General features: G+C 60.1%; 55 protein-coding genes, 3 tRNA genes, 1 other RNA gene and 3 pseudogenes (1 of these 62 cut by a window edge). 53 read left to right on the top strand and 9 right to left on the bottom strand.

The annotated features are described in order from the left end of the window. Window positions 1-442 precede the first annotated feature (442 nt). From F1563_RS13340 to F1563_RS00100, 18 genes and pseudogenes are all read left to right on the top strand, one after another. On the top strand, window positions 443-1,687 hold the full coding sequence (locus F1563_RS13340; RefSeq protein ID WP_036958186.1) for a tetratricopeptide repeat protein: 1,245 nt from the start codon (window positions 443-445) through the stop codon (window positions 1,685-1,687). Then, window positions 1,684-2,682 carry an HAD-IIA family hydrolase gene (locus tag F1563_RS00015; protein WP_002526570.1) on the top strand — a complete coding sequence of 333 codons (999 nt, stop codon included), beginning with the start codon at window positions 1,684-1,686 and terminating at the stop codon, window positions 2,680-2,682. Before F1563_RS13340 ends, F1563_RS00015 begins: the two co-directional genes overlap by 4 nt. A gap of 55 nt (window positions 2,683-2,737) precedes the next feature. Beyond that, on the top strand, window positions 2,738-3,322 hold the full coding sequence (locus F1563_RS00020) for a biotin transporter BioY (RefSeq protein WP_172623536.1): 585 nt from the start codon (window positions 2,738-2,740) through the stop codon (window positions 3,320-3,322). Then, window positions 3,319-4,071 carry an energy-coupling factor ABC transporter ATP-binding protein gene (locus F1563_RS00025; RefSeq protein WP_002526572.1) on the top strand — a complete coding sequence of 251 codons (753 nt, stop codon included), beginning with the start codon at window positions 3,319-3,321 and terminating at the stop codon, window positions 4,069-4,071. Before F1563_RS00020 ends, F1563_RS00025 begins: the two co-directional genes overlap by 4 nt. Next, the gene (locus tag F1563_RS00030; RefSeq protein WP_002546928.1) at window positions 4,068-4,700 is read left to right on the top strand and encodes an energy-coupling factor transporter transmembrane component T family protein; all 633 of its coding nucleotides are present in this window, start codon (window positions 4,068-4,070) and stop codon (window positions 4,698-4,700) included. The genes F1563_RS00025 and F1563_RS00030 overlap by 4 nt, the downstream gene beginning before the upstream one ends. 172 nt (window positions 4,701-4,872) lie before the next feature. Continuing rightward, window positions 4,873-5,133: a hypothetical protein gene (locus tag F1563_RS00035; RefSeq protein WP_002526574.1), complete on the top strand. Its 261-nt coding sequence runs from the start codon at window positions 4,873-4,875 to the stop codon at window positions 5,131-5,133. A gap of 122 nt (window positions 5,134-5,255) precedes the next feature. After that, on the top strand, window positions 5,256-5,993 hold the full coding sequence (locus tag F1563_RS00040; protein WP_007433504.1) for a TlyA family RNA methyltransferase: 738 nt from the start codon (window positions 5,256-5,258) through the stop codon (window positions 5,991-5,993). Between the two features lie 17 nt (window positions 5,994-6,010). Next, the gene (locus tag F1563_RS00045) at window positions 6,011-6,967 is read left to right on the top strand and encodes an NAD kinase (protein ID WP_036974257.1); all 957 of its coding nucleotides are present in this window, start codon (window positions 6,011-6,013) and stop codon (window positions 6,965-6,967) included. After that, the gene (recN, locus tag F1563_RS00050) at window positions 6,964-8,646 is read left to right on the top strand and encodes a DNA repair protein RecN (protein WP_002526577.1); all 1,683 of its coding nucleotides are present in this window, start codon (window positions 6,964-6,966) and stop codon (window positions 8,644-8,646) included. The genes F1563_RS00045 and recN overlap by 4 nt, the downstream gene beginning before the upstream one ends. Window positions 8,647-9,063: 417 nt before the next feature. Continuing rightward, a pseudogene (locus F1563_RS14825) lies at window positions 9,064-9,244 on the top strand (hypothetical protein); the annotation flags it as partial. Window positions 9,245-9,449: 205 nt separating this feature from the next. Further along, on the top strand, window positions 9,450-9,698 hold the full coding sequence (locus F1563_RS00060; protein WP_002526579.1) for a hypothetical protein: 249 nt from the start codon (window positions 9,450-9,452) through the stop codon (window positions 9,696-9,698). 75 nt (window positions 9,699-9,773) lie between these two features. Beyond that, the gene (gene pyrG / locus F1563_RS00065; RefSeq protein ID WP_002526580.1) at window positions 9,774-11,477 is read left to right on the top strand and encodes a CTP synthase; all 1,704 of its coding nucleotides are present in this window, start codon (window positions 9,774-9,776) and stop codon (window positions 11,475-11,477) included. Next, complete coding sequence (locus F1563_RS00070; RefSeq protein ID WP_002526581.1) at window positions 11,474-12,133, top strand: NUDIX domain-containing protein; 660 nt, start codon at window positions 11,474-11,476, stop codon at window positions 12,131-12,133. The genes pyrG and F1563_RS00070 overlap by 4 nt, the downstream gene beginning before the upstream one ends. After that, window positions 12,130-13,050, top strand: coding sequence for a site-specific tyrosine recombinase XerD (locus F1563_RS00075; protein ID WP_002526582.1), 921 nt, complete (start codon window positions 12,130-12,132; stop codon window positions 13,048-13,050). Before F1563_RS00070 ends, F1563_RS00075 begins: the two co-directional genes overlap by 4 nt. A gap of 94 nt (window positions 13,051-13,144) precedes the next feature. Next, window positions 13,145-14,062, top strand: a complete 918-nt coding sequence (locus tag F1563_RS00080; protein ID WP_002526583.1) for a ParA family protein — start codon at window positions 13,145-13,147, stop codon at window positions 14,060-14,062. Further along, window positions 14,047-14,406, top strand: coding sequence for a hypothetical protein (locus F1563_RS13345; RefSeq protein ID WP_036958190.1), 360 nt, complete (start codon window positions 14,047-14,049; stop codon window positions 14,404-14,406). Before F1563_RS00080 ends, F1563_RS13345 begins: the two co-directional genes overlap by 16 nt. 21 nt (window positions 14,407-14,427) lie before the next feature. Further along, a complete protein-coding gene (locus F1563_RS00090; protein ID WP_002526585.1) occupies window positions 14,428-15,165 on the top strand; it encodes a pseudouridine synthase in 738 nt (245 codons plus the stop codon). A gap of 10 nt (window positions 15,166-15,175) precedes the next feature. After that, complete coding sequence (locus tag F1563_RS00100) at window positions 15,176-16,255, top strand: FKBP-type peptidyl-prolyl cis-trans isomerase (protein ID WP_308478663.1); 1,080 nt, start codon at window positions 15,176-15,178, stop codon at window positions 16,253-16,255. Between the two features lie 42 nt (window positions 16,256-16,297). Here the strand turns inward: F1563_RS00100 and gluQRS are convergent, their stop codons facing one another. Then, a complete protein-coding gene (gene gluQRS / locus F1563_RS00105) occupies window positions 16,298-17,341 on the bottom strand; it encodes a tRNA glutamyl-Q(34) synthetase GluQRS (protein WP_002526587.1) in 1,044 nt (347 codons plus the stop codon). 45 nt (window positions 17,342-17,386) lie between these two features. On the opposite strand from gluQRS, the gene F1563_RS00110 reads away from it, so the two are divergent. The 12 genes from F1563_RS00110 to ilvC all read left to right on the top strand — a co-directional run bounded on the left by F1563_RS00110 (window position 17,387) and on the right by ilvC (window position 29,298). Further along, on the top strand, window positions 17,387-18,349 hold the full coding sequence (locus tag F1563_RS00110; protein WP_002526588.1) for a helix-turn-helix transcriptional regulator: 963 nt from the start codon (window positions 17,387-17,389) through the stop codon (window positions 18,347-18,349). After that, window positions 18,346-19,314: a WYL domain-containing protein gene (locus tag F1563_RS00115; RefSeq protein ID WP_002526589.1), complete on the top strand. Its 969-nt coding sequence runs from the start codon at window positions 18,346-18,348 to the stop codon at window positions 19,312-19,314. The genes F1563_RS00110 and F1563_RS00115 overlap by 4 nt, the downstream gene beginning before the upstream one ends. Further along, entirely contained in the window at window positions 19,314-19,517 is a 204-nt protein-coding gene (locus F1563_RS00120; RefSeq protein WP_002526590.1) for a hypothetical protein, read from the top strand. The genes F1563_RS00115 and F1563_RS00120 overlap by 1 nt, the downstream gene beginning before the upstream one ends. Before the next feature lie 95 nt (window positions 19,518-19,612). After that, window positions 19,613-19,846 carry a twin-arginine translocase TatA/TatE family subunit gene (locus F1563_RS00125; protein ID WP_002526591.1) on the top strand — a complete coding sequence of 78 codons (234 nt, stop codon included), beginning with the start codon at window positions 19,613-19,615 and terminating at the stop codon, window positions 19,844-19,846. Between the two features lie 3 nt (window positions 19,847-19,849). After that, window positions 19,850-20,722 (top strand): twin-arginine translocase subunit TatC, encoded by an 873-nt coding sequence (gene tatC / locus F1563_RS00130; RefSeq protein ID WP_002526592.1) that lies wholly within the window; start codon window positions 19,850-19,852, stop codon window positions 20,720-20,722. A 38-nt stretch (window positions 20,723-20,760) separates the two neighbouring features. Continuing rightward, on the top strand, window positions 20,761-21,654 hold the full coding sequence (locus F1563_RS00135; protein WP_149302516.1) for a diacylglycerol/lipid kinase family protein: 894 nt from the start codon (window positions 20,761-20,763) through the stop codon (window positions 21,652-21,654). 29 nt (window positions 21,655-21,683) lie between these two features. After that, on the top strand, window positions 21,684-24,434 hold the full coding sequence (locus tag F1563_RS00140) for a DEAD/DEAH box helicase (RefSeq protein ID WP_002526594.1): 2,751 nt from the start codon (window positions 21,684-21,686) through the stop codon (window positions 24,432-24,434). Between the two features lie 47 nt (window positions 24,435-24,481). Continuing rightward, window positions 24,482-25,243, top strand: coding sequence for an imidazole glycerol phosphate synthase subunit HisF (gene hisF, locus F1563_RS00145; protein WP_002526595.1), 762 nt, complete (start codon window positions 24,482-24,484; stop codon window positions 25,241-25,243). A gap of 44 nt (window positions 25,244-25,287) precedes the next feature. Beyond that, window positions 25,288-25,698, top strand: a complete 411-nt coding sequence (locus F1563_RS00150) for an HIT family protein (RefSeq protein ID WP_002526596.1) — start codon at window positions 25,288-25,290, stop codon at window positions 25,696-25,698. Window positions 25,699-25,899: 201 nt separating this feature from the next. Continuing rightward, window positions 25,900-27,717 (top strand): acetolactate synthase large subunit, encoded by a 1,818-nt coding sequence (locus tag F1563_RS00155; protein ID WP_002546924.1) that lies wholly within the window; start codon window positions 25,900-25,902, stop codon window positions 27,715-27,717. Beyond that, complete coding sequence (gene ilvN / locus F1563_RS00160; RefSeq protein WP_002526598.1) at window positions 27,714-28,220, top strand: acetolactate synthase small subunit; 507 nt, start codon at window positions 27,714-27,716, stop codon at window positions 28,218-28,220. Before F1563_RS00155 ends, ilvN begins: the two co-directional genes overlap by 4 nt. A 52-nt stretch (window positions 28,221-28,272) precedes the next feature. Then, entirely contained in the window at window positions 28,273-29,298 is a 1,026-nt protein-coding gene (gene ilvC, locus F1563_RS00165) for a ketol-acid reductoisomerase (RefSeq protein WP_002526599.1), read from the top strand. Window positions 29,299-29,362: 64 nt separating this feature from the next. Here the strand turns inward: ilvC and F1563_RS00170 are convergent, their stop codons facing one another. Beyond that, a complete protein-coding gene (locus tag F1563_RS00170) occupies window positions 29,363-29,941 on the bottom strand; it encodes an O-methyltransferase (RefSeq protein ID WP_002526600.1) in 579 nt (192 codons plus the stop codon). Between the two features lie 61 nt (window positions 29,942-30,002). Further along, on the bottom strand, window positions 30,003-31,061 hold the full coding sequence (locus F1563_RS00175) for a 3-isopropylmalate dehydrogenase (RefSeq protein WP_172623538.1): 1,059 nt from the start codon (window positions 31,059-31,061) through the stop codon (window positions 30,003-30,005). 88 nt (window positions 31,062-31,149) lie between these two features. On the opposite strand from F1563_RS00175, the gene F1563_RS00180 reads away from it, so the two are divergent. Beyond that, complete coding sequence (locus tag F1563_RS00180; RefSeq protein WP_002526602.1) at window positions 31,150-32,241, top strand: branched-chain amino acid aminotransferase; 1,092 nt, start codon at window positions 31,150-31,152, stop codon at window positions 32,239-32,241. 58 nt (window positions 32,242-32,299) lie between these two features. Here the strand turns inward: F1563_RS00180 and F1563_RS00185 are convergent, their stop codons facing one another. Beyond that, window positions 32,300-33,589 carry a thymidine phosphorylase gene (locus F1563_RS00185; protein ID WP_002526603.1) on the bottom strand — a complete coding sequence of 430 codons (1,290 nt, stop codon included), beginning with the start codon at window positions 33,587-33,589 and terminating at the stop codon, window positions 32,300-32,302. A 79-nt stretch (window positions 33,590-33,668) separates the two neighbouring features. Between F1563_RS00185 and F1563_RS00190 the strand changes: the two genes are divergently transcribed. From F1563_RS00190 to F1563_RS00205, 4 genes are all read left to right on the top strand, one after another. Further along, window positions 33,669-34,469, top strand: a complete 801-nt coding sequence (locus F1563_RS00190; RefSeq protein WP_002526604.1) for a fumarylacetoacetate hydrolase family protein — start codon at window positions 33,669-33,671, stop codon at window positions 34,467-34,469. Then, window positions 34,469-35,413 (top strand): CPBP family intramembrane glutamic endopeptidase, encoded by a 945-nt coding sequence (locus F1563_RS00195; protein WP_002526605.1) that lies wholly within the window; start codon window positions 34,469-34,471, stop codon window positions 35,411-35,413. The genes F1563_RS00190 and F1563_RS00195 overlap by 1 nt, the downstream gene beginning before the upstream one ends. 93 nt (window positions 35,414-35,506) lie before the next feature. After that, window positions 35,507-35,578: transfer RNA gene (locus F1563_RS00200), tRNA-Gln, on the top strand. Between the two features lie 133 nt (window positions 35,579-35,711). Then, a tRNA-Glu gene (locus F1563_RS00205) sits at window positions 35,712-35,787 on the top strand. A gap of 136 nt (window positions 35,788-35,923) precedes the next feature. Here the strand turns inward: F1563_RS00205 and F1563_RS00210 are convergent. Then, window positions 35,924-36,643 carry an IclR family transcriptional regulator gene (locus F1563_RS00210; RefSeq protein ID WP_002526607.1) on the bottom strand — a complete coding sequence of 240 codons (720 nt, stop codon included), beginning with the start codon at window positions 36,641-36,643 and terminating at the stop codon, window positions 35,924-35,926. 94 nt (window positions 36,644-36,737) lie between these two features. Between F1563_RS00210 and leuC the strand changes: the two are divergent. The 4 genes and pseudogenes from leuC to F1563_RS00230 all read left to right on the top strand — a co-directional run bounded on the left by leuC (window position 36,738) and on the right by F1563_RS00230 (window position 40,768). Continuing rightward, a pseudogene (gene leuC, locus F1563_RS00215) lies at window positions 36,738-38,157 on the top strand (3-isopropylmalate dehydratase large subunit). A 1-nt stretch (window position 38,158) separates the two neighbouring features. Then, window positions 38,159-38,748: pseudogene (gene leuD, locus F1563_RS00220) on the top strand (3-isopropylmalate dehydratase small subunit). Between the two features lie 151 nt (window positions 38,749-38,899). Next, window positions 38,900-39,622 (top strand): lysophospholipid acyltransferase family protein, encoded by a 723-nt coding sequence (locus F1563_RS00225; protein ID WP_172623568.1) that lies wholly within the window; start codon window positions 38,900-38,902, stop codon window positions 39,620-39,622. A 48-nt stretch (window positions 39,623-39,670) separates the two neighbouring features. Next, window positions 39,671-40,768 carry a D-alanine--D-alanine ligase family protein gene (locus F1563_RS00230; RefSeq protein ID WP_002526611.1) on the top strand — a complete coding sequence of 366 codons (1,098 nt, stop codon included), beginning with the start codon at window positions 39,671-39,673 and terminating at the stop codon, window positions 40,766-40,768. Between the two features lie 26 nt (window positions 40,769-40,794). On the opposite strand, the gene F1563_RS00235 is transcribed toward F1563_RS00230, so the two are convergent. Further along, window positions 40,795-41,250: a DUF3515 domain-containing protein gene (locus tag F1563_RS00235; RefSeq protein ID WP_172623539.1), complete on the bottom strand. Its 456-nt coding sequence runs from the start codon at window positions 41,248-41,250 to the stop codon at window positions 40,795-40,797. Window positions 41,251-41,298: 48 nt separating this feature from the next. Here F1563_RS00235 and F1563_RS00240 point away from each other — a divergent pair, with 48 nt between their 5' ends. Further along, complete coding sequence (locus F1563_RS00240; protein WP_002526613.1) at window positions 41,299-42,261, top strand: thiamine-phosphate kinase; 963 nt, start codon at window positions 41,299-41,301, stop codon at window positions 42,259-42,261. Window positions 42,262-42,293: 32 nt separating this feature from the next. On the opposite strand, the gene F1563_RS00245 is transcribed toward F1563_RS00240, so the two are convergent. Further along, entirely contained in the window at window positions 42,294-42,566 is a 273-nt protein-coding gene (locus F1563_RS00245) for a hypothetical protein (RefSeq protein WP_002526614.1), read from the bottom strand. A 19-nt stretch (window positions 42,567-42,585) separates the two neighbouring features. Here F1563_RS00245 and F1563_RS00250 point away from each other — a divergent pair, with 19 nt between their 5' ends. Continuing rightward, window positions 42,586-44,955, top strand: a complete 2,370-nt coding sequence (locus tag F1563_RS00250; protein ID WP_149302518.1) for an FtsK/SpoIIIE family DNA translocase — start codon at window positions 42,586-42,588, stop codon at window positions 44,953-44,955. A 59-nt stretch (window positions 44,956-45,014) separates the two neighbouring features. Here the strand turns inward: F1563_RS00250 and F1563_RS00255 are convergent, their stop codons facing one another. Then, window positions 45,015-45,725 carry a DUF805 domain-containing protein gene (locus F1563_RS00255; protein WP_081414824.1) on the bottom strand — a complete coding sequence of 237 codons (711 nt, stop codon included), beginning with the start codon at window positions 45,723-45,725 and terminating at the stop codon, window positions 45,015-45,017. 139 nt (window positions 45,726-45,864) lie between these two features. After that, a tRNA-Val gene (locus F1563_RS00260) sits at window positions 45,865-45,938 on the bottom strand. 87 nt (window positions 45,939-46,025) lie between these two features. Between F1563_RS00260 and prfB the strand changes: the two genes are divergently transcribed. The 12 genes from prfB to ssrA form a co-directional block, all read left to right on the top strand. Further along, window positions 46,026-47,132, top strand: a complete 1,107-nt coding sequence (gene prfB, locus F1563_RS00265; protein ID WP_172623540.1) for a peptide chain release factor 2 — start codon at window positions 46,026-46,028, stop codon at window positions 47,130-47,132. Window positions 47,133-47,142: 10 nt separating this feature from the next. Continuing rightward, window positions 47,143-47,829 carry a cell division ATP-binding protein FtsE gene (gene ftsE / locus F1563_RS00270; protein ID WP_007433490.1) on the top strand — a complete coding sequence of 229 codons (687 nt, stop codon included), beginning with the start codon at window positions 47,143-47,145 and terminating at the stop codon, window positions 47,827-47,829. 26 nt (window positions 47,830-47,855) lie between these two features. After that, window positions 47,856-48,758 (top strand): permease-like cell division protein FtsX, encoded by a 903-nt coding sequence (gene ftsX, locus F1563_RS00275; RefSeq protein ID WP_007433489.1) that lies wholly within the window; start codon window positions 47,856-47,858, stop codon window positions 48,756-48,758. A 45-nt stretch (window positions 48,759-48,803) separates the two neighbouring features. Continuing rightward, window positions 48,804-49,286: an SsrA-binding protein SmpB gene (gene smpB / locus F1563_RS00280; RefSeq protein WP_002526620.1), complete on the top strand. Its 483-nt coding sequence runs from the start codon at window positions 48,804-48,806 to the stop codon at window positions 49,284-49,286. Window positions 49,287-49,383: 97 nt separating this feature from the next. Continuing rightward, complete coding sequence (gene argC / locus F1563_RS00285) at window positions 49,384-50,439, top strand: N-acetyl-gamma-glutamyl-phosphate reductase (protein WP_036958195.1); 1,056 nt, start codon at window positions 49,384-49,386, stop codon at window positions 50,437-50,439. Between the two features lie 11 nt (window positions 50,440-50,450). After that, entirely contained in the window at window positions 50,451-51,617 is a 1,167-nt protein-coding gene (argJ, locus tag F1563_RS00290; RefSeq protein ID WP_002526622.1) for a bifunctional glutamate N-acetyltransferase/amino-acid acetyltransferase ArgJ, read from the top strand. Continuing rightward, entirely contained in the window at window positions 51,614-52,546 is a 933-nt protein-coding gene (gene argB, locus F1563_RS00295) for an acetylglutamate kinase (protein ID WP_002526623.1), read from the top strand. The genes argJ and argB overlap by 4 nt, the downstream gene beginning before the upstream one ends. After that, window positions 52,539-53,753 carry an acetylornithine transaminase gene (locus tag F1563_RS00300; protein ID WP_002526624.1) on the top strand — a complete coding sequence of 405 codons (1,215 nt, stop codon included), beginning with the start codon at window positions 52,539-52,541 and terminating at the stop codon, window positions 53,751-53,753. Before argB ends, F1563_RS00300 begins: the two co-directional genes overlap by 8 nt. Before the next feature lie 76 nt (window positions 53,754-53,829). Beyond that, a complete protein-coding gene (argH, locus tag F1563_RS00305; RefSeq protein ID WP_007433485.1) occupies window positions 53,830-55,290 on the top strand; it encodes an argininosuccinate lyase in 1,461 nt (486 codons plus the stop codon). Then, complete coding sequence (locus F1563_RS00310; protein ID WP_002526626.1) at window positions 55,287-55,799, top strand: DUF1707 SHOCT-like domain-containing protein; 513 nt, start codon at window positions 55,287-55,289, stop codon at window positions 55,797-55,799. The genes argH and F1563_RS00310 overlap by 4 nt, the downstream gene beginning before the upstream one ends. A gap of 98 nt (window positions 55,800-55,897) precedes the next feature. Then, entirely contained in the window at window positions 55,898-56,491 is a 594-nt protein-coding gene (locus F1563_RS00315) for a DUF1707 SHOCT-like domain-containing protein (RefSeq protein WP_172623541.1), read from the top strand. 28 nt (window positions 56,492-56,519) lie between these two features. Further along, window positions 56,520-56,845, top strand: a transfer-messenger RNA (tmRNA) gene (gene ssrA / locus F1563_RS00320) (it continues 45 nt past the right edge of the window).

A 56,845-nucleotide genomic window follows, 5' to 3' on the forward strand; every position in this document is an offset into this window, starting at 1 on the left:
AAGCCTTCCAACGCCGATGGTACTGCATGAGGGATCGTGTGGGAGAGTAGGACACTGCCGGAACATAAGTGATACGGGGTGGGTGTGGATACGAGTAGGTATCCACACCCACCCCACTCCTTTATATGGCCGTGTGTGTGGGGATGAGACGTCCACGCACCACAGCATGGGGTGTGTGTTACCCGTATACAGGGCGACGACACGATCATGACCGTGCCCCCTGGCCTTACGACACAAACTGACACCCCTCTCCACCACACAAACATCACATAATCCCCCCCTCACCAGAAGGGACTCGCTCAACCATAATCTGTGACACCCCCTAACACCACACACCCACCCACAAACACGGGATAGATGTGTCCTGGAGTTCTGATAGTCCAGCCCCCTCAACATTTACAACACTAGGGGCGGCTGGTTCGGTTCGCCATGAGGACCGTATATGCGGGAGAATGTCAGCATGGCAGATTCTTCGTCCCCTAACAACGGTAGATCTGGCGGAGGCCGTCGAGGCCAGGGCCGCAACGGATGGTCCAATAAGCCTGGCGGACGCAGCAGTTGGAAGTCTGGCGGCCGTAGCGGCGACCGGCGTGATCGTCCCTCCTGGTCTGACGACGGTGGCCGTCGTGGTAACCGTCCGCGTCGTGGAGGAGATGAGGGTCGTCGTTGGGACGATGACCGCAAGTCAGGGCGTGGTGGTGTGCGCCGCTGGGACGACGATCGTAAAGCGCGTCGTAAGGGTGACGCAGATCGTCCGCGGCGCGATGACCGCGGCTCTCGTCGAGACGAACAGCGTCGTCGAGACTTCCGTGGGAATCGTCATTGGGATAATGATCGTCAAGACGGCCGCCAGGAAGGCGGTAAGGCTGGCCGCGGGCACGCCGAGTACCATCGCGATGAACGCTCGGCGGAGAACACTGCCGTCGAATCTACGGAGGCTCAGGCTTCTGGTGAGCCAATGGCGCCGCTGGACTTCGACGAGAAAGCTCTTCCGGCATCAGTGCGTGCAGAGCTGCGTGGTGTCCCCGCTGATACTGCCCACCTCATTGAGGGCCATCTGGTCGCCGCTGCTGAACTTCTCGACGAGGACCCGGTTCAGGCCAATGCCCACGCTCAGGCCGCTCGGCGCCGCGCCCCGCGACTGCCGGTCCTGCGCGAAGTGGCCGCCGAGGCCGCATACCAAGCTGGCGAGTACGCTTCTGCCCTCAACGACTACCGTGCGCTTCGACGCATGACTGGCAACGATAACTTCTTGCCAGTGATAGCCGACTGTGAGCGAGCTCTGGGACGTCCGCAGGCTGCTCTTCGCCTCATCCGTGAGGGCCAGGCGGCGGATCTCAACCCCTCCCAGCAGGTCGAGCTCGTGCTTGTTCAGGCCGGCGCGCGTTGTGATCTTGGTCAGAGGGACGAGGCTGTTCGCGTTCTTCGCGACGCCGTCAAAAACCTAACAGCTCCCACTGAGGCAACCGCGCGCTTGCATTACGCCTACGCCGAGACGCTGTTAGAGGATGGTGACACAGCTGGTGCTCGCACGTGGTTTGCCTCGGCGCAGAAGCACGATCCTGCCAACTTCCTCGATAGCCAGGACCGCATTGACATCATTGATGGTCGCGAACCAAGCGGAAATCCGGCTGATGACATGATCTTCATCGACGATGACGATGAGGGCCAGGTGACAGACCAGTGAGTGCTGCCCTCATTGATGGACATGACGCAGCCCTCTTCGACTTGGACGGAGTAATCTATCTAGGGCCGGACCCAGTTCCAGCAGCTCCCAATACCATTGCCGAATTACGGCATCGAGGTGTTAAGGTCGGTTTCGTCACCAATAATGCCGGTCGTTCGGCTGATGTTGTTGCTCAACACCTAACCGATATCGGTATTCCGACGGACCCCAACGACGTTGCCACCTCCGCGCAGGCGATCACCGACCTTGCTGCCGATACATTGCCTGGCGGCGCCAGGGTGCTCATCGTCGGGACGGAGTCGTTATGCGACGAGGCGCAGATACGCGGGTTGCAGCCAGTCGAGTCTGCTAAGGACGATCCGGTCGCCGTCATTCAGGGGTATGACTCGCAGATCGCCTGGTCCCTACTCGAGGAGGCAGGATTCGCCTTACAGGCCGGTGCGAAGTGGTACGCCGCTAACCCCGACATCACTCGTCCAACGGATCGCGGTATCGTTCCGGGGATTGGTGCTCAGCTCCAGGTCGTCGCGTCTACCTGCGATGCCGAGCCTGTTATCGCCGGAAAGCCTTACCGCCCGCTGTTGGAGGCCACTATTTCCCGATTAGGGTCTACCTCACCGATTTTTGTCGGGGATCGCTTGGATACCGATATTCGCGGCGCCAACAGGATGGGGATCGACTCGCTCTTCGTCTTCACCGGTGCGCACGGCGTCGCTGATCTGTTAGCTGCTGCTCCTGAAGATCGACCGAACAATATTGCTGCCGATCTGTCCGGGTTGCTTGAACCGCAGCGCGAGGTCGAGGCGTCCGATGACCACGCGCATTGCGGTGGCGTCACGGTGTCGCTGCAGGCTGACCGAGAGGTCCACGCGGAGAGTATCCCCGATGATATTTGCGGACAGCTCGATGCTGTGACTGCCATGATGGCTCTTGTCTATGGGGCGAATGCGATCCTTCCCAACGAAGCTGCTGAGCTTTTCGACAAGCTTCACTGAACGGTGTTCAATTGATCTCGACGGCTGCCCGTCAAGGCGGTCACTCTATCTCGTCGTGGGAAGGAACCCGATGTCGTCACGCAATGGCTTCCAGGCGACCGACCTGGCTCTCATCGCGGTCTTCGCAGCCCTCATCGCTGTGCTAGCAGTCATCCCGCCAATGTTCATGGTGGGGGCAGTCCCCTTTGCTCTTCAGATGATTGCCGTTATGCTGACGCCGATGGTGCTGGGAAGTGTCCGTGGCGGATGCGCCGTGGGCTTGTACATTCTTGTTGGCGCGCTGGGCCTCCCCGTCTTCAGCAGTGGGGCTAGCGGAATTGGCGTCCTGGTAGGCCCCACCGGCGGGTTTCTATGGGGATGGCTGATTGGCGCTTTCGTTGCAGGCGTGGTAGCGACTTCAGTGCTGCGTCGACGCCCGCGAAAGTCGATGCTTCCAGTATGGCTTTTTCTCGTCGCATTGGTGGATCTGGGGTGTACCTATCTTGGTGGCATCCTCGGGCTGATGGGATTTGCGAAACTAAGCTTAAATGCAGCCCTGGCAGCCAATCTTGTCTTTTTCGGCCTCGACGTGGTAAAGGGAATCTTGGCCTGTCTCATCGCCACTGCGGTGTTGACTGCGTTTCCCCGTCTTATGCCGTGATTGAATTTAAAGATGTCGGCGTTGTCGTTGACGAGTATGACGTTGAGGGTCGCCACCGTCAAGTGACGATTCTCAATACGATGAGTCTCGTCCTGCCCGAGCAGAGGATTGCTGTTATCGGCCCTAATGGGGCGGGTAAGTCGACTCTACTCAAACTCGTCAACGGGTTAGTCGCGGCAACGAGTGGCACCGTGGTGGTCGATGGTATCGACCCCTCTCAGGATGGTCGTGCTGCTAGACGCCATGTCGGCTACATCTTCACCAACCCGATGAGCCAGCTCGTCATGTCGACCCCAGTGGCTGATGTTGAACTGTCTCTTCGGCAACGGATTCGTAACCGGGCCGAACGTCATGACGCGGCTATGCAGATCCTCGCCGCTCAAGGATTGGAAGCTGTCGCAGGACGCAGTGTGCATGCTCTATCGGGAGGGGAACGCCAATTGGTGTCCCTGGCGAGTGTGCTGGCCGTCGAGCCATCGATCATCCTTGCCGACGAACCGACGACCTTGCTGGATCTGCGAAACCGGGAGATGGTGCGTTACGCCTTCGAACGCTTGGACCAGCAGATCCTGTGCTGCACCCACGATCTGGAATTGGCAGCGACCTTTGACCGGGTGCTGGCTGTCGAAGATGGTCGAGTTGTCGACGACGGTGAACCGAGGGAGGTTATTGCCGGGTACCGGGCTCGGATGATGCTCGGTCAAGGCAACGTCGCACCTCGACGCGGTGGACAGGACGAGAGTCGATGAGGACCGACGCTTCGGCTTTCTTAGGCGGTTACCGAGCCGGGAATAGCCCTGCTCACCGTATGCCAGTCTGGTCGAAGTACCTACTCGTCCTGCTCGTCGGCGTGACTCCCTTTTTCGTCAAGCAGTGGTGGTTCTCCCTGAGCTGCCTCGCGCTGGCCGTCATCATCGACCTGGTCGTTGCCAAGATGGCGGTGCGTACGGCGCTATCCATTGGTGCGCCGTTATGGATAACAAATGCCCTCATACTCGCATACCACTGTTTTTTCACGACTTGGCAACGGGGAGTGATCTACGTTGCCGGGTTGCTGGCCTGTCTCTACGTTGCACGGCTGGTGACATGCACCACGGATCCGGGGGCCCTCATGGACGCCATCGTGACTCTGGCTCGACCACTACAGCCGTTGGGTGCCAAACCTGAGAAATTTGCACTCACTATTGCCTTGATGTGGTCCACGATCCCATACCTCGTTGGATCCATCGGTCAGGTCAAGGAGGCCGCCAAGGCGCGGGGGTTGGAACGGTCAAGCTGGAGGTTCCTCATCCCGATGTTTGTGGGAGCAGTCGGTCATGCCCTGGAGATAGGGGAAGCCCTCAAAGCCCGAGGGTTGGGGGATGAAGACCCCATCTGATGTTCATCTCGTGAGGCTCGAGGCCACAGCGCGGGAGGGCCCTGTCGATGGCTTGCGTTGTTGCGTGGCCCCTGTTGCTTATTGGCCTAATTTTTAACTGGCGGTTACCAGTCACCCCCGTCTTGTAGCCCCGCTCGGGAGATGCACAGTGACGACGCTAGCAGGACCACGTATGGACGCTAGATGCAGCCAGGACCTTGCGGTACCGTTGCTCGATGCTAAGAGGGGTACAGAGCTATCCAAAGACCTCGCCAAACGTGTTGTGGCGTACATCTTCATGGCCTGTCCAGCTACAACTGTCGGCTACTTCTTGACGTGCTCCGATTTCCGTTCAGGCGATGTGATGCTGGCTGACATCCCGCACTCGACGCCCGAACAAGTCCAGGACAGGCTGGCTACCGTGGTCAATGCCGCACTATCGGGGATGGCGTAAAACCGTAGCCCTGCACTGGGGCTGGTGTTGTAATCCAGCTTCCGCTGAGCATCAGCATGTGCTGGCCGGTATCTCCACGGCTCTGGGTGCACGATGAGCGCCAGAGGTGGCAATCTGTCCACGTGAGACTCGACCAGGCCCTTGTTGAAGCCGGACTGGCACGTTCCCGCACCCTTGCCACCCGCTTAGTGCGGGAAGGCAGGGTGACGGTCAATGGAATAGTCGTTACTAAACCGGCAATGAAGGTAAGCGCCTCCGACAATCTGGTTGCTGACGAAGAAGTGTGGGTCTCTCGCGCCGCTTACAAACTCCTCGGTGCCCTGGACACCCTCGGCGTCAGTGTACCTTCAAAGGTCCTTGACGCAGGGGCGTCCACCGGAGGGTTCACCCAAGTCGTGCTGGCGCGGGGAGCTGAATTGGTGCATGCCGTTGATGTCGGTCACGATCAGATATCCCCGGTATTGCGCGATGATCCCCGCGTCATTGTCCATGAAGGTTTGAACTTGCGCGATCTTCTGCCTGCTGACCTGGCAGTTGACGGCGTCGTCGAACCAGTAGACCTCGTCGTCGGAGACGTTTCTTTTATCTCCTTGACGATGATCCTGGAACCCATATCCTCTGTTGTTAGCCCAGACGGCCTCATGCTGCTGCTGGTAAAACCTCAATTCGAGGTCGGTCGCAAGGCTTTGAGAGCCCACGGCGTTGTCACGGACCCTACCCTGCGTACCCAAGCCGTCGCGGAGGTCATGTCAACGGCGATAAGTCTTGGCTGGCGTATGTGTGACGAGTGCGATAGCCCGTTGCCTGGACAGGATGGGAACATCGAACATTTCATCCTGCTGGAACGTATGGGTCGGTGACAGACGCCCGGGGGTTCATGGGCCGCTACTGTGGTCTTGTGAACGACTCCAGCCCTTCCAGATACGTTGTCGTCGTCACCCACGCCACGCGGGACGACGCCTTTGACGCGGCCGCCGAATTCATCTCGGAAGTAGCGGGGCGAGACATTGGTTGCGCGGTTCCGGATGATCAGGTGGAGCCGATGTCGACCAAGTTGCCAGGGATCGATCTTGAAGGTTTGGGAGAGTTCACTCGCGAGGCAGAGGTAGTCGTCGTGTTTGGCGGCGATGGCACGATCCTGCGAGCCGCCGAGTGGTCCTTGCCTCGCCACGTTCCCATGATTGGCGTCAACCTTGGCCACGTCGGTTTCCTGGCTGAGCTGGAGCGCTCTGACATGGCGGATTTGGTGAACAAGGTGTGTTCGCGCGACTACACCGTCGAGGATCGCCTCGTGCTTAACATCACCGTCACTGAGCATTCCGGACAGCATCGTTGGGGTTCTTTTGCCGTCAACGAGTTGTCCCTGGAGAAGGCAGCCCGACGGCGCATGCTCGACGTTCTAGCGTCTGTTGACGAGCTGCCGGTACAGCGTTGGAGTTGTGACGGGATCTTGGTTTCCACCCCGACCGGATCGACCGCTTACGCGTTCTCGGCTGGAGGTCCGGTGATGTGGCCCGACCTCGACGCCATGCTCATGGTGCCGTTGAGCGCTCACGCTCTCTTTGCTCGCCCGCTGGTCATGAGTCCAGCTGCTCGAGTGGACCTCGATGTCCAGCCAGATGGTTCGGAATCGGCGGTGCTGTGGTGCGATGGACGCCGTTCATGCACCGTACGGCCGGGGGAGAGGATCACTGTCGTTCGTCACCCCGATCGTCTGCGCATTGCGCGTCTGGCGGCACAGCCCTTCGCCTCGCGTCTGGTCAAGAAGTTTGAGCTGCCGGTCAGTGGGTGGCGTCAGGGTCGTGGCCGCCATCATCCAGAGGAGACTTCATGATACGTAGTGTGCGTATTCGCGGGCTCGGCGTCATCGATGAGACGCTCCTCGAACCCTCATCCGCGCTGACGGCGGTGACCGGTGAGACGGGTGCTGGAAAGACGATGGTGGTCACCGGTATCGGTCTGCTGCTCGGTGACAAGGCTGACACTGGATTGGTTCGGCATGGCTGCGATCGTGCCGTTGTTGAAGCTATCCTCGACGCGCCTTGTGCGGATCGTGTCAATGAGCTTGGCGGAACAGTCGAGGATGACGAGGTGATCTGCGCCCGACACATCACGACTCGCCGCTCTCGAGCGCTGCTGGGAGGAGCCCAAGTCACCGCTAGCCAACTGGCCCGTATTGTTGGGGATCAGGTAACCATTTACGGCCAGTCCGAGCAGGTGAGGTTGGTTGATGCATCGCGTCAGCTCGACGTCGTTGACCGTGCTGCCGGAGATGACCTGTCAGATCACCTGAGTCAGCATGCACAGCTGTGGTCGGAATTTCGCGCTGTATCCCAGCGCCTCCACCGCCTCAACGAGGATCGCGCTGGCGCTGAGATGGAGCGCGAGGTGCTCACGCGTCGGGTCGGTGAGGTCGACGCTGTTGATCCCAAGCCTCATGAGGACGACGACCTCATCGCCGAGATAGCGGGGCTACAGGCTGCTCAGTCGATTAGGGAATCCCTGAGAAAGGCTGATGCTCTACTCAATGGGTTAGAGACGTCGACCGGTCCACAGCCGGGAGCGCTTGCTCTGCTGGAACAGGCCGTACACGAGCTGGATGCCACCGGCGACGCCGACCCTCAGGCTGCCGAACTAGCTGAGCGTGCCCGCCAGATGTCGTACGACCTCACCGATCTAGCTGCCTCGGTCGCTGGTCACGCCGCTCGTGCCGAAGCCGATCCCCAACGCCTCGAGGAGCTCGGGGGTCGGCTGGCGGCCATCCAGCGGCTACTGAGAGCTCGTACCACCACCCTCGACGATCTACTCGAGACCACCGCCGCAGACCGACGACGACTTACCGAGCTCGACCCTGCCGCTACTGATCTCGGATCCTTAGGACAGCGAGTTGAACAGTTGCGATCCGAGTTGAGACGGTCCGCTGATCACATCAGCGCGGTGCGCCGCCGTACGGCCGTCCGGCTAGCTGCAGAGGTGCGTCCTGAGCTGACTGCTCTGGCGATGCCACACGCCCGGCTGGAGCTTCGCGTTGAGCCTGCACCTATGGGGCCACGCGGTGCCGACTCGGTGACCATCATGCTGGCGGCTAACCCCGGTTCCGATCCGGCCCCATTGGCTAAGGCCGCCTCGGGCGGGGAACTCTCACGGGTGAGATTGGCCTTGGAGGTCGTCGCGGCTCAAACCCTGGCTCCGCAAACCTTCGTCTTCGACGAGATTGATTCGGGCGTCGGAGGTGCGGTCGGCATTGAGATCGGGCGGCGATTGCGTCAGTTGGCCAGACGTCACCAGGTCATTGTCGTCACCCACCTGGCCCAGGTGGCTGCCTTCGCGGACACGCATGTCGTCATCTCCAAGGCCTCCGATGGAGCCGTCACTAGTTCGGGGCTGCGCGAAGTCACCGGGTCGGATCGAGAAATCGAACTATCTCGGATGATGAGCGGCATGGTGGATTCAGAATCCGGGCTCGAACATGCCCACGACCTGTTGCGCGAGGCTGGTGAGAGGGATGGATGATTGCATCCTGACGTACTTCACGGCTCACATACCGCCAAGCCCAGTCGTAATCATGACCCATGAATAAGTCTCAATCAACTGCGAACGCGGGAAAGTCAACGGCGACATATTATTCAGGATCTTTTGAGTCAGTAATTGATAAACCCCATCATTCCCATACTCATCCGGGTACTGTTGACATTCTTTGATTATGGAGAGACCAGAGTAAGAATTTCGTTGGAAAGAAGGAGGAGGTCGTGACGGTATGGTTGTGAACGAAGAAAGGTTTGGAATAGCTTCAGGTTAAATATGGTCAACAAAATATTTACCTTGGTAGTGGTAGGGAAAAAGGTAGTTACTAAAGCGACATGATATGGGAATCGCAAAACCTAGCTCCATGGTCAGGTTGCTGTTGACATCATTGGCGTCTGGGACGCCGACACCGACGAGCTGGCGATCCTCATGGCTTGTGCGCAGATGTACAGTCACTACCACTTGCCTGGCAGCATCAAGGAAGCCTCCATGGGGTTCAGCGATTCTGAATTCGACCGCCCCGATCGAATTACGCTCATGCTGGACTCCTATCCGGTGCCCCATCATGTCCAGAGTCCGGGCGTGAACACGATGCTTGTGATGGCTGACGTCATCCGACTTATAGGGGCTGGCCACTCCGATCGCAGTTGACATGGAATCAATATACTTCGTTGCGGAGGGATGGGACCTGACCTACCCCACCACTAAAGAGTAAATGCGTACATACTTGATGTATGAATCGATGCGGTGGCCCTCGCCCCATCTCTGCCACACGTGGCGAGCAACGATCGATGCCCACTGATTTCGATCCGGATGTTGTGAGACGCGAAATATCGATGATGCATCCCAACGATCCGGAATATCCGTGGCCCGGGTACTCTCCGGAGGTGATGGATGGCTCCTTGCCGTGGCGCATGTCTGACAGCCTCGTCGCTATGGGATGGCGTTTCGACGTCATGACCCTTCTAAATGGACAGCCACCAGATCTCATTCACGCCGCTCTATTGGCAGACGAGATTCACCAGACAGATTCGCCATGAACCTCAGCGTGGTGAGTCGGGTACGGTCGTGGGGGCTTGCCCCGAAGTCGCGGTGATCCGTTAGGCTGGAGGTCCGTGGGCACCGACAATCACTGCAGCAAGCACGTTTTCGTCACTGGAGGGGTCGTATCCTCCCTGGGAAAGGGGCTCACGGCCTCCTCCCTCGGGTCGCTTCTGAAGGCACGTGGCCTTAAGGTCACAATGCAGAAGCTGGACCCCTACCTCAACGTCGATCCTGGAACGATGAACCCGTTCCAGCATGGCGAGGTGTTCGTCACCGAAGACGGCGCCGAGACCGACCTCGACATCGGCCACTACGAGCGCTTCCTCAACGAGAACCTGTCCGGTCAGGCCAATGTCACCACCGGCAAGGTGTATTCGGCCGTTATCGCCAAGGAGCGCCGCGGCGACTACCTGGGCGACACCGTCCAGGTGATTCCCCACATCACCAACGAAATCAAAGAACGCATGTTGGCGATGGAAGAGGGCCATCCTGACGTCGTCATCCACGAGATCGGTGGCACCGTTGGCGACATCGAGTCGCTTCCCTTCCTTGAGGCAGCTCGCCAGGTGCGTCACGAAATCGGTCGGGAAAATGTTTTTTTCCTGCACGTCTCACTCGTTCCTTACATCAAACCGTCCGGCGAGATGAAGACCAAGCCCACCCAGCATTCGGTGGCCGCACTACGTGAGGTCGGCATCCAGCCTGACGCCATCGTCTGCCGATCCGAGCGTCCAATAGGCAAGGGCATCAAGTCGAAGATCGCTCTCATGTGCGACGTCGAGGGCCCAGCTGTCGTCTCATGCCCGGATGCTCCGTCGATCTACCTCATCCCCAAGGTTCTGCACCGCGAAGGGCTCGACGCCTACGTTGTGCAAAAGCTGAGCCTCTTCTTCCGCGACGTCGACTGGACGACGTGGGACGTCCTGCTGGATCGTGTCCGTAAGCCGCGCAGTGAGGTGACGGTGGCGCTTGTCGGCAAGTACATCGACTTGCCTGACGCTTACCTGTCGGTTACCGAGGCCCTGCGTGCGGGCGGGTTCGCCAATAAGGCCAAGGTCAATCTGGTTTGGGTCGCATCTGACTCGTGCGCCACCCCCGAGGGTGCTGCCCAGCAGCTCAAGGATGCCGACGCCGTCTGCGTCCCGGGCGGATTCGGTATTCGTGGTGTTGAGGGCAAGATCGGTGCTATCCGCTATGCCCGCGACCACAAGGTTCCCTTCCTGGGGTTGTGCCTTGGCATGCAGTGCGCCGTCATTGAGGTTGCCCGCGATCTGGCTGGCATCGAGGATGCCGCATCCAGTGAGTTCGACCCACAAACCCCCGATCCGGTCATCGCGACGATGGCAGAACAGGTCGAGGCAGTGTCCGGTAAGGCCGATCTCGGTGGAACGATGCGTCTGGGGGCCTACCCGGCCAAGCTTGCCAAGGATTCCCTGGTCGCCGAATTGTATGGCACGACGACAGTTACCGAACGCCATCGTCACCGTTACGAGGTCAATAACGCTTACCGTGATCGCTTGGAGCAGGCCGGGCTGCGCATGAGCGGCACATCCCCGGATGGCGGTCTCGTCGAGTTCGTTGAGCTGGATCGCCAGGCTCATCCATACTTCGTGGCCACCCAGGCTCATCCTGAGCTCAAGTCTCGTCCGACTCACGCCCACCCGCTGTTTCGGGGACTCGTCGCAGCGGCAGTTGGGCACGCTAAGGCAGTATCGAAGAACGACGCATCGAAGGATGCCGCCACGGAAATTGCCACAAAGGAGGCTGATAAGTGAGCCAACAGCGCTGGGACAAGGATGAGTGCTGGCAGGTCGTTGATCACCAGGTGAAGGCCACGGGGCGGGTGTGCGACTTCGTTGATGACGCGGTCGTTACCCCGTCGGGGGAGCAGATCAACCGTCAGTACATGAGCCACCCCGGAGCAGTTGGCATCATCGCCCTTGACGACCAGGACCGTGTCGCGGTCGTAAGACAGTATCGCCATCCAGTGCGCATGGTGTTGGTCGAGCCACCGGCTGGCTTGCTTGATGTCGAGGGGGAGGATTTTCTGGCGGCTGCCCAGCGCGAATTGGCTGAAGAGGCCATGTTGTCAGCCGATGATTGGCGGGTCCTCGTCGACATCGTCACAACTCCGGGAGGATGCCAGGAGTCGCTGCGGATCTACCTGGCCCGAGGTCTCCATAAGACACCGCGCCCCGACGGGTTCGTGCTAGAAGGCGAAGAAGTGTCGATGAAGGCTGCTTGGGAGCCGTTGGATGACCTTGTTGAGGCAATTTATGCCGGGCAATGCCAGTCTCCGACCCTCGTGACCGGGGTGATGGCCTTGGAGTTGGCTCGTTGCACGGGCCGCATCAACCAGCTGCGCCCTGCTCATTCGCCGTGGCCGATTCGGGAGCGCCCTGGTGGTATTAACGGGGCTTTCGCGGAGTGACCTCGACCGTCGGTGGCCAGGCTGAGGATTATTTGCGTCACCTTGTCGTGGAGCGAGGCCTGTCCGATAACACGGTGCAGGCATACCGACGTGACCTGTTGCGGTATCAGAAATACCTCGATTCTCGGGGGATCAGGTCGTTAGCCGAAGTGACCCGTGTCGACGTCGAGGAATTTCGACGCTACCTGGACCAGCTTGGCCTGGCCCCGGCGTCTGTGACGCGTTGTGTGGTTGCAGTACGAAATCTGCACCATTTCGCGGTGGAATCCGGTCAAGCCAAGACCGACGTTACCGCTGGGATCTCCCCGGGAACTCGTTCCCGCCGGCTCCCAAAAGCCTTGACGATGGAGCAAGTTGAGGCGTTGCTTGCCGCACCCGACACCAGCACCGTTGAAGGGTTACGAGATACCGCTTTGCTGGAACTGCTTTACGGCACGGGGGCACGAGTTTCAGAGGTCTGTGCCCTTGACGTTGACGATATTCGTCCCGTGCTGGATGACCCCGATCTCGGTCTGAGACTCATCGGCAAAGGAGACAAGGAACGCATCGTTCCGCTGGGCAGTTACGCGGCTCAAGCCGTGGATGCGTGGCTAGTAAGGGGACGTCCGGCATGGGCGCAGCTTGGCAACGGGGAACATGCCCTGCTGCTCAATACCCGCGGTCGGCGGCTGTCACGACAGTCAGCGTGGACTGTTATTCGTCGTGCCGGTGAGGCTGCTGGGCTCGACGTTGAGCACCTGTCTCCGCACAGTCTTCGACACTCCTACGCCACCCACCTTTTGGACGGAGGTGCCGACATCCGCGTTGTGCAGGAGTTGCTGGGTCATTCATCCGTGACGACGACCCAGATTTACACCCTGGTGACGGCAGATCACCTGAGGGAGGTTTACCGCTCGTCGCACCCTCGGGCCGTCTAAGGCCAGTATTGAGGGTGGGGTGTAGTTGTCGGTTGTGCCCACTATCGTTGTTATGAGTGCAATATTGTCGTGACGTCGAGAGGAAGGCCACCACGTGTCCGAGACAGACCCCGAGCCGTTGTTCCGTGTCCCCGGTCCGGGCCGGGAGGCCGAAGAGGCTGCCGAGAACTCGATCGGTCCGACCGGACGTCCGCTTCTTGACCTTCCCGAGCCGACGCCGGCTCCCGACGGCCCGAAATATGCCACCGTCATCTCGATGTGTAACCAGAAGGGCGGTGTCGGCAAGACGACAACGACCATCAACCTGGGAGCGGGACTAGCTGAGTACGGCCGGCGCGTTCTGTTGGTGGACTTCGACCCGCAGGGCTCCCTTTCGGTTGGCTTGGGGATCAACCCCCACACTCTTGAAAATTCTATTTACACCTTGCTGATGTCACCCCGTGACGACGTCCACGACGTCATCCAGCCCACTGAAACCGAGGGCATGGACCTGTTACCGGCCAATATTGACCTGTCAGCCGCTGAGGTGCAGCTCGTCAGCGAGGTGGCCCGCGAGCAGACCCTCAAACGGGTCATTGACCGGATCCGCGGCGAATACGACATGATCCTTATCGACTGTGCGCCGTCGTTAGGTCTGCTCACCATCAACGCCCTGACCGCTTCCGACTATGTCATCATGCCGTTGGAATGCGAGTTCTTTGCCCTGCGCGGTATCGCCCTGCTCACCGACACCATTGAGAAGGTTCAGGACCGTCTCAACCCTGATTTGGAGATTCTCGGCATCCTCGGAACCATGTTCGATCCCCGTACCCTGCACGCCCGGGAAGTCATGGAGCGGGTGGTACAGGCCTTTGGTGACACCGTATTCCACACCGTCATCAAGCGCACCATCAAGTTCCCTGAGACCACCGTCGCGGGGGAGCCCATCACAAGCTACGCCTCCTCCTCTCCGGGGGCTCAGGCTTACCGTGACCTGGCTAAGGAGGTACTGGCCCGATGCCGCGCCGAGTAAGCCTGCCAGGAGCTAACGAGCTCTTCCGCCCCACGGTTGGTGGCCGTGAACCGGGTGAGACTCCCCAACAGCCCGAGGCACGCAAAGCTCGCAAAACGTCCCAGGACTCTACATCCCCGGGGAAACGTGGTGGTAGCGGGCGAGTGCGTCACGATGAGAAAATCACCGTCTACGTCTCTACCGAGGAGCTCATCGCTCTGGAGACGGCGAGGCTGGCCATGAGATCCCAAGGCATTAACGCTGACCGAGGCAGAATTGTGCGCGCCTCAGTAGCGATGGCCCTGGCCGACCTTGAGGAAAACGGCGAGGAGTCCGCTCTCGCTCATCTCCTCACTATTGACTGAATACGGTAAGGACAGAAAATTATGAGCGACGAGCAAGGCATCCGGCTGCAGAAGGTGCTGGCCCAGGCTGGTTTGGCATCCCGCCGTGCCGCTGAAGAGATGATCGCGGCCGGAAGGGTCGAGGTCAATGGCGAACTTATCGTTGAGCAGGGACGACGGGTCGACCCTGAGCACGATGAAATCCGGGTCGACGGCTCCCGCATCCCCACTGCGCGGCGTCACGTATACTACGTACTCAATAAGCCGCGGGGTGTCGTCTCCACCATGGACGATCCAGAAAGCCGTCCCTGCCTTTCCGACCTTGAAGGAGTGCCGCGCGGTATCCGCCTATTCCACGTCGGTCGTCTCGACACTGAGACTTCGGGCCTCATTTTGCTGACTAATGACGGGGAATTCGCTAACCGGATGACCCATCCGTCCTACAAGGTTCTCAAGACCTACCTGGCAGACGTTGAGGGCCGCGTTGATGACAAAGTCATCCGTCGCCTTTCGAAGGGGCTGACCCTCGAGGACGGCCCCGTCAAGCCTGACGCCGTGCGCCTGGTGCAGGCTGGCGACGAGCACTCCCTGGTCGAGGTGAGCCTTCATGAGGGACGCAACCGCATCGTGCGTCGCATGATGGATTCGGTCGCTCACCCAGTGCGTCGACTTTCCCGCACTGCGATAGGCCCGGTTCGACTCAAGCGTTTGAGTCGCGGCGATATGCGTGAACTTACCCGTGAAGAGTTGGGCCAGCTCCTCGACCTCGTCGAACTGTGAGTCCTCGCGCATGGCTGAAATTGGCCTGAGGCATCGCTCGGGTAATGTCAGACAGGTGAGTTCAAACAAGTATCGCCCGGTCATCGCTGCGGCACTTGCCGCCGTCCTGTGCGTGTCGTCATTGGCCCTCGCCTCCTGTAGTAAGTCATCGTCGGACCCGAAACCATCGGCGAGTGCTTCCAGCTCCAGCGCTCCGGCCTCCGCTTCTGCCAGCGCCAAGGCCTCCGCCTCCCCGACAAAGAAACCGACTATGGTCACTAACCTCGACCAGCTCAAGGTTTCCGGTGAGGACGGCAAGGCGCCGAAGATTGAGGGATCCTGGCCGCTGGCCATCGCTAAAACCGAGTCCAAGGTCCTCAAGGCGGGCAAAGGTGAGAAGGTCGACAAGGACGCCACCGTCAAGATGAATTATGTTGGTGTCAACGGCCGTACCGGCAAGGAGTTCGACTCTTCCTACAAGCGTGGCGCTACTACCGACCTCCCATTGGCCCAGGTGGTTCCGGGGTTCGCGAAGGGCCTTGTTGGAAAACACCAGGGAGACCGAGTACTCATTATGATGCCCGGATCTGACGCCTATGATTCCCAAGGTGGCGCCCCACAAGCTGGCATTATGAAAGGTGACTCCCTCGTTTTCGTCGTCGACATCGTCGGCGTTCCGTTGCCTAAGGCGACGGGTGAGCCCGTCAAACCAGCGTCCGGTCTACCCACCGTCAAGGAGACGCAGGGCGCTCCTGCCGTAACTATCGGCAAGGCCACCAAGCCGAATAAACTCGTCATCCAGCCTCTCATCAAAGGTAAAGGACCTGTAGTCACTGCTAACGACGCCATTGACGTCAAATACCGCACTTATGCCTGGTCTTCTGGGGAACTTATCGAGGACGGATATTCCGGCGAGCCAGTGGCGGGATCCATGAGCTCCGTCATTCCGGGGTGGAAGAAAGGATTGACCGGTCAGACCGTCGGTTCTCGGGTGATGCTCATCGTGCCGCCCGCTGACGCCTACCCGAACGGCAGCACTAACCCGCCGGTGAAGAAGGGCGAGACCCTGGTCTACGTCATCGATATTCTGTCGGCTCAAAAAGAATCATGAGTGACGATGGCTTTGCGCGAGACATGGCCGGCTGATTGTGTCTTAGGGCCGACAAGCCTCGCGCAGCGCCGCCACATCGAGAACTGCATCACTCCACCACCCCATCGCTCCGGGAAGAGGCCCAGGATCTAAGCGGTGAATGCCCGCAACAGGGGTGGGCGGTGTCAGAGCCGCGATGTTGACGAGTTCGTGGGGATCGGCAACCTCGGGGAGTCCGAGGGAATGGCACAGCCACGCCACGACACGGTGATGGTCGATACCTGAATCCGCGAGATCGGCCAACCCCGCTGCTCCCGCCGACTTCGACAGGCGTGCCCCTCCTGGGCCAGTAACAAGCCCAGTGTGGGCGTAGACCGGAGGGGCAAACCCGAGCAGTTCGGCTAGCTGGGCTTGACGAGGGGCCGAGGCCCACAGGTCTCGGGCTCGAACGACCTGATCGACCCCTTGCAGACCGTCGTCGACGACTACCGCAAGGTTGTAGGCGGCAGTGCCGTCATTGCGCACCAGGACAAGGTCGTCCACCCGTCCGCGGGCACGGCCACGAACGAGGTCCGTAGCCTCAAACGAGTCGAGGCGGCTGGACAGGCGAATCGCGGGAGCACGTGTCTGGGTCCTGGCCCGCCGTTGACGACCATCGAGGGTTCGACAGGTGCCCGGATACGGGCGCCAATCGGCCTTGTTGGGGGCGGTAGCGGCCGCTGCGATTTCCCTGCGGGTGCAAAAACAGGGGTAGGTCTCCAGACCTGCTACCGCGTCGGCATACAGATCGAGACGCTCAGACTGCCAGATGACCGGTCCATCCCAATCTAGGCCCAGAGATTCCAGATCGCGCAACTGAGCTGAGGCAATATTTCCGGCCGCGGCCACCCGCGCCTGGTCTAAATCCTCGATGCGCACCACGAACCGACGGCCCGTCGAGCGGGCTAAAAGCCAGGCCGCCAACGCGGTGCGGAGATTCCCCAGATGCAGTGCCGAGGTAGGGGAGGGGGCGAAACGGCCAGCTGGGCATACCGAACCGGAATGAGTGGTGGCGAAATCGGTCACGAGCGGCAGTGTAGGCAACAATAGGAGTGACGGGACGAGCATGCCCCGTCCAGATGGGTAAGCTGTGACGCTGGAAGGAGGGTGCCGATGGCTGCACAGCGTTCGGAGAGGTTGGTTAACCTCGTCATCGCTCTCCTGGTCACCGACCGCCCCCTCACTCGCGCACAACTGCGCGACATGATCGAGGACTACCGCAAGGTTTCCGAGGTGGCGTTTCAACGGTCCTTTGAACGCGACAAAGAGGAATTGCGACGAATCGGAATCACCGTCGAATCCGTCACCCTCGACACCTTCTTCGGTGACGAAGTCGGCTACCGCATTCCCCGCGCCGACGTGGAGCTTCCTCCTGTTCAATTCACTCAAGCGGAGGCTGACGCTTTAGCGACCGCAGCCCGGGTATGGCGCGAATCCGTCCTCGACGAGTCCTCCACGTCTGCCCTGGTGAAATTACGTGCCGCCGGAGTTGAGCCCGATACGGAGGCCGGTATCGCGACCCAGGTCGTCACCGGGGCAGATGCGCCATCGTTCTCTGATCTGTGGCGGGCCACCATCGACCGTTCCAGGGTCCGCTTCGGTTACCGAGGAGGAAAACACCGCACCGTAGACCCCTGGCGAATGGCCTTGCGACGTGGCCGGTGGTACCTCGTCGGGCGAGATGTCGACCGTGACGAGCCACGACTATTCCGCCTGTCACGTATCAGTTCCGCCGTGACGACCGTGGGGGAGCCCGGCACCGTCACAAGCCCCGAACCTGAGGTGATCGAGGCCCATCTCAACCGCCTGGAGCCACCTGAGCCTGAGGAAGTTGACGTCACGATGGCCGTCGCTCCCGGAGTGCGTTTAGGGGTGATGACGACGCGCACCGAATGGGATGGGCCAGTACCCGAGGGCTATGAGGTCGTTACCGGTGGGTTTGGCGGATACGACGAGGCTGCCACAGCCGTGTTGCGTGCCGGCGGTCGTATCATCCTTCTTGCCCCTCAGGAGGCTCGCACCGTCTTGGCCGAGAGGATCAATGCCGTGTTGCGGTTAGAGGAGAACACCCCATGACCGCTCGCACCGATACCGCCCGCCTGCTGGCCCTCATTCCCTATCTGCGGTCTCACCCCGGGGTAGCCGTCACCGAGGTTGCCCGAGTGTTTGGCGTCAGCACTGACCGGGTAATTGCCGATCTCAAGATTTTGTGGATGGTTGGTCTGCCCGGTGGGATGCCAGACGACCTTATCGACATCGACATGGATGCTGTCGACTCCGACGGCACTATCACCATCACCAATGCCGATGCTCTGCCCCGGCCCATGCGTCTGACTCCCGACGAGGCGTGGTCCCTGCTGGCTGCCTTGCAAGTCATCGCCGATCTGGCTGACGACACCGTCCGTCCTGCAGTGGAATCCGCGGCCGAGAAGCTGCGCCAGGTGTGCCCGCAGGCCGGACCGGATCCGGTGGAGGCCAGTGTCGGAGCCGATTACGACCCGCGCTCGGAATGGTTCACCGGAGCCTGTGCCAACAAGTGGCGCATTGAGATCGTCCATCGACGCGGTGACGACCCCACTCCGCACACCCAGGTCGTCGATCCTGTGCGTGTCGAGGTTCGCGACGGTCATCGCTACCTCGTCGGGTGGTCGATGGCTCGCAAACAGTGGCGCACGTGGCGGCTGGATCGCATCGTCACGGGCAGGCGAATTGGGCACGCTACAAATCACGGGCGTCCACCCAAAACCCTCGAATGGTTCTCTGATGTCGTCGACGAGGTGACGCTGACTCTTACGCCACGGGCGGGCTGGGTTGCTGAATACCACCCGGTGCGACATGTTGAGAAGAACGAGGAGGTGTGGAAGGTGACCTTTGCTGTGGCCTCTGCGACCTGGCTTGCTGAGCTCATGGTGGGTCTTGGATCAGACGTGCTCTCCGTCGATCCGCCTCATGCTGCAGCTCCTGCCATTCAGCTGGCACGCGCTGCAGCTGCCGCAAATGATATTAAGATTCCGAACCGCGAGGCGGTAGAGGAGTCCTGATGTGGTGGACCTGGGTGTTGGTCTTCGCCATTGTGCTGCTTGTCATGGAGATCGTAATTGGCACGATCTGGCTGTGGCGCAAGCTTGTAGCTATCGTGAGTGAGGCTGAGCGGGTAACCGGTCGACTCGATGAGTTAGCTCACATCCTGGAGGATATCGACACCACTGCTAGTAGGGGCACGATAGCTCCCGAAGTACCCTGACCATCGTGGTAGCCTGAACGCCGATCGTCGAGCTGGTGGCCTTCCTTGTGTAGTACGGGGATGGGGTGCCAGCCAAGTCTGGAAGGAGAGCCTCAATGGCTCCTCTGCTCATCGCGAATGAAGCGACCATCATCATCATCGTGCTTCTCGCGCTCGTGCTCTTCGGTGGGTCCCGCATCGCTGGCGTCGGTAAGGGGGCTGGTCGCGCTATCCGCGAGTTCAAGGAAGAAACGGCGGGCCTGGACAAGGGCAAGGACGCCAAGGCCGAGCAAGACATTAAGGCTACCGAGGCTGACGTCGCCAAGGACGAAACCAAGCCAACTGAGTGAGTCATGGCCACGGATACTCAGCAGCCCGGAGGCGAAGATCACCGCCGGTTTGCCCGATTCCGGCCGCCCCAGGCTGGGGAGGGCGGCACAATGTCGCTCCTGGACCACGTCCGGGAGCTCCGTTACCGGATTATCGTATCGTTTATCGCGGTCGTGATTACGAGCTCCGTGGCTTTCGTCTTTTACCGCCCGTTGGTCGAAATCGTCATGTATCCGTACCAGCAGGCCAGCCTTGCCATCAAGGCGAAGAACCCGACGGCCTCCCTCCAAGTCGTTAATACGGGTGTCGTCGCCCCGTTCATGCTGAATATGAGGGTGGCCATTGTTGCTGGACTCATCGCAGCCTGCCCCATTTGGCTCTATCAGGTCTGGGCCTTTATCGTTCCTGGGCTACTCGTCAATGAGAAAAAGTGGGCTCTACGATTCCTAGGGTCGGCTATTCCTCTGTTTCTTATCGGTTCGGCACTGGGGTATTGGGTGCTTCCTAAGGGCATTGCCTTGATGCTGAACTTCACACCTCACGGCATGGGCATCACTAACTTGCTCGACATGAATGCCTTCCTGGCGCTGGAGATTCGCGTCATCCTGCTCTTTGGAGTGAGCTTCCTGCTGCCGGTGGTCTTGGTGCTGCTCAATCTGGTCCACGTGTTGTCGTCTGCACAGCTGAAGTCGGCACGGAAGTGGTCGATCTTTGGATTCTTCTGTCTGGGCGCCTTTGTGAACCCATCTGGTGACCCAATTTCTATGTGCGCCCTGGCTATTCCGCTGAGCGTCATGTACGTCATTGCGGAGTGGATCTGCCGCAGCAACGAGCGTAAGCGCTCCACCGACGATATGGGTATCGATAAGTCCGAGTTCGACATTCAGATCGACTGAACAGTGCCAGTACGTGTGACGTGGCAGGAAAATGCTGCATGACGACGTGTCTTCTGGTGAATCCGGCTGCCGGTGGCGGTCGCGCAGCGCGCCTAGCGCCGTGGGTCGCGGCACAGTTGCAGCGGGCTTTTCACGACGTCGACGTCGTGCACACCGCACACTTCCAGGACGCTGATGATGCGCTAGCTCGATTCGCGGCCTCCAGTGACGAAAGTGACCGACTCGTTGTCATGGGTGGTGACGGCATGGTCCATCTTGGGCTTAATCACGTGGCCGGGACTCCGGTGCGGTTAGCCATTGTGCCATCGGGAACCGGAAATGACTTTGCCTCGTCAGTGGGATTACCCTCCAGGGTCGGCGCTGCAATGGATCGCATCGTGACAGACCGCACGACCCCGGTGGATTTGGCCGAGGTCACGGGTGGTGTTCATAGTGGCCATTGCTGGGTGGGGTGCGTCGTCTCCACCGGATATGACGCCGTAGTCAATCGGCGAACTAATCAGATGACGACCAAATTTGGGCCGCTCAGTTATGGTTGGGTGGCGCTGTCGGCCCTTGCCGAATTTTCGCCAAAGCATTATCGCATTAGCGTAGACGGTCACGATCGAGAACTGGACGCCATGCTTATTGCCGTTGGTAATGGTGGCCATTTTGGAGGCGGCATGCGGATATGTCCGTACGCCAGCGTCGTCGACGGACTGCTCGATATCACCATCATCCATACCGTTCCGCGTCGGACATTGCTGAGGTGTTTGTCGTTTCTTTATGCCGGACGTTTCACTCACCTCGGCTTTGTGGAGACCTTGCGCGCTAGAAGGGTCGACGTTGATGGCGAGGACATGTTCGCAATGGCCGACGGCGAGGCAATCGGTGACGTTCCGCTGAGCGTCGTCGTCCGACCTTCGGCGGTCAACCTCGTCGGGCTGCCCTGAGGGTCGTAGCCTCCCGCTAGATTGAAGATATGAGCGAGACTCTCGACCGGTTCATCGCCGGGCTGTCCTTTGACCCTGACGACTACCAGGTGAAGGCCTGTCAAGATCTCGACGACGGTGCGGGTATCCTAGTAGCCGCTCCTACTGGTGCTGGCAAGACGGTGGTGGGGGAGTACGCCACCGATTTGGCTCTGGCCTCGGGGCTGAAGTGCTTTTACACCACACCCATTAAGGCGCTGTCCAACCAAAAGTTCCATGACCTGGTCGCCCGACACGGTGAAGACCGCGTAGGCCTGCTTACCGGTGACGTCACCATTAACTCCGAGGCACCGGTCGTCGTCATGACGACTGAGGTGTTGCGCAATATGATTTACCGCAATTCCCACACCCTCGACACCCTGGGATGGGTGGTGCTCGACGAGGTGCACTACCTCGCCGACCGATTTCGTGGCCCGGTGTGGGAAGAGGTCATCCTTGGCCTCGATCCGCACGTCAAAATCGTCGGGCTTTCGGCAACCGTCTCCAACGCCGAAGAATTTGGAGAATGGCTTGACGAGGTTCGTGGCGATGTCAGGGTCGTCGTATCTGAGCGTCGCCCAGTACCCCTCACCCAGCACGTGGCGGTGGCTCGGCATCTCCACGGCCTCTTCGACCCGCACCGTCCTACTGAAGTTAACCCCGAACTAGTCTCGATCGCCAAGGAGGAGGCCCGATTCCAGCGTGACGACTCCCGTCGTCCCCGAGGAAGGTCTGGCAAGGGGAAACGCAATGTGTCCTATGGAACTGGTCAATTCGGCGGGGCATCGGCAACGCGTCGGGGGCGTACCGCTCGACCTCGTGGCCCCCGCAACCAGCCGAGCCGCATCCAAGTAGTGCGCTCCCTCCACAAGGCCAACCTCTTGCCGGCCATCATCTTCGTTTTTTCGCGGAGCGGGTGTGACGCCGCTGTTAACCAATTGCTGAACACCGACCTGGTGCTCACGAGTCAGCAGGAGGCCCGCCACTTGCGTCGCATCGCGCAACTCCATGGCGAAGGGCTAACCGACGAGGAACGCCGCGCGGTCGGTTGGACCCATTTCGTCGCAGCTTTCGAACGTGGCATTGCTGCTCATCATGCCGGTCTGCTTCCGGTGATTAAGGCGATCGTCGAGGAGGGGTTTGTGGCGGGACTACTCAAAGTCGTTGTCGCCACCGAGACCCTCGCTCTGGGCATCAATATGCCAGCTCGTACCGTCGTGCTGGAGAAGCTTGTCAAATACAACGGCCAGACCCATGCTGACATCACCCCCGGGGAATACACCCAGCTCACCGGGCGTGCTGGACGTCGTGGCATCGACACCCAGGGGCACGCCGTCGTCTGCTGGCAGCCGGGTATGGATCCGCGAGCGGTGGCAGGACTGGCGTCACGTCGTACCTACCCGCTCAATTCCGCCTTCGTGCCGACATACAACATGGCCGTCAACCTCGTTGGATCGATGGGGCGGGACAAAGCCCGTGATCTGCTGGAGCATTCTTTCGCGCAGTTTCAGATCGATCGCAGGTTAGGAGGCTCAACGGTTCGTAACCGACAGACCCAAGCCGAGATCGACGCCTACCTCAGAGCGGCCCACTGTGGGAAAGGGGACTTCACCGAATACGCACGGCTGCGGGAAAATATCAGGGAGCTGGAGCACGAGCAGGCGAGACTGCGCAAAGGTGAACGCCCTAGCCAGGTCGCCGATTCGCTGTCGCGACTTGACCCTGGTGACATCATCGCAGTGCCGTCTGGGCCTCACGCTGGGTGGGTCGTTGTCGTCGACCCTGGCACTCACGGCAAAAGGGGCCAGCGTCCCAGGCCCCTTGTCATGACGCCGGATCGGGCGGTGATTCGGCTGGGTCATCACGACATCGACGCCCCCGTCACGCGAGTAGCAGGCGTGAAAGTTCCACGTCACTTTCACCCCGGAAACCAGGCCGATCGCCGCTGCCTCGGCAAGGCCTTCGATCGGGTGCTTGACGGGCTGGGGGAGCCCGTGGCGCAGCCACGTCGCGTTGAGATGGATGCTGAGCTCGCCGACAAGATCGACAAACTGCGCTCCCAGATGAAGGCTCATCCCTGCCATTCCTGCCCCGATCGCGAGTCCCATGCGCGTTTCGCTGAACACGCCATGAGGCTTAGCCGTCGCAGCGAGAGGGAATTAGCGAAGGCACGCGCCAAATCGACCTCGATTGCCACCCAGTTTGAGCGAATTGTGCTGGTAATGGAGGCCTTGGGATACCTCGGGGAGGGTGGGCAGACCGTCACCGATGCTGGGCGAATGCTCTCGGGCATTTACTCCGAACTCGACTTGGTCACGGCTGAGGCAATTCGGCGAGGAGTCTTTGACGGTTTGGACTTCCCGCAATTGGCAGCGGTGTTGTCGACTATCGTTCATGAGTCGCGGCCGGGGGACCGGGGCCATCTTCACCGCATGCCCGATCGAAAGAGTGAAGCGGCGCAGTCCCAGCTGCGTGCGGTGCGAGCCGAAATTGGTTTGCTTGAGCGTGATCACCGCATTGAACGTCCCCGAGACCTCGACATTGGTTTTGCCGAGACCAGCTATGCCTGGGCTGCCGGCGCTGGTCTAGAGATCGTACTTGACGACATGAGCGCTGGTGACTTTGTACGCCAGGTGCGCCAGGTGTGCGACCTGGCCGGGCAGATCGCCCATGCCGGGGTGGGGGAAGACTTGGCCCACACGTGTCGTCAAGTGGTGGGAGCCATGCAGCGTGGGGTCGTCACCATGGACCGGGAGGACTGACCCGTTCGCCCACTGAACGGGAATATGCGGTCCGGTAACCTGAGGTCATGGCTGTGGCTGTACGTGTCATCCCGTGTCTGGACGTTAAGGATGGACGAGTCGTTAAGGGGGTCAACTTCGTTGGGCTGCGCGATGCCGGTGATCCCGTGGAGCTAGCCTCGCAGTACGGACAGCTCGGTGCTGACGAGGTGACTTTCCTTGACATTTCCGCATCAGCAGACGGGCGCGCCACCACTCGCGAGATGGTGACACGGTGCGCTGAGACGGTTTTCGTGCCTCTCACAGTTGGTGGCGGGGTTCGCGGGGTCGACGACGTCGATGTCTTGCTGAGGTCGGGAGCTGACAAAGTCAGTGTCAACACCGGAGCGATTACTTACCCCGAGATGATCGACGAAGTCGCCGACCGATTTGGCAATCAGGTCATCGTGTTGTCAGTCGATGCTCGTCGCGAGCCAGATCAGCCATCTGGCTTTGGGGTGACAACCCATGGTGGCAGCCGTTCGGCAAGATTGGATGCCGTCGAGTGGGCCCGCGAAGCCGTCGAGCGGGGGGCAGGTGAGATTCTGCTCAACTCGATGGACGCCGATGGCACAACGGACGGCTTCGATATTGAGATGATCGAGGCAGTGAGAGCGGCCGTCGACGTCCCCCTCATCGCCTCAGGTGGAGCTGGAAAAGTCTCCGACTTCGTCGAGGCAGTACGCGCTGGAGCCGACGCCGTACTCGCCGCATCAGTGTTTCACTATCGCACCCTAACGATCGCACAGGTCAAGAACGGCCTACGCGATGCCAACGTTGTGGTCCGTTGAGCGAACACCTACTGCGAGACCAGCCAGTGTGGTAGTCATACCTTATGGATTGCCTTTTTTGCTCAATAGCCGCGAGGGACATCCCAGCGACGATCATTGACTCAGACGACGCCTCGGTCGCATTCCTCGACATCGAGCCTTTCCAGGATGGTCACACCCTCGTCATCTCGCGTAAGCACGTCACGAGCGTTCTCGACGATGACGGCGAGTTAGGGCGTATCAGCCCGATGGTTACCAAGGTGGCCCGTCGCTTCGTGGACTCTCTAGGGGCCTCTGGGGTCAATATCATCTCCAACGCTGGGGAGTCTGCCGGCCAGAGCGTCCATCACTTGCACATTCACGTCATTCCCCGCTACGACCGAGAGCCAGGCATCAACGCTATTCGGTCGGCCATGCCCCGTCGTCCTCTTGAGGAGGTTGCGGCGATGGTGACTGGGGAATCAAATCGCAAGTAGACCACAATATGAGACTTTTGTCCGAAATCGTTGACGTCTGGCCGTTCATGCACGAGGATTCGTACCATGAACGGCCAGCTTCTTGTTATTGGCTAGCGTCCTGATCCTCTCGAACAGGACGCTCCCTCGTATGCCACCGGGCAACGAGGGTTTTTTCGTGTTTGGAGCTTGAAGGCACTAATGACCGTTCCACGACCACGGATGGAGGACGACATGGCGGAGAAATCCCGGCATCAACGAATGATGATTGGCGCGCAGATCATCATTGAGAGCCTCGAGAAACTCGGTGTCGAAGTTGTTTTCGGACTTCCGGGTGGTGCCATCATGCCGACCTACGACCCGCTCATGGATTCCGCGAAAGTGCGCCACATCCTGGTGCGCCATGAGCAGGGAGCCGGTCACGCCGCAGAAGGTTATGCCGTTGCGACCGGAAAAGTCGGAGTGTGCATGGCGACGTCTGGCCCAGGGGCCACCAACCTTGTCACCCCGCTCTCTGACGCCTACCTAGACTCGGTGCCGGTGGTGGCCATCACTGGGCAGGTCGGCACCAGCCTCATCGGGACCGATGGCTTCCAGGAAGCCGATATCCGCGGCATCACCATGCCAATCACCAAACACAACTTCCTCGTCACCCGCGCAGAGGACATCCCGTTGGCAATGTCGGAGGCCTTTCATATTGCCTCTACCGGCCGCCCCGGGCCGGTCCTCATCGATATCACCAAGGACGCCCAAACTGCCGTCGTGCCATTTAAGTGGCCCAAACAGCATGATCTGCCGGGCTACAAACCGACGACGCGTCCCCACAGCAGGCAGATTAAGGAGGCCTCAGATCTCATCCGGGCTGCTCATCGTCCGGTGTTGTATGTTGGTGGTGGCGTGGCTAAGGCGGAGGCTGCCGCCGAGCTGGCTAGATTGGTCGATCTCACGGGTATTCCTGTCGCGACAACTCTGATGGCCCGAGACGTCTTCCCGGCCACCCATCCGCTCGCTCTGGGGATGCCGGGCATGCACGGCGCTGTTGCCGCCGTCGGAGCCCTACAGCGGGCCGACTTGCTCATCGCCGTAGGCACCCGGTTTGACGACCGCGTGACCGGACGCCTCGACACCTTCGCCCCGGGTGCCAAGGTCATCCACGCAGACATTGATCCGGCTGAGATCGGTAAGAACCGCCATGCCGAAGTCCCGATCGTCGGCGATGCCAGGCTAACTTTGACGCAGCTGGCTGACTCTTTAGAGGGCAAGGACCTTCCTGATATCTCTGCCTGGGTGCGTCAGCTACAGCGGATGCAACAGACCTACGCACCTTCATGGGAAGAGGCGCCCGAGCCAGAGATCTCCCCGCAGCAGGTCATTCAGCGCATCGGTGCTTTAGCACCCAAGGACACCGTGTTCGTCACAGGCGTGGGGCAGCACCAGATGTGGGCCTCCCATTTCCTGCCACACGACAAGCCCCGCTCCTGGCTGACGTCTGGTGGTGCCGGAACGATGGGCTACTGCATTCCCGCAGCCTTGGGCGCCAAGATTGGTCGTCCAGAATCAACCGTTTGGGGTATCGACGGCGACGGCTGCTTCCAAATGACCAACCAGGAACTCGTCACTGCAGCCCTCAATGGCGCTCCAGTCAAGATCGCCATCATCAACAACAACGTGCTCGGCATGGTGCGCCAGTGGCAGATCCTCTTCTTCGAATCCCGGTTCTCTCACACGGACTTGCACTCTGATCGCCTACCAGACTTCGTCAAACTTGCTGAGGCCATGGGCTGCGCCGCTTTTCGGGTCACGGATCCGGGCAAGGTCGACGAGGCGATCACGGCCGCCAACGAGATCAATGACCGTCCGGTCGTGGTGGAATTCGTCGTTCACACCGACGCCATGGTGTGGCCGATGGTGGCCTCCGGCGCCAGCAATGACGAGATCAAGATCGCCCGGGATATGGCTCCGGACTGGAGCGATGACGGAGACGACGTTGCTCCGGTCGACGAGGACAACAGCGACGACGAGACCGAGGAGACGAGATGACCAGACACGTATTGTCGGTGTTGGTGACGAACCGTCCAGGTGTGCTGACCCGGGTGTCGGGACTGTTCGCCCGCCGCGGTTACAACATCGAGTCCTTGACCGTATCGCCAACCGATGACCCCAGCGAATCCCGGATGACGATCGGGGTGAACGTCGTCTCCGCCCAGGCTCTTGAGCAAATTGTCAAACAGCTCAACAAACTCATCGAGGTTCACAAAATCGTCGAGCTGGAGCCGAGCGCGGTCACCCGTGAGCTCGTCCTCGTGAAGGTGCGATCCGACGTTGAAAACCGTTCAAAGATCATCGACACCGTTGCGCTATTCCGGGCTAAGGCCGTCGACGTCTCACTGGAGTCGCTGACGATCGAAGCTACCGGGGGACGTGAAAAGCTGGATGCGTTACTGCAGATGCTCGAACCCTTCGGAATTATTGAACTTGTTCAATCCGGACAGGTGGCCCTCAACCGCGGTGCTGCTGCCCTCGGGGCGAAACGCTCCGGGTGATATCGCCTAGACCCCAAGACAACCCAGACACCAACAAGGAGAAAAATACGCTATGGCAAAGATCTACGACGACGACGCTAACCTGTCTATCATCCAAAACCGTCAGGTAGCCGTCATCGGCTACGGCTCCCAGGGCCATGCCCACGCTCTCAACCTACGCGACTCCGGCGTCGACGTGCGGGTCGGTCTGCGCGAGGGCTCCTCGTCGATCGCCAAGGCTGAGGCCCAGGGCCTGCGAGTCCTGTCCATCGACGACGCCTGTGAGGAGGCCGATCTGATTATGGTGCTCGCCCCCGACCAAAACCAGCGTCAGCTCTACGCTGAGCAGATCGCCCCGCACCTCCAGGACGGCGACGCCATCTTCTTCGCCCACGGCTTCAACGTCCACTTTGGCTACATCAGGGCTCCCAAGGGCGTCGACGTCTGTATGGTCGCCCCGAAGGGCCCCGGTCACATCGTGCGCCGTGAGTACACCGACGGCCGAGGCGTGCCGGTGCTGGTGTGCGTCGAGCAGGATGCCTCTGGCAGAGCCTGGGACCTTACCAAGTCCTATGCCAAAGCCCTGGGCGGTCTTCGTGCCGGCGGCATCGAGACCAGCTTCCGCGAGGAGACCGAGACCGACCTCTTCGGCGAGCAGGCCGTTCTGTGTGGCGGTCTGTCGCACCTTATCCAGACCGGCTTCGAAACACTCACCAACGCGGGCTACCAGCCCGAGGTGGCGTACTTCGAGGTTTGTCACGAGATGAAGATGATCGTTGACCTCATCATCGAGGGCGGCATCTCCAAGCAGCGTTGGTCTATCTCCGATACCGCCGAGTACGGCGACTACGTGTCGGGCCCGCGCGTGATCGACGACCACGTCAAAAAGAACATGAAGGCTGTCCTGGACGACATCCAATCCGGCGCCTTCGCCAAGCGTTTCATCGCCGATCAAGATGCCGGTGCTCCGGAGTTCAAGAAACTTCGTGAGGATGAGGCAAAACACCCGATCGAAGCCACTGGCAAGGAGCTGCGCAAGATGTATTCCTGGCTGGCAGCTACCGATGAGGACTACACCGAGGGCAGCGCAGCTCGCTAGGCTTGCTGACCTGACATGGATGGCCCGTGAATGTTCACGGGCCATCCATTCGGTGTCTCTCTCGTCAGCCTCGGGGGGATAGTCGACAGGCAACGATCGCCGCCATGTCGGAGGCGAGCTGAATCTCGGTGGCATGCACTTTCGGATGGGTCAGCCAGGCCAGCCTAGTGGTATCGACGGTGCCGTTGATGTCGCGGGGAGGGAAACCGTGGCTGGGGGGCATATCGTCAATGACGACGAGACCTCCAACCGAGACCGCCTTAAGAATCTCGTCAACGTCGCGCACTCGCGCTACCCGGATCGGCACCGAGAGCAAGCCAAAAGGGCCATAGTCGAGCAGGTCATCCCAGGTGCCTTCAATGATCTCGATGTCGAGGTCGGCTAAGACCTCGCGAGCTCGGGCACAGATGGTGGGATCTGGTTCGTAACTGACAACTTTTGTGCGTTTCCGTGCCCCCAGTCGTAGCCACGCAGCTCCCGCCCCCGACCCCGTCTCGCACTCCCCAATAGCGCCATGTACCCCGGCCGCCAGGGTGGCCATGAACCGTCCGGTCTCATTGCGGGTGGTGGTGAAATAGCCCATCTCCAATGCGTTGTGGAGAGCTTTCGTCACCGGTTCGGGTATCTCGGGAATGGGTAACACGAAGCCATTCTGCCAGGTAGTGCCCCCAACACTATATGAAGGCGGTCAACTGTCGGCGGGATCAGATGCGCTGGGCAATGTCTCGTCCGATTTCGCTGGTGGTTCGCGCGGGACCGGAAGCTCGAGCAGCAATGTCCGCTAAGACAGCCTCGCGGACGCGTGTTGCATCCTCAGGGCGGCCCAGGTGATCTAACAGCAACGCTATCGACAAGATTGCCGCCGTCGGGTCGGCCCTGCCGGTGCCCGCAATGTCAGGTGCCGAGCCGTGTACCGGCTCAAACATCGACGGGAATTCGCCGGAGGTATTGATGTTGGCGCTAGGGGCCAACCCGATACCTCCGGTCACCGCTGCGGCAAGGTCGGTGATGATGTCACCAAAAAGGTTGTCGGTGACGATGACGTCAAATCGCTGCGGGTCTCGTATTAGAGCGATCGTGACAGCGTCGACGTGCAGGTAGTCAGCGGTGACATTCGGGAACTCTTGGGCAACCTCGTTGACGATGCGACGCCACAAGGATCCGGCGTTGACGAGTACGTTGTGCTTATGAACTAAGGTGAGATGGCCGCGTCGAGCAGCCGCACGGGCGAACGCGTCACGGACGACCCTCTCCACTCCAAAGGCGGTATTGACGCTGACTTCGGTGGCGATCTCATGAGGAGTTCCGGTGCGCACTGACCCGCCATTGCCACAGTAGAGGCCTTCGGTGCCCTCCCGGCATACCACGAAGTCAATTGGCCCAGCATTGGTAATGTCCGACGACAACGGCGTCGGTGTGCCCGGATACCATGTAGAGGGACGCAGGTTGACCCCGTGATCAAGGGCGAAACGAAGTTTGAGCAGCAGGCCGCGTTCCAATAAACCTGACGGCACCTCCGTCGAGCCAGGGGCAGCGCCGACGGCGCCGAGGACGATGGCGTCTTCCTGAGCAATTTCGGCCAGGGTGGAGTCGTCAAGAATTTCCCCCGTGGCCTTCCAATGCGCGGCGCCAAGGCGGTACTCATGGGTGGTAAAAGCATCAGATCCGACGGCCTGCTCCAACACCTGAAGCGCCTGCTCAGTGACTTCGGGGCCGATTCCGTCGCCGCCGATGACGGCGAGTCGCGTCACGTCGTTGGTCATGCGCAGAACCATACCCGGCCTGTCCACAATATGATCCATAGATTCACGAAATGGAATAGCCGGCTCAGCTTGGGTGTAATGTGTGGTCATGAGTTTGCGCTTTGCTTCTGCTGACGATCTGACGTGGTCCTCCAACGAGCGGATCGCTCTGGAACATGCCAATCCACGATTCGGTGCGGTCTTTGCCGACCATATGGCCGTTGCTACCTGGCGAGCCGGCGAGGGCTGGGGAGACGATGCCGTCGTCAACTACCACGGCCTCGATATCAACCCCGCCAGCGCCGTGCTGCACTATGCCCAGGAAATTTTCGAGGGCCTGAAGGCTTACCGACATGCTGACGGATCCATTTGGCTTTTCCGTCCCGATCAGAACGGTGAGCGCTTCGTCCATTCGGCTGAGCGTCTCGCCTTGCCCACGCTGCCAGTCGGAGATTTCGTGAATGCTTGCGTACGCCTGGCCGATATCGATTCGCGTTGGGTTCCTGAACCCGGTGAGAGTGGTGAGAAGTCCCTCTACCTGAGGCCGTTCATGATTGCCTACCAGGACTTCCTTGGTCTTGGCTCGGCAAGTACCGTGCTGTTTTCTGTCATCGGTTCTCCCGTAGGCGCTTACTTCGCCAGTGGCGTGAAGCCGCTGCGACTCCACGTTGAGCGTGAGCAGGCCCGGACGGCCCGCGGCGGCACCGGCGAGGCGAAATGCGGAGGCAACTACGCAGCTTCCCTGCGCTCCCAGATTGAGGCTAAGACACGCGGCTGTAACGAGGTGCTCTTCGTTGATGCTGTTGAGCATCGTTGGATCGAGGAACTGGGCGGCATGAACTTCATGGCCATCAGCAAGGATGGTCAGCTCGTCACTCCTGAACTCGCTGGCACCATCCTGCGTGGCATTACCCGCAAGTCCATTTTGGAGGTTGCCCCCGACCTCGGTCTTGAGCCAGTGGAGCGCAAGATCGATATTGACGAGCTCCTTGACGGTGTGCGTTCCGGCGAGTTCCCGGAAGTCTTCGCCTGCGGTACTGCCGCGGTCGTCACACCTATTGGTTCTTTCCTGGACGGCGATACCGAGGTTCAGGTCACTGAGCCTACCGGAAAGACTACGATGGAGATTCGTCGCCGTCTGCTTGATATCCAGTTTGGACGCGCTGAGGACAACCGTGGCTGGTTGAAGCGAGTCCACTGATGATTTCTACGACAGTCGGGGCTGGTCCACTCGATGTGAACCGGCCCCGATATGTGATTCACGATCTGGCCATGATGGTGTCGACGACGACATCTCGAGGCTGGAAGGATTGGCCGACGGTGAAGGTGTCGGTCATGGCTTCCTCAGCTCGTGCAATGGAGTCAGGCATATCGGTGAGGAGGGTGGCTAAGGGTTGGCCTGCGACAACGCGGTCTCCCGGGCGAACCCGCAACATGACGCCGGCCGCAGCTTGCACCGGATCTTCCTTGCGGGCGCGTCCGGCGCCCAATCGCCAGGCGGCCAGGCCAACGGACATGGCATCAATTCCGGTGATGACGCCAGCCTCGGTGGCGACAAGGTCCTGGGAGTGGTGAGCCACCGGCAGTGGAGCGTCAGGATCACCGCCCTGGGCACGAACCATATTGCGCCAGACATCCATCGCTTGGCCACGGGCTAGCACGTCAGCCGGATCGGTGCCGTCCAATCCTGCTGCCTTGACCATCTGTCGGGCTAAGGCGATGGTGAGTTCAACGACGTCGGCAGGGCCCCCGCCAGCCAATACTTCAAGGGATTCGGCGACCTCGATGCCGTTACCGCAGGCGTAACCCAGAGGGACGTCCATGTGGGTCAGTAGGGCGGTAGTGCGTACCCCAGCGGCCTCACCTAGTCCGACGAGACGACGGGCGAGTTCGCGGGCGTCCTCCTCGGTCTTCATGAAGGCTCCCGAGCCGGTCTTGACGTCGAGGATGAGGCTGTCGGTGCCCTCGGCGATCTTCTTGCTCATGATGGACGAGGCGATCAGCGGGATGGACTCGACGGTTCCGGTGACGTCGCGCAGAGCATAGAGCTTCTTGTCAGCAGGAGCCAGTCCCGGGCCTGCCGCGCAGATGACGGCACCGACGTTCTCGAGCTGGGCGACCATCTCGTCATGGGAGAGATCCGCCCGCCAACCGGGAATGGCCTCCATCTTGTCGAGGGTACCTCCGGTGTGACCCAGGCCACGGCCAGACAGCTGTGGGACGGCAGCACCGCACGCGGCTACCAAGGGAGCCAGCGGCAGGGTGATTTTGTCGCCGACGCCACCAGTGGAGTGCTTGTCGACGGTCGGGCGGGACAGACCGTCAAAGGTCATCCGCTCGCCCGACTCAATCATGGTTGTCGTCCAGGTGGACAACTCGACGTCATCAAGCCCCTGGAAGTACACCGCCATCGCCATGGCAGACATCTGCTCATCCGCGACGATCCCATCGGTGTAAGCGCGGATAAGCCATGTGATCTGGTCGGGGTCGAGAGTCTGGCCGTCGCGCTTGGCGCGGATGAGGTCAACGACGGAGTAGGTGCTGGTCATGGCGCAAGTATGGCAGGGCGCGCCCTTCTCGGTGCGTAAATACCCCGGTTGTGTCGGGCCACGCCGTTAGTCTTAATCCATGCGTATTGCCCGGTTTGTCGCCGCTGGCTCCGACCCTGCTTTCGGGATCGTCGAGCTCGCTGCCGATCACGGAGATCATCCCGACACTATTGCCGTCATCACTGGAGACCCAGTCGCGGCCCCTGTTCAATACACCGGTGCCCGTCACGACCTCACCGACGTACGGCTGCTCTCCCCGGTGATTCCGCGGTCGAAGGTCATCGGGATTGCTTGCAACTACGCCGAACACGCCAGCGAGTTGGGTAACGACGTTCCTAGTCAGCCGTTTCTGTTCGTTAAGCCGAATACCTCGGTCATCGGTCCAGACGAGCCCATTGTGCGACCGGCTGCCTCCTCTAACCTGCACTACGAGGGGGAGCTGGCTATGGTCATCGGACGGATCTGTAAAGAGGTGCCAGAGGAGAGGGCACAAGAAGTCATCTTTGGGTTCACCGTTGCCAATGACGTCACCGCCCGCGATCTGCAAAATTCTGACGGTCACTGGATTCGTGCTAAAGGGGCTGACACCTTCTGCCCACTGGGGCCATGGATGGTGACCCACTTCTCCATCGCGGAAGCCTCTCACCGCCAGATCGTGACTCGACTGGACGGCAGGGAAGTCCAGCACGGTAACACCGATCAGATGGTCCACACCATCCCCAAGCTCATTTCACATATCTCCTCGTTCATGACCTTGTTGCCGGGCGACGTCATCCTCACCGGTACCCCCGCTGGGGTCGGGCCGATGGAGCCTGGGCAACGCGTCGAGGTTGAAATTGAAGGGATCGGGACGCTAACCAACACCGTCGTGGAGGTCTGATGGCGACTCGTGCCGTGTCCCGTCAAGCGACGGTGACCGACCCCGAGCCACGGGTCGATTACACTCGTGCCCTCGTCGACTCGACCGCCGGCCTGACTCCCGGGTTGCTAGGGCTCATCGGATTGCTGTTGGGGTATGCCGTCGTCGTGCCGGGTCTGTTGTACGCCTTCCTCGGCGTGGGTTGGCTCCTTGAGCGTATCGACGGGGAAGGGTTCGGTGCCTATTACACGCGAGCATCCAGGTATCACACCGTCGGGGGGCTGGTAGCCACGCATCTGGCTTTGGCCAGCCTTCTTATCGTGGTGCTTGTCCTTGCGCGCTATGTCAACCATCGTGCGCCGCGATGGGTGGCATCGGTACAACCAGGAATTCGCTGGAAATTCGGGTTGTTGGTGGGACTTGTCGCTGTCGTGGTGCTCAACCTTACGCAGCTGCTAGTACGAGGGGGGGTCGATACCCATTACACCGTTCCCCAGCATTGGTGGGTGTGGCTATTGGCGATCATCATAACGTCGCCGTTCCAAGCTATCGCCGAGGAGATGTTCTTCCGCGGTTACCTCATGAATGTCATCTCTGGGCTGTCTGTGAACTTGCCGGAAAAGGCCAGGCGCTGGACGTCGGTAGTCGTCTCCGCACTGATTTTTGCCCTCATGCATGGCACGCAAAACGCGTGGCTTTTCACGGATCGATTCGCCTTTGGTCTGCTCGCCGGTTGGCTCGTTATCGTTACGGGCGGCATCGAGGCTGGCGTGGCAGCCCATGTTGTCAATAACCTTTTTGCATTTGGATACGCAGTCTTCTTGGGAGGGGTGTCTCAGGCTCGCGGTATGACGACGATGAGCTGGATGGACTCTGCTTGGGACATTGGTGGTTTCTTGACGATCGCTCTTGCTGGGTGGTGGATTGGAAATCTCATGAGAGTGGCCCGACGGACACCCGCATGACAAGGCATTTCACCATGATTTGCAAAGTTGGCAGGTGGTCCATTAGAGTTTCTCGACGTTGCGCCACCGAGGTTCAGTACGGTGGAACGACCTTGGGGTATGGGGTAATTGGCAGCCCGGCTGATTCTGGTTCAGTTAGTCCAGGTTCGAGTCCTGGTACCCCAGCGTGGGAGACCATATCCATGAAGTTGCACAGGTAACGGATGGCTTGCTAAGGTTCCCCAGCCTGGTTTGGAAACGAATTGGGACAATTGAAGAAGGTTTTCAAGAACTGACTTGACGGTAATTGATCACCCATGGCCCCGTAGTGCAGCGGCCTAGCACGCGGCCCTCTCAAGGCTGAAACGGCGGTTCGAATCCGCTCGGGGCTACCAACGACAGTGGCCCGGATCTTGCAAGATCCGGGCCACTGTCGTACCTCCATGAGTTGCCATTCTATCAAGGGCAAGGGACCGTGAGTTCCAAAGGGGGTCATCACGCTCTTGAGAATGTCGGACAGGACAGTCGTTTTCATTGTGCGGAGCGACGCAGTACCTCCGACAAGCGGCCTCCAGCGGCAACGACGGCTGGAGCGTGGATACGTCCCGGCTGACGGGTAAGACGCTCAATCGGTCCCGACACCGATACCGCCGCAATGACTTTTCCGGAGGGGGAGCGCACGGGGGCCGAGACAGATGCCACGCCAGCCTCACGCTCACCGACAGATTGAGCCCAACCGCGCTTACGCACTGCTGCCAAGGTGACCTCAGAGAACGCAGAGTTGCTTAACCCGTGGCGGATCTTGTCGGTGTCCTCCCATGCCAGCAGGATCTGAGCGGCTGAACCGGCGTCCATCGACAACACCGACCCGACTGGAATGGTGTCACGAAGACCGGTGGGACGCTCAGCGGTCGCGGCACAGACACGGCTACCAGCCTGACGTCGGTAGAGCTGAGCGGATTCGCCCGTGATGTCACGTAGCCTGGCCAGGATCGGCCCAGAGGCCGCCAAAAGCCGATCCTCGCCGGCAGCTGCGGCAAGTTCTGACAACCTGGGGCCAAGAATGAAACGGCCCTGCAAATCGCGTCCGACGAAACGGTGGTGTTCCAGAGCGCGGGCCAAGCGATGAGCCGTCGGGCGAGCCAGCCCAGTCATTTGAACCAGTCCCGCCAAGGAGGCCGGACCGGTTTCAAGGGCCGCCAACACAAGGGCGGCCTTGTCCAGCACGCCAACACCACTTGATTCGTCCATATATCGATATTAGCGTTCCGGATCTTGACCGTCGAGCCAGAATGAGTGCCGTCCAGCGGTGGGCCACACTGCAGGCAACGAAAGGGAAGGTGCGATGGGGAGGACGTTGAGCGAGAAGCTCTGGGACGCCCACGTTGTCAGGCGCGAACGCGACGGGGAGCACGATCTTCTCTACATCGACCTTCACCTCGTCCACGAGGTTACAAGCCCGCAGGCTTTCGAAGGGCTCAGGTTGGCGGGGCGCAAGGTCCGTCGCCCGGATCTGACCATCGCTACTGAGGACCACAACATTCCCACCCTCGACATCCTTAAGCCGATTGTTGACCCGGTCTCGCGCGTTCAGGTCGAAGCGTTACGAGCCAACGCGCCCGAGTTCGGTGTGCCGCTGCATCCTTTGGGGGACGCCAATCAAGGGATCGTGCACATTATTGGACCCCAACTCGGCCTCACCCAGCCGGGTATGACTGTCGTCTGCGGTGATTCTCACACGTCCACGCACGGCGCATTCGGAGCGTTAGCTTTCGGTATCGGTACCAGCGAGGTCGAGCATGTATTGGCCACCCAAACCCTGCCGCAAGCCCGCCCCAAAACTATGGCAGTCACGGTGGATGGAGAATTGCCCGAGGGCGTTACACCCAAGGACCTCATCCTGGCCCTCATTTCCAAGACCGGAACCGGTGGGGGGGGGGCAAGGCCATATGGTCGAGTATCGCGGCGAGGCCATCGAGAAGATGTCGATGGAGGGTCGCATGACGATCTGCAATATGTCCATTGAGTGGGGCGCTCGCGCCGGCATGGTTGCTCCTGATGAGACCACCTTCGCCTACCTCAAGGATCGTCCACGCGCCCCGCGTGGCGAGCAATGGGATGAAGCTGTTGCGTATTGGCGCACACTGCGCACTGACGACGACGCCACCTTCGACGATGAGATCCATGTGGACGCATCAAAGCTCACCCCCTTCGTGACCTGGGGCACCAACCCGGGCCAGGGAGTCCCCCTAGGCGGGGTGGTGCCGGCCGTCGAGGACTTTGAGGATGAGGTGGCTCGCAACGCAGCCTCACGAGCCCTGAAATACATGGATTTGACCCCAGGCACCAAAATGCGCGACATCGCCATTGACACCGTATTTCTAGGATCCTGCACGAATGGCCGTATCGAGGACCTACGTCTGGCTGCCGACGTTATCGAAGGACGCCATATCGCAGCGGGCACTCGGATGCTCGTTGTCCCCGGATCTGCTCGCGTGCGCCTACAGGCTATGGAGGAGGGACTCGACGAAATCTTCATCAAGGCCGGTGCGCAATGGCGTGGAGCCGGGTGCTCGATGTGCCTGGGCATGAACCCTGACCAGCTGGCCCCGGGCGAGCGCTCGGCATCGACTTCGAACCGTAACTTTGAGGGGCGTCAGGGTAGAGGTGGGCGCACCCACCTCGTCTCTCCGGCCGTCGCCGCCGCAACCGCAGTTACCGGAAAGCTATCTAGCCCCGCTGACTTGTCCCCCAAGGAGGGCTGAGATGGACGCATTCATCACCCACACCGGAGTTCCCGTCCCCTGCGACGTGCCAACGTCGACACCGACCAGATCATCCCGGCGGTCTACCTTAAGCGGATTACCCGTACCGGATTCGAAGACGGGTTGTTCGCATCTTGGCGCACCGAGCCCGACTTCGTTTTGAACCAGGAACCGTGGAATAAGGGATCGATCCTCATCGTCGGTCCTGACTTCGGGATCGGTTCCTCGCGTGAGCACGCGGTGTGGGCCTTGCAGAGTTACGGGTTCAAAGTTGTCATCGGTTCCCGATTTGGCGACATCTTCCGCAATAACTCAGGCAACAACGGCTTGTTACTGGCTCACGTTGATCCCAAGATTGTCGAGACGTTGTGGGACTTTGCCGAACAACATCCTGGTGAGAGGATCACCGTCTCCCTCGAACATCGGACGATTAGCCTTCCTGGCGGCACGGGCTATTCGTTCCACATCGACGACGTTACTCGTCAGCGATTGCTCGCCGGTCTTGACGCCATCGGCGAGACCCTCGAACACGCCGACGATATCGCCGCGTATGAGGCACATCGGCCGTCCTTCATGCCAACGACCTCCTGACCTGGCCTACCTATCAGTCAGCCCACCCGGACGATCATCGCTGCCAGCATGGGTGAGCCGATAGGGTAGGGTGATCCAGACCCTCAGGAGGGACATCGTGGTTTTGCCCGCCGTGACTAACCCAGCCGACACTCCCGGACTGATCTTCCGGATGGGTGTAGGGACGCTGTACCCGCTGGCTCGCACCCTGACACGGTTTGATCAGCACGGCGGCGAGAACCTTCCTGGCCCCGGGCCAGCGCTCATTGTGAGCAACCACATTTCCAACTACGACCCAGTCGTGCTGGGATCTTTCCTCGTCGCTAACGGACGGTGGCCGCACTGGTTGGCAAAGAAAGAGTTGTTTTCAGTGCCTGTTGTCGGCTGGGTGGCCTCGGCTAGCGGACAAATCCCAGTAGACCGGAAGGGCCCTAACCCGGCCAAAGTCCTTGACGACGCTAAGGCGGCCCTCGACAAGGGCATGACGGTCGTGATGTACCCCGAGGGCACCATCACCGCTGATCCCCTTCACTGGCCAATGACAGGTCGCACAGGGGCTGCGCGTCTGGCGCTGGAGACAGGCGTACCCGTCATCCCAGTGGGGCAATGGGGGCCCCAAGAAGTCATGGGGTACAAGGAGATGACTTTCCCGAGACTGTGGCCGCGTAAGACCATGAAATTGTACTGCGGCACCGACGTCGAGCTGTCAGACCTGCAGGGTCGTCACGACCTCGCGTCGGTCAGGGAGGCCACGAATCGGATCATGGACGCCATTGACGCCCAAGTTGCTCGAGCTCGGGGAGAATTCCCACCGCCAGATCGCTACGACATGCGCAAAGGGGCACGCGTTCCTAAGTCTATTGCTCCTGTGTGGCCAGTCCTAGACTCTCACTGAGGTGTTGGCTCGGTAGGGTGAAGTGCCGTCATACGGAAAGGACTTCACATGAATCGCATCCACGTGGCCGTCATCTTCGGCGGGATGAGTTCAGAGCATTCGATCTCCTGCCTTTCGGCGGCGAACGTGGTGGCTGCAATTGACACCGAACGATTCGATGTCTCCGGTGTCGGCATTAGCCCCGAGGGAGTCTGGGTACGATATGAGGTCGACGAAATCTTCGCTCTTCCCAGTACTGGGCAGCTCCCTACCGTCGAAGTGTCAGATCATCCTCTGGTGTCGGTCAAACAGATGCCCGGAGGCACCTGCATCGTCGATACCGAGGGCAACGCCGATGTAGTCCAGGTGGTATTTCCGGTATTGCACGGACCATTCGGTGAAGACGGCACCATTCAGGGCCTGCTGGAGATGGCCGGGGTGCGATACGTTGGTTGCGGGGTGGCAGCCAGCGCTAATTGCATGGACAAGCACCTCACCAAGATGATCCTCGCAGAGGCTGGAGTATTGGTCGGGCCTTACGTCGTCGTGCGCGACCATGAATGGCGCGAGGATAGAGATGCCATCCTTAAGGCTGCTGCTCATCTGGAATACCCGCTATTCGTGAAGCCGGCCCGTGGCGGATCCTCGATCGGCATTTCCCGCGTGACAAACCCCGATGGCCTGGAAGCGGCCATCGAGGCGGCTCGCGAGCACGACAGCAAAGTCCTCATTGAGCAGGGGATTCAGGGCCGTGAGATCGAGTGTTCTGTCCTTGATGGCCGTCATGGTGCTGCCCCTCGGGCCTCCGCACCGGGCGAGATTGTCCTCCACGATCCTGACGGTTTCTATGACTTTGAAGCCAAGTACCTTAGCGGAGGGCAAAAAGCATCTGTTCATGCTCGCGCAAACCTAGACGATGAGACCCGCATCCGAGTGCAAAAAGTCGCGACTAAAGCGTTCCGAGTGCTCGGCTGCGAAGGGCTTGCTCGGATCGACACTTTCGTCACCCCTGACGGTGCCGTCTACGTCAATGAGCCCAACACCATGCCCGGATTCACTCGCAGCTCGGGATTCCCACTCATGTGGCAAGCCAGCGGCATGACCTACGCCCAAATCGTCAGTGAACTCATTGAACTTGCTCTGGAAAGGCCCCTCGGCCTGCGCTGATCGGGACGTACCCCTGACAAGCTATCTCACTGACACGAGCGCACTTGGGGCATTTTCTTAACGGCTGCCGAAAGATCGACCAGGGCGTCGGCCTGCGGGACATAGCTGGTAGGAACCGTCACCTCGACATTGCCCATTCTCCCAATCGTGGTGAATCGCCAACCGTTGTCAATCTGCTCGGAGAACCATCCGACATCGTTGATGACGTCACAGCGTGACGTCGGTTGGAGTCCAGCAGGCTTGTTAACCCCGCAGCGCAGCACGATGCGCGGATCGCCCCAGGTTGCCACGGTCGCGTCGTGGTCCTTGAGCCTCGCCCTAGCAACCGTTTGCGGCAGACCTGCCATGACGGCTCGACATCCCGCCACAGCAGACCCGGTGGGAGAGGGATGGACAATCGGCTCCTCCCGGCCTGAGCAGGCGGCGGTCAAGAGGAAGACCGCTAGCACGACTGCGAACGGGGATGCATGATGGATGCGCACGCACTCACGCTAGCGTGCTTCCTGCGGACCGAATGATAAGGAGATTCCATGGCCACCACGGCGACCATTTCCCAGGTAGGGGAGTTCCCCCTCATCTCCTCGATGGTCGGTGACCTAACGATGGGTCAGGCTGTCGCTCTCGGCCCGGGTGACGACGGCGCGGTGTTCCAGGTAGACGGTTCAGCAGTCGTTTCGACCGACGTCCTCGTCGAAGAGGTTCACTTCCGGCGTCGGTGGTCGACGGCGACCGACGTGGGCCGCAAGGCCGTCGCCGTCAACGTTTCCGACATCGAAGCAATGGGTGCCGTCCCGGTAGCCCTCGTCGTGGGGTTTTCCGCTCCTGGTGATCTTCCAGCCTCCTGGGCTCAGGAATTCATGGCCGGGATGGCCGCCGAGGCCCAGAAGGCAGGAGTCAGCGTCGTTGGAGGAGACACTACGGGAGGACCGGTCGTCAGCATCGCTGTGACGGTTATCGGGCAGACCGCTGGCATGGCACCCGTACGTCGTGACGGCGCAATACCGGGCGACGAAGTGGCGGTCATCGGGCAACTCGGTTTGGCAGCTGCCGGTCTGGTGCTTCTGGGACGCGGATTCCGCTCCCCGCGGGCCGTTGTGGCCGCCCAGCGTTGTCCCGAGGTCCCCTACGGTCAAGGCCCAGTGGCGGCCCAGGCTGGAGCACACGCCATGATCGACGTGTCAGATGGCCTGCTGGCCGATCTGGGTCATATCGCGGAGGCATCCGGATTCGCCATGGATATCGACACGTCAAAGCTGGAGATCGCTGAGTCAGTTCGTACCGTTGGCATGGCTACGGGTGTGGATCCGCTCACCTGGGTGCTCGCTGGCGGGGAGGACCATGCCTTAGCAGCGACGTTTACTCCTGGCACTGTTCCTGATGGGTGGACCGTCGTCGGACGGGTACTACCTCCTGACGAGGTGTCGGATCCCACAGTTCTCGTCGACGGCCGGGCCTGGGAACACGAACGAGGTTGGACCCACTTTCATTCCTGAGGTGGCGGCGGCACTCACATCACCGTCGAGCCTCATGCCGCGACCACCAATCCTGTGACTCCCCGCCCCGACTCTGAGCCGGTGGTGGCCATGGTTGATAACGTCAATGCCATGGCGACCCGTGCGTCTTCCCCAGCGCGGCCCCGAAAGACGACGGCGAAGAAATCGTCGCGTGGCTCGGGCGCGCGCTCGAAGGGAAGCAACAAGAAAACGTCGACCAGCTCACGGAGCAGGTCGACGCCCCTTAACGCGTCCACCTCTACCAACCCGGTGGCCCAGGTGCTGTCAGCGACCTGGTCGGGCATTGCGCGGGGATTGGGAAGTATGGTCCGAGGGATCGGTGGACGCCCCGTGGAGCCCGATATCACTCATGACGGCACTGGCCTCATGCTGTTGTTGCTGTCTGCCCTCGTTGCGGCTGGTTTCTGGTTCGGCCTACCGGGCGGATTTGGCAATGGGTTGCGAATGGGGGTCTCAACAATCTTCGGGTCGCTATCCTATGCCCTTCCGCTCTTTGGTTTAGCAGCGATGTGGCACACCTTGCGTCACCCAGTGACAATTGGGACTGGTGGACGCCAGGTGCTGGGATGGACATGTTTCTTTCTTGGCCTACTTGGGGTCATCAACATTGCCCACGGTCTGCCACGCCCGGATCATCCTGACACAGTGCGCGCTGCCGGCGGCATGCTCGGGTACATCTCGTCAAGCCTATTCGCAGATCTGGTCACGAAGTGGGTTGCTCTACCACTGCTCCTCATCATCACGGCTTTAGGCGTGTTGCTGGTTGTGGGACGGCCGTTGGTCGACGGCGCAGCCCGCGTTCGTAACGCCTCGCGTCATACTGCCCTTAAGCCTCGTGAAATTGAGTCGCGTCGCGCCTACGACGCTCCGTTGGTGGGGGATACCCTCGTCGATCACCGTGACGACGACATCGCCACCCAACAAATGGAACCCGTTCAAGAGCGCCGATCTCGAAAGCGCAACAGCAGTTCCGAGCGCACCAACGACAGCCTCGACGCGATCTTTGATGCCGAAATTGTTAACGAGACGCCGCCAGCTTCGGCCGAGGGCTCCTTGCCGCTTGACGTACAGGTAGAGAATGAGCCGGAGAAAACGCGCACAACTGCCGGATTACCGCAGGGCTTCACCGTTCATGAGCACACCGATCTCGAGCCACCGGTCCATGAGCCGATGCCAGCCCGGGTCGAACAGTTGCAGTTGTCCGGGGACATCGCATACACTTTGCCTGCCTCGGAGCTATTGCATCCGGGTTCAGTGCCGCAGGCGCGTACTGACGCCTCAGATGCCGTTGTCTCCAAGCTGTCAACGGTATTCGACGAGTTCGGTATCCACGCCCAGGTGACGGGCTATTCCCGCGGCCCGACGGTCACCCGATACGAGGTCGAACTTGGTGCAGCCGTCAAAGTGGAGAAGGTCACCGCCCTGAGCAAGAACATCGCCTACGCGGTCGCTTCCCCCGACGTGCGCATCCTGTCGCCGATCCCTGGGAAATCCGCCATCGGAATTGAGATTCCGAACCGGGACAAGGAGATCGTCTCCCTGGGTGATGTACTGCGCTCGTCAAAGGCCCGAAATGACCACAATCCGCTGGTTGTCGGCCTGGGTAAGGATGTCGAGGGCGGGTTTGTTATCGCCAATGTAGCTAAGATGCCCCACCTGCTGGTCGCTGGCGCTACTGGTTCTGGTAAGTCGAGTTTCGTCAACTCTCTCATCACTTCGGTCATGATGCGAGCCACCCCTGACGAGGTACGGATGATGCTCGTTGACCCCAAACGGGTAGAACTTACCCAGTACGAGGGGATTCCCCACCTGGTGACGCCCATCATTACCAGCGCTAAAAAGGCCGCTGAAGCCCTGCAGTGGGTCGTACGCGAGATGGACCAGCGTTACGACGACCTAGCGGCGTTCGGATTCCGTCACGTTAAGGACTTCAACAAGGCTGTACGGGCTGGCGAGGTCACCTTGCCTCCGGGATCGGAACGGGTCTTGGCCCCCTATCCGTACCTGCTGGTCGTCGTGGACGAGCTGGCCGATCTCATGCTGGTCGCCCCTCGCGACGTTGAAGACTCCATCGTTCGTATTACCCAGTTAGCACGTGCTGCCGGTATTCATTTAGTGTTGGCTACTCAGCGTCCGTCGACCGACGTGTGCACCGGTCTCATCAAGGCCAATATCCCGTCACGCCTGGCTTTCGCAACCTCGTCGATGACTGATTCACGAGTCGTTTTGGATCAGCCGGGTGCCGAGAAGCTCGTTGGTCAAGGTGACGGGTTGTTCCTGCCGATGGGTGCGTCGAAGCCAGTTCGTGTGCAGGGGTCGTGGGTGTCTGACTCTGAGATTCACCAGGTTGTTTCCCATGTAAAGTCCCAGATGGAGGCTCATTATCGCGACGATGTTGCCGCCCCGACGGCCGAAAAGAAGGTGGCTGAGGATATTGGTGACGACATGGAGCTCGTGGTCGAGGCGGCGAAGCTTGTGGTCGAGCTGCAGTTGGGGTCGACGTCGATGTTGCAGCGCAAGTTGCGTGTGGGCTTCGCGAAAGCTGGCCGCCTGATGGACATTCTTGAGACGCGTAACATCGTTGGACCGTCTGAAGGATCCAAAGCGAGGGACGTGTTGGTTAAGCCTGATGATCTTGACGACGTGTTGACCAATTTACAGGCAGAAGCCTGAGCGATGACACGGGGAGGGCCCGAGCACCTGGCGTGGGCCCTCCCCACATGAGGCCTGGATCACTCGGTGGCGGGCAGAGGCTCCTTGTCGTACTTCTTCCATGCTTCGGGATGGGAATCCGAGATGACGAAGATAAGAAGGATGATATTGAGCACGAAGATGGCGACGAAAAGAACGATGCTGATCGTCAGCAGGGCCATAGATGGCGTCCTGTCGTTTGCGGCGGCGGATACAAATGCGAGGATCATCATGGTCGCGGACGCGATGCCGCAGAAGGTCGGTGCCATGACCCACCACCCCGAGTGGTTGACGTCGTGGAGACGGCGCACCGTGAGGGCCAGGTAAGGAATGATAGTGGCGAGTAGCCAGGCAAGAGGCAGCATCATGAAGACGACGCTGGATGTCGATATGGCGAAGGATTCGGTCGTGGACTTCGAGGTAATGGCCGATATGAGGCCAGCGCCTGGCACGAGGGCCGCGAGCACCTGTATCGCGATGGAGATGATGAGGTTGAAGAGGACGATCCACCAGTACTCTGAGCGGGAAGCGCGACCTCGGAAAACAGCATAGTTTTTGAAGAACAACTTGATGGCCAGGCCGAAATCAACGTGGGGGCGGCGATGATTCTCAGCTACTGGAAAGCGGTTCGAGTAGGGGTCGGTCATCTCGTAGGGATTGCTGGACTGTCCATAGGGATCACGTCCGGACTCGCTCGGCCACCCCGAGACACCGGCCTCGTCGGGTCGGCGTGGATCGTTCGGTTCCGTCATGCGGACACCTCTTTTCGTGTGGTTGATACTGGCGGGATGCACGGTACCGTAAAAACGTTTAATGCCCGTAGCTAGCGCAGGAGCATGGGCGCTGTGGGCCGGAATGCCATGCACTTGGCACGGCCAATCGTTGTGAAAGTGGGCGCAGCCGGGCTCGAACCGGCGACCTCCAGCGTGTAAGGCAGGCGCTCTGACCAACTGAGCTATGCGCCCCGGGAGCACCTACTTTAGCGATTTATCACGCGGAGCACAGAATCATCACACGAGAGTTGTCGTCACGCCCCTGTAGAGTTGCTCAGCGTGGCATTGGTAGACCTTCAGCAGACCGTCGAGGACCTCGACGCATCCTTGTCCTCGATCGAGAATGTTCTTGATCCAGAGGCTAAGAAGGCAGAGATCGCGGACCTCGAGAAGCAGGTGGCTGCTCCCAACCTCTGGGACGACCAAGAGAATGCGCAGTGGGTGACCTCTCGGCTGTCGGCCCTGCAAGCTGAGATAGAACGTCTGGAGCGGCTGCGCGCACGAATCGAGGATGTCCACGTTCTGCTGGAATTCGCGACTGCCGACGACGACAAGGAGTCCCTGACGGAGGCGACGAGCGAGACGGTCAAGCTCCGTGAGGAGATTGACGCTCTCGAGGTAAGGATCCTGCTATCGGGCCAATACGACGAGCGTGAGGCTGTCGTCACCATTCGTTCAGAGGCCGGTGGTGTTGACGCCGCTGATTTTGCGGAGATGCTGCTACGCATGTACCTGCGCTGGGCCGAGCGTCATGGGTACAAGGTTGAGATCCTCGACACGTCGTACGCTGAAGAGGCCGGCATCAAGTCGGCGACATTTGTGGTTCATGCTCCCTTCTCGTACGGGACTCTGTCGGTCGAGCAGGGCACCCACCGCCTAGTGCGTATTAGCCCGTTCGACAACCAGGGACGCCGTCAGACCTCCTTTGCCGGCGTCGAGGTGCTGCCCGTCGTTGAGGAGACTGACCACGTCGACATCCCAGAGTCGGACCTACGCGTCGACGTCTTCCATGCCTCAGGCCCCGGTGGTCAGGGTGTGAACACCACCGACTCCGCCGTTCGCCTGACTCACCTTCCGACCGGCATCGTGGTGAGCTGCCAGAACGAGCGCTCGCAGATTCAAAACAAGGCTGCCGCCTTACGAGTCCTGCAGGCCAAACTGCTTGAGAAGGCCCGCGAGGAGCAGGAAGCGGAGATGAATTCGTTGAAGTCGGAGGGAAACTCATGGGGAGCGCAGATGCGCTCCTACGTGCTGCATCCCTACCAGATGGTGAAGGATCTGCGCACAAACCATGAAGTCGGCAATACCGACGCCGTCTTCGATGGAGATATCGACGATTTCATCGGCGCCGGTATTCGTTGGCGCCGCAAAAATGAGACCGACTGACGGGACAGACGTGATCACCTTCGACAATGTCACGAAGACATATACCGGGCAGAGCCAGGCGGCCCTGTCTGACGTCAATGTCGACATCGACAAGGGGGAGTTCGTCTTCCTCGTGGGACAGTCTGGCTCAGGAAAATCGACCTTCATCCGACTCATCCTGCGCGAGTATCGTCCTACCCGCGGCACCTTGTATGTCGCCGGGAAGAACCTTAACCAGTTGAAATCGTGGAAGGTGCCCGCGCTGCGTCGCCAGATCGGCACGGTCTTCCAGGACTTCCGCCTACTTCCGGGCAAGACGGTCGATGAGAACGTCGCCTTCGCGATGCAGGTCATCGGTAAGTCAACGAAGGAGATCCGCAGCGTCGTTCCCGAGACCCTTGAGTTGGTCGGCCTCGATGGTAAAGAGAAGCGGATGCCCGACGAGCTTTCCGGGGGTGAGCAGCAGCGCGTTGCGCTGGCTAGGGCCTTTGTAAACCGTCCTAAGATCCTCATTGCCGACGAACCCACTGGAAACCTCGATCCCGACACCGCGGTGGGCATCATGAAGGTGCTTGATCGCATCAACCGCACTGGTACAACCGTCGTCATGGCCACCCATGACTCGACGATTGTCGATCAGATGAGACGACGAGTGATCGAACTCGATCGCGGACACCTTGTCCGCGACGAGAACGAGGGCGTCTACCGCAACTCCTGAATCCCCGACAAAGAACGAGGAAGTACATGCGTCGCACCTTGCGAGAGACGTGGTCTGGGTTACGCCGCAACGCGGCGATGACCTTGGCTGTCATCGTCACGATGTGGGTGTCCTTGTCCCTGTTTGGGGCGGCCTTGTTGGCCACCCAGCAGGTCGACCTACTCAAGGGCAAGTGGTACGACAAGGTTGAGGTGTCAGTCTTTCTGTGCGTTGATGGTGTTTCTGGGGCTCAGTGCTCGGGCGAGAAGGCTGCCACCCAGGCTCAGAAGGACGCCATCCGTCAGGCGTTGGAGTCCAACCCGCAGGTTTCTCGCGTCTACTACGAGTCCAAGCATGAAGCGTTTGAGGAGTACCGGCGTATCTATGCCGATTCCCCGGTGCGTGACGTCTTGACGGAGGACACCATTCAGGATTCGTTCCGCGTCAAGCTGGTTGATCCTCAGCAGTACCAGGGAGTGGTGAGCGAAGCTCAGAGCCTGCCGGGAGTTCAGTCGGTCGTTGACTTGCATAACGTGTTGGACCCGATACTCCTGTGGATGAATGCTCTGAGATGGGTCACCTTTGGCATGTCTGTGCTTTTGCTCATTGCGGCAGCGCTGCAGATCGGCAACACAATTCGAATGGCAGCCTTCTCCAGGCGTCGAGAATTGGGGATTATGAAACTCGTAGGTGCCTCGAACACCTATATTCTGATGCCCTTCCTCCTTGAATCCCTCATTGCGGGTCTTGTCGGCGCGCTACTGGCTTGCCTCACCCTGGCGCTTGGGGCTGATTTGGTCGTCATGCGCAAGATGGCGCATTCGATTACGACATTGGCGTGGATTGGATGGCCCCAGGTTTGGAAGTCCATCGGGTGGTTGGTCGTCGTCGCGGTCGTGTTGTCTGTGGTGCCGGCATACGTGGCGACAAAGAAGTACCTCAGAGTCTGATGTCTTCGGATAGGATAAAAAGTCCTGTGTCGAAGGAGGTCCGTCATGCCCAGGGAACAGGGAGTTAAGGTCGTTGCGCGTAACCGTCGCGCCACCCATGACTACACCATCGGTGACAAATGGGAGGCCGGCCTCGTTTTGCAAGGAACTGAAGTGAAGTCCCTGCGAGCGGGGAAAGCCACATTGACCGACGCCTTCGCCCAGGTCGACGAACGCGGCGAGGTGTGGATGTATAACCTCCACATTCCCGAATATGCCTTCGGAACCTGGCGAAATCACAACGTAATGCGCAAACGTAAGCTTTTGCTCAATAAGCGTGAGATTGCGAAACTCTCCCGCGAAGCCGATGGCCCAGGAAAGACAATCATTCCCCTACAGCTCTACTTCAAGGACGGCTACGCCAAGGTTGAGATTGCCGTTGGTACTGGTAAGAGGGACTGGGACAAGCGCCAGGCTATCCGGGAGCGCGATGCCAACCGTGAAGCTCAACGGGCTTTGGCAAACCGGGTGCGTCATCGCAAACGTTGACTGCTGACGGTCGCCGTCGCACGTGAGAGTGTGGGGCGGTCATCCTTCATCACATGGTGAATCAGGGTTGGACTCATGTGCGAACCAGTGTATAAATATGCATATGAGCGCAAAAGGATTCACTGTTGCTGTTGTCGGAGCCTCTGGATATGCAGGAGCCGAAGTCGTGCGCCTGCTATCAGGACACCCCGCGCTGACGATGGGGGATCTAGCCGCGCATAGTCAGGCCGGATTCCCATTGGCCCAGGCCATGCCCCACTTTGCCGGCGTGGCCAAGGAACGAACCCTTTCCGGAATTGACGTTGAGCGTCTCGCCTCCCACGACGCCGTTGTACTGGCCTTGCCTCATGGGGCCTCCGGGCAGATTGCCCAGGCGCTTGTCCAGAAAAACCCCGACCTTGTCATTGTCGATGCTGGGGCGGACTTTCGGTTGTCGTCAGCCTTAGACTGGCAACGCTGGTATGGCTGCGAGCACGCCGGTACCTGGACCTACGGACTCCCCGAGTTACCGCGAGCTGAGGGCGGTTCGCAACGTGACAGGCTCTCGGTTGCCACCCGTATCGCCGGGCCGGGGTGTAATGCCTCCGCGGTCGCCTTGGGTCTGGCGCCGCTCGTTGGTCTCGTTGGAACCTCCCAGTCGGCGGCCACCCTCGTTGTTGGGACATCTGGGGCTGGAAAATCTAGTCGCCCGGACCTTACGTTTTCCCGGATGAGCGGAGGAGCCCACCCATATTCGGTTGGTAACGCTCATCGTCACATTCCCGAAATTGTGCAGTCACTTCGCATTGCAGGAGCTGAAGAACCGCACTTGAGCGTGAGCGCCGTGCTGGCGCCTATGACCCGGGGAATCCTTGCCGTGTGCACTGCGCCGTCACAGGCTTCCACCGATGATCTCCTTGGGCGGTTGCGCGAGGTCTATGATGATGAGCCACTCATCCACGTCACTGACGCCTACCCCGACACTCACGACGTCGTCGGGTCCGCCATGATGCACGTCCATGCCGTCGTTGATCCCGACAACGGCCTTGCCACTGTCCTTGTCGCTCTGGACAACCTTGTCAAGGGGACAGCCGGCGCCGTCATTCAATGTCTCAACCTGGCCTTCGGTCTCCCCGAGACCATGGGGCTGCCCCTCGTTGGCCTCAATCCGTGACAGGAGGATTCATGTCGGTCACCTATCCGCTCGGATTTCGCGCCGGTAGTGTTCATGCCGGGCTGCGAACCATCCCGGCCCCGGACCTTGCAGTAATTGTCAATGATGGCCCCGACGATGTCGTTGCTGGGGTATTTACAACGAACCGGGTGTGTGCTGCGCCGGTGCAGTGGTCGCGCCGTGTTACTGCCGATCACAAAGCTCGCGTTGTCGTCGCTAACGCGGCTGTCGCTAATGCATGTACTGGGATTGATGGCCTCACTGACTGTCAGTGCGAGGCTGAGCATATTGCAATACTCTTCGGGTGCGAGCCGCACGAGGTCGTCGTTGCCTCAACAGGGGTCATTGGGGAAAGACTCGATATGCCGTCCACCCTAGTGGGAGCGAGCACGGCCCATGGCGTCCTGGGCAGGGGAGATGACGTTGACGCCTCAGCGGCGCGAGCGATAATGACGACCGACACCGTCCCGAAGATGGCAACCGTCGATGTGGGTGGTGCCAGATTCGGCGGTATCGCTAAAGGCGCTGGAATGCTGGCTCCGCAACTCGCGACGATGCTCGTCTTTCTTACCACTGATGCTGTCGTGGATCCCGACGAGTTTCAGGATGCCTTAGCCAAGGCATGCGATGTCACCTTCAGCAGGGTTGACTCCGACGCCTGTATGTCGACCAATGACACGGTCGTCGCGATGGCTTCGGGGGCTTCCGGTGCCAACCTGACCGGTGGTGAACTTACTGAGGCACTCACCGAGCTGTGTGCCGTTTTGGCTCGGCAGCTCGTCGCTGACGCTGAAGGGTCCCGCCACGACGTCAAAGTAGCCGTCACAGGTGCTACCAGTACCGAGGCTGCCGTGGCAGTGGCCCGCGAGGTGACGCGATCTAACCTCGTTAAGACGGCCATCGCAGGAAATGACCCCAACTGGGGTCGGATCCTGGCTGCGGTCGGATGTGTTCCTGAGGATGTAGCCCCGTTCGATCCCGACCAGGTGGATGTGTCCATCAATGGCATCGAGATCTGTAGGGCCGGGGGCATCGGAGAGGATCGCAATCTCGTCGATATGAGGCCACGAGAGGTCCACATCGATATTGAGTTGCACGCGGGAAACGCGGAAGCTGCGGTATGGACCAATGACCTGACCCATGAATACGTCGAAGAGAACAGCGCATACACATCATGACCCTTGCCCTTGACATTCCCCTGAACGACTCCCAGTTTTCGGCCCAGCGGAAATCCGAGGTCCTGGTAGAAGCGCTGCCGTGGATCCGGCGATTCCAGGGTCACACCGTCGTTGTGAAATATGGCGGCAACGCAATGGTGGATCCCGGCTTGCAACAGGCATTTGCCGACGACATTGTGTTTATGGCCTCAGTGGGGATTCGCCCCATCGTTGTCCATGGCGGTGGCCCCCAGATCAACGCCATGCTCGCTGAATCAGCGACTCCGGTGGAGTTCCGCAGTGGTTTGAGGGTGACATCTCCGGAGGTCATGGAGGTTGTCCGGATGGTGCTCGTTGGCCAAGTGGGTCGTCAGCTCGTCAATCGAATTAATGCCTATGCGCCATTAGCAGCCGGCATGTCAGGTGAGGACTCTGGACTTTTGTCAGCACGGAGGTCGCGGGTCATTATTGACGGCGAGCAGATCGACATGGGTTTGGTGGGAGATATCGTTGGCGTCAACACTAATCTCATTAACTCCATGCTTGATCGCGGTCAGATTCCAGTCATTGCACCGGTCAGTCCTGAGGTTGACCAGGCTGGTCGTCCGACTGGACAGGTTCTCAACGTTAATGCCGACACAGCCGCTACCGCGATTGCGCAGGCATTGCGCGCCGAAAAACTCGTGATGTTGACAAACGTCGCCGGGATTTATGGCGCCTGGCCTGACCCGCACACGCTCATTTCGGAGGTATCGGCGAGTGATTTGCGAGTTATGGTTCCGCGTCTAGGAGAGGGTATGCGTCCGAAAGCGCAGGCTCTCCTCGACGCTATTGATGGCGGGGTATCGAGTGCTGCAATCGTGGACGGGCGCATCGAACATGCCCTCTTGCTGGAAATTTTCACCACCAGGGGTGTCGGAACAATGGCACGCAGCGATGACTATGTCTGAGGGGATGACGATGACTCGGCAGCAGACGTCCGGCGACTGGCAGGAGCGCTACCGTAACGGACTTCTCGGTGTGTTTGGCAGCCCGCAGCTATGCCTCGATCACGGTCACGGGTGCGTCGTCGTCGACAGTGACGGCAAGGAATACCTCGACCTGCTCGGCGGAATCGCTGTCAACGCCCTGGGCTATGCCCATCCGGCGTGGGTCGAGGCTGTGAGATACCAGGCAGAGACGCTGGCTCACGTCTCGAACTTCTTTACCACAAGGCCACAGCTCGATCTGGCAGAAAAGCTTCTCGAGCTGGCGAAAACACCCAACGGGTCGGCGGTCTTCTTGTCGAATTCTGGCGCCGAGGCCAATGAAGCGGCGATCAAGATCTGCCTGGCTCGTAAAAGTGGACGCATCATCGCGCTTGACCATGCTTTCCACGGTCGTACCCTCGGGGCGCTGTCACTGACCCACAAGGTCGCTTACCGTCAACCATTCGGGCCATCAGCCGTCGACGTCACTTTCGTAGCTCCAGAGGACTCAGACGCTCTCGCTGGCGAATTGGAAAAAGGTGATGTTGCCGGGGTCTTCGTGGAGCCCGTTCAAGGCGAGGTTGGAGTCGTCCCCCTCTCGGATGAATATCTTCAACACGTCCGCCAGTTGACAGCCTTCCATGACGTCCTCATGGTCGTTGACGAGGTGCAATGCGGAATGGGCCGCACCGGTCGCTGGTTTGCCCACCAACGCGCTCACATCACACCCGACATCATGACAATGGCGAAAGCACTAGGAGGTGGCTTTCCCATCGGAGCGACGCTGACCTTCGGACCGGACGTGTCTGGCATCCTCACCGCCGGTCAGCACGGCAGCACGTTTGGCGGGAATCCCCTTGCGTGCGCAGCCGCGTTAGCCGTGATTTCTACCATCGAGTCCGACGATCTGTTGACTCACGTCCGCCAGATCGGCACCGCGATGTCGACCGCGTTGCGGGAAAGCCACCCAAGCGTCACCCAGGTGCGGGGGAGCGGGGCTCTCCTCGGCGTCCAGTTCGACTCGGACATCGCCGCTGATCTCGTGGTGGCTGCCCGCGAAGCTGGTTTCATCGTCAACGCCGCTAACCCATCCACACTGAGATTGGCTCCGCCATACATCTTGACGAACGCGGAGGCTCAAACGTTCATCGATGCGCTCCCCGAACTCATCGATGTGGTGCAAGCCTGACGACGGACACGTATCTGGTTTGCCGACGACGTGAGATAGGTAAGCTGATAGCACGTCCCCAGTTGAGGAGTACTTTGTGACCACCAAACCGCATAACCGTGCCCCGAACAACGCCCAGGTCGGCCGTCCGATGGCGCTGTGGGGCGGACGATTCTCGGGCAGCCCGTCTGAGGCATTGGCGGCACTGTCGGTGTCTACCCAGTTCGACTGGCGGCTGGCCCGCCACGACATCGCCGGGTCACGGGCCCACGCTGGAGTGCTCCATGACGCGGGCCTCCTCAGCTACGATCAGTATGAGGGGATGCTTAAGGCTCTCAACACCCTGGAGAAAGACGTTGTGTCGGGTCGTTTCGTGGCCCGACCCGGGGACGAGGATGTCCATACTGCCCTGGAGCGCGGCCTCATGGAGCGTGCCGGGGAGGACCTCGGTGGACGGTTACGTGCCGGGCGTTCCCGCAATGACCAGATCATTGCCCTGCTGCGTCGGTACCTTCGTGAGGAAGCCCGCAGCCTTGCCGGTGAGGTACTCGAACTGGTGCGAGTGCTGGCCCGGCGGGCCGAAGAAGCTGGGGACGCCGTCATCGCAGGTCGTACTCACATGCAGCATGCCCAGCCGGTGTTGCTAGCTCACCACCTCTTGGCCCATGCGTGGCCGCTGGTTCGTGATGTGCAGCGCTTCCGTGACCTCGATGCGAGGCTGGATAGTTCGCCATACGGGTCCGGGGCCCTAGCGGGATCATCATTGGGTCTGGACCCAGAGGCGGTGGCACGGGATCTTGGGTTCTCGTCGTCAGTCCCGAACTCCATCGACGGCACTGCGGCTCGAGACGTTGTCGCTGAGTTCGCGTTTATCGCTGCCCAAGTCGGAGTAGACCTGTCACGGTTGAGCGAAGAAATCATCATCTGGAATACCCGCGAGTTTGGTTACGTCACCCTCGACGACTCCTTCTCAACAGGGTCTTCGATTATGCCGCAGAAGAAGAACCCGGACATCGCCGAGCTGGCACGGGGTAAGGCAGGGCGTCTCATTGGTGACCTCGCCGGCCTCATGGCTTCCCTGAAAGGTATGCCGCTGGCTTATGCCCGTGATCTTCAAGAGGACAAGGAACCTGTCTTCGACCAGATTGATCAGTTGCACCTCCTGCTGCCAGCTGTGACGGGGATGATGGATACCGCCGTGTTCAATACCGAGCGGATGGCCGAGATGGCTGGTCAGGGGTTCTCGTTGGCCACCGATGTGGCCGAGTGGTTAGTGCGTCAAGGGGTGCCTTTCCGCGTTGCCCATGAGTTGTCCGGCGCTTGCGTGCGCGAGGCAGAGTCTCAAAATAAGGAGTTGGCCGATCTCACCGACCAGGAACTTGCCACGATCGATCCCCGTCTAACCCCGCAGGTGCGCGAGGTCATGACAGTTCAGGGGTCAGTGCGCTCCCGTGCCGGACGCGGCGGGACCGCACCTGAGCGCGTCGCTGAGCAGATCACCGAGCTGCGCGAGGCCATTGCGGGTTTGCGCAGTTTCGGAGAGGCCGAAACCCGATGAATTGGGCACCTAGCGACTCGTCGCTGCGGGTGACGAATGAGCAGCGAGACAGGGTTCTCGACCACATCAATGACGCTTATGCCCACGGTGCCATTGACGACATGGAGCGAGAACGCCGCGCTGAAACCGCCTTATTAGCGCGAACTCGCTGCGAACTCGACGAGAGCTATCGCAATCTGCCATCCTTCAAGCCCTCCGTTCCCGAAGGTATCAGGACCCCATTGCCGGACATCCCGAACAAGAGGCCTACGACCGGAGTCGGGCTGTGCGGTCTTTCAGCTTTGATTAGTGGTCCGATTGGACCGGCCGTCGGTTTCGCGCTGACGGCTAAAGGGTCATGGGCGCACAGCAAGATCAAACTCCAGCTGGTGACCCAGATCGTGTTCTTCGCCTTCGTGGCGGGCCCGATGGGTTTTGGCTTGAACCACCGGAACGCGGGTTTTCTGTCACTGATCTGGATGGTGGTCACGATTGCGCAAGCGGTTCGAGGATTTCAAGGGCGGGACTGAGACACTGGTACCGCCGTCGTCGATTGAAGGTATGACCACGGTCTACCTCGAGTCTGGTGCTGTTGGTTAGGTCATCCCGCCGGGTCATGCTGGACGGTATGAGCAACTGGCAGACGCCGCATGACGACTGGCTTGTCAGCGACGTGGAGCGCGATCGAGTCGTCGCGTTGTTGCGCGATGCTTACGTCGACGGACGGCTTTCGCCTGACGAGTTCGACGACAGGGTGAGTCGTGCTCTGGATGCGGTGACTCGCGCTGATCTCAATGCCGCCCTGAGTGGGCTGGCGGTCGTCGGTGGACAGGCTCACGGTTCGCGTATCGCCGCAGGTGAGACCTTGGCAGCTGGCGTCATTGGGTTGTCCCCATTCTTCCTTGGCCCGCTTGGGCCGATGCTGGGTGTTGCTATCTCGCAACGAGGGTCCTGGATACGTCGTCAGGCGGCCCAGCAGGCCAATTTCCAGGTCGTCGCGCTGCTCCTGGCGATGGTGGTATTGGGAGTTGCCGTCAAAACGAACCTCATGATCGTGACCTTCCCATTCGTCGGTATGGTGTGGTTCGCCGGTACGATCATGCACGCTGCTAAGGCGTTCGAGGGGATTGAATGGACGAACCCCCTCCTGCGGGTGATCCCGCTGAGATTCTTCGATGATGGGCGACGGCGTGCGGTGGGTTCGGTAAGTCGTGGTCGATGAGGTACACTTAACTGATACAACTCAACAGGGGGATGACTGGTTTCGACTTGGAATGGTTGTTCCAGGAGAAGCGGGCCGAGGAGCCAAGGTCAGCTCGTTAACGATCCTTGGGAACCCATAAGTGCCGAGAACACTCGCACTGACTTCGCTCTCGCTGCCTGATCAGTGATCGAAGGGTCAGCCCGGATGTAGCCTTCCGTCCGGATCCTGGCCTCGTTTAGAAGGCTTGCCGTACAGCTGTGGTCACGGGAGCTGTACGGGACGTTTCCGTGACTGGGCTTGTCTGCACCATGTCGGTGTGAGTGCAGGGGCCGAGCAATAACGACAGCATCGACTGCGCCCGGAGAATGTCTG

Source organism: Cutibacterium modestum (genome assembly GCF_008326345.1).
In the GTDB taxonomy this organism is placed as follows: domain Bacteria; phylum Actinomycetota; class Actinomycetes; order Propionibacteriales; family Propionibacteriaceae; genus Cutibacterium; species Cutibacterium modestum.

What these genes read in the sequence shown, in the direction of transcription:
- F1563_RS00310 (WP_002526626.1), top strand. Translation starts at nt 55,287, where the DNA reads ATGAATTGGGCACCTAGCGACTCGTCGCTGCGGGTGACGAATGAGCAG.
- F1563_RS00315 (WP_172623541.1), top strand. Translation starts at nt 55,898, where the DNA reads ATGAGCAACTGGCAGACGCCGCATGACGACTGGCTTGTCAGCGACGTG.
- tatC (WP_002526592.1), top strand. Translation starts at nt 19,850, where the DNA reads ATGGCCACGGATACTCAGCAGCCCGGAGGCGAAGATCACCGCCGGTTT.
- smpB (WP_002526620.1), top strand. Translation starts at nt 48,804, where the DNA reads ATGCCCAGGGAACAGGGAGTTAAGGTCGTTGCGCGTAACCGTCGCGCC.
- hisF (WP_002526595.1), top strand. Translation starts at nt 24,482, where the DNA reads ATGGCTGTGGCTGTACGTGTCATCCCGTGTCTGGACGTTAAGGATGGA.
- F1563_RS00185 (WP_002526603.1), bottom strand. Translation starts at nt 33,589, where the DNA reads ATGACCAGCACCTACTCCGTCGTTGACCTCATCCGCGCCAAGCGCGAC.
- F1563_RS00255 (WP_081414824.1), bottom strand. Translation starts at nt 45,725, where the DNA reads ATGACGGAACCGAACGATCCACGCCGACCCGACGAGGCCGGTGTCTCG.
- F1563_RS00030 (WP_002546928.1), top strand. Translation starts at nt 4,068, where the DNA reads ATGAGGACCGACGCTTCGGCTTTCTTAGGCGGTTACCGAGCCGGGAAT.
- F1563_RS00150 (WP_002526596.1), top strand. Translation starts at nt 25,288, where the DNA reads ATGGATTGCCTTTTTTGCTCAATAGCCGCGAGGGACATCCCAGCGACG.
- F1563_RS00155 (WP_002546924.1), top strand. Translation starts at nt 25,900, where the DNA reads ATGGAGGACGACATGGCGGAGAAATCCCGGCATCAACGAATGATGATT.
- F1563_RS00120 (WP_002526590.1), top strand. Translation starts at nt 19,314, where the DNA reads ATGTGGTGGACCTGGGTGTTGGTCTTCGCCATTGTGCTGCTTGTCATG.
- F1563_RS00230 (WP_002526611.1), top strand. Translation starts at nt 39,671, where the DNA reads ATGAATCGCATCCACGTGGCCGTCATCTTCGGCGGGATGAGTTCAGAG.
- F1563_RS00115 (WP_002526589.1), top strand. Translation starts at nt 18,346, where the DNA reads ATGACCGCTCGCACCGATACCGCCCGCCTGCTGGCCCTCATTCCCTAT.
- F1563_RS00175 (WP_172623538.1), bottom strand. Translation starts at nt 31,061, where the DNA reads ATGACCAACGACGTGACGCGACTCGCCGTCATCGGCGGCGACGGAATC.
- ilvC (WP_002526599.1), top strand. Translation starts at nt 28,273, where the DNA reads ATGGCAAAGATCTACGACGACGACGCTAACCTGTCTATCATCCAAAAC.
- F1563_RS00225 (WP_172623568.1), top strand. Translation starts at nt 38,900, where the DNA reads ATGGGTGTAGGGACGCTGTACCCGCTGGCTCGCACCCTGACACGGTTT.
- F1563_RS00195 (WP_002526605.1), top strand. Translation starts at nt 34,469, where the DNA reads ATGGCGACTCGTGCCGTGTCCCGTCAAGCGACGGTGACCGACCCCGAG.
- F1563_RS00210 (WP_002526607.1), bottom strand. Translation starts at nt 36,643, where the DNA reads ATGGACGAATCAAGTGGTGTTGGCGTGCTGGACAAGGCCGCCCTTGTG.
- F1563_RS00135 (WP_149302516.1), top strand. Translation starts at nt 20,761, where the DNA reads ATGACGACGTGTCTTCTGGTGAATCCGGCTGCCGGTGGCGGTCGCGCA.
- ilvN (WP_002526598.1), top strand. Translation starts at nt 27,714, where the DNA reads ATGACCAGACACGTATTGTCGGTGTTGGTGACGAACCGTCCAGGTGTG.
- F1563_RS00100 (WP_308478663.1), top strand. Translation starts at nt 15,176, where the DNA reads ATGGCTGAAATTGGCCTGAGGCATCGCTCGGGTAATGTCAGACAGGTG.
- F1563_RS00125 (WP_002526591.1), top strand. Translation starts at nt 19,613, where the DNA reads ATGGCTCCTCTGCTCATCGCGAATGAAGCGACCATCATCATCATCGTG.
- F1563_RS00300 (WP_002526624.1), top strand. Translation starts at nt 52,539, where the DNA reads ATGTCTGAGGGGATGACGATGACTCGGCAGCAGACGTCCGGCGACTGG.
- F1563_RS00180 (WP_002526602.1), top strand. Translation starts at nt 31,150, where the DNA reads ATGAGTTTGCGCTTTGCTTCTGCTGACGATCTGACGTGGTCCTCCAAC.
- recN (WP_002526577.1), top strand. Translation starts at nt 6,964, where the DNA reads ATGATACGTAGTGTGCGTATTCGCGGGCTCGGCGTCATCGATGAGACG.
- F1563_RS00045 (WP_036974257.1), top strand. Translation starts at nt 6,011, where the DNA reads ATGGGCCGCTACTGTGGTCTTGTGAACGACTCCAGCCCTTCCAGATAC.
- argB (WP_002526623.1), top strand. Translation starts at nt 51,614, where the DNA reads ATGACCCTTGCCCTTGACATTCCCCTGAACGACTCCCAGTTTTCGGCC.
- F1563_RS00110 (WP_002526588.1), top strand. Translation starts at nt 17,387, where the DNA reads ATGGCTGCACAGCGTTCGGAGAGGTTGGTTAACCTCGTCATCGCTCTC.
- F1563_RS00240 (WP_002526613.1), top strand. Translation starts at nt 41,299, where the DNA reads ATGGCCACCACGGCGACCATTTCCCAGGTAGGGGAGTTCCCCCTCATC.
- F1563_RS00140 (WP_002526594.1), top strand. Translation starts at nt 21,684, where the DNA reads ATGAGCGAGACTCTCGACCGGTTCATCGCCGGGCTGTCCTTTGACCCT.
- gluQRS (WP_002526587.1), bottom strand. Translation starts at nt 17,341, where the DNA reads ATGCTCGTCCCGTCACTCCTATTGTTGCCTACACTGCCGCTCGTGACC.
- F1563_RS13345 (WP_036958190.1), top strand. Translation starts at nt 14,047, where the DNA reads ATGCCGCGCCGAGTAAGCCTGCCAGGAGCTAACGAGCTCTTCCGCCCC.
- F1563_RS00090 (WP_002526585.1), top strand. Translation starts at nt 14,428, where the DNA reads ATGAGCGACGAGCAAGGCATCCGGCTGCAGAAGGTGCTGGCCCAGGCT.
- ftsX (WP_007433489.1), top strand. Translation starts at nt 47,856, where the DNA reads ATGCGTCGCACCTTGCGAGAGACGTGGTCTGGGTTACGCCGCAACGCG.
- F1563_RS13340 (WP_036958186.1), top strand. Translation starts at nt 443, where the DNA reads ATGCGGGAGAATGTCAGCATGGCAGATTCTTCGTCCCCTAACAACGGT.
- argC (WP_036958195.1), top strand. Translation starts at nt 49,384, where the DNA reads ATGCATATGAGCGCAAAAGGATTCACTGTTGCTGTTGTCGGAGCCTCT.
- argJ (WP_002526622.1), top strand. Translation starts at nt 50,451, where the DNA reads ATGTCGGTCACCTATCCGCTCGGATTTCGCGCCGGTAGTGTTCATGCC.
- F1563_RS00190 (WP_002526604.1), top strand. Translation starts at nt 33,669, where the DNA reads ATGCGTATTGCCCGGTTTGTCGCCGCTGGCTCCGACCCTGCTTTCGGG.
- F1563_RS00245 (WP_002526614.1), bottom strand. Translation starts at nt 42,566, where the DNA reads ATGCCCGACCAGGTCGCTGACAGCACCTGGGCCACCGGGTTGGTAGAG.
- F1563_RS00250 (WP_149302518.1), top strand. Translation starts at nt 42,586, where the DNA reads ATGGTCCGAGGGATCGGTGGACGCCCCGTGGAGCCCGATATCACTCAT.
- F1563_RS00035 (WP_002526574.1), top strand. Translation starts at nt 4,873, where the DNA reads ATGGACGCTAGATGCAGCCAGGACCTTGCGGTACCGTTGCTCGATGCT.
- F1563_RS00060 (WP_002526579.1), top strand. Translation starts at nt 9,450, where the DNA reads ATGCCCACTGATTTCGATCCGGATGTTGTGAGACGCGAAATATCGATG.